Origin of the sequence: Alkalispirochaeta americana, assembly GCF_900156105.1 — a bacterium.
Classification (GTDB): Bacteria; Spirochaetota; Spirochaetia; order DSM-27196; family Alkalispirochaetaceae; genus Alkalispirochaeta; species Alkalispirochaeta americana.
In genome coordinates, this window is sequence record NZ_FTMS01000013.1 from 1 (window position 1) to 57671 (window position 57671).

Consider the following 57671-nt stretch of genomic DNA (forward strand, 5'->3'; position numbering starts at 1 on the left):
CGGCAGGTTTACCTCGGAATACCCGGCAGGTTTTAGCCTGGAATAGGCGGCAGGTTTACAGCGGAACAGCCGGCAGGTTTAGAGCGTAATTCCCACTTGTTACGAGTATTTTACACAAATATGTAACTGGAAACCTTAAAGACGTAAGATAATATATTGCGTCACGGCTGTCCGGTTATAACTCCTTGAATAGTAACTGTTTATCAGAACCAGGGTCGTCTGAACTGTAATCAAAATTCGTAAGTACTTGTTCTATAGGGACTTGCTCAAACGCGGTCACGCTAAGAATCTGTAAAATTGTGTAGAGACTACCGTCCAGTTTCAGCTGCTTCTTGATGATCGCCACCAGCACGTATACCGAAATTGCAATCCAGATCTGCGTTTTCACCGCGTTCATTGAGGTTCCGTAGAACGATTTAATCCGCAGGTGCTGCTTGATCCACCGGAAAAACAGCTCCACCTGCCAGCGGCTTTTGTAAAGTCTGGTAATGGTTTCTGCAGGGACGGTGAAGTTGTTCGACAGGAACGTGAAGACCTTGCCGGTTTCAGGGTCACGGTATCTGGTCCGTCTGAGTTTCTCCGGATAGTCGGCGGCGGTTCTTACGCCCGTCAGTACTATCGTCTGATCGGACAGGAGAGCATCTGATTTATCCACCGGATGAGAGTACACGCGTCGGAACTGAGTATTCACCTTCGCCCGGGTTACGAAAAACGCGGACCATTCGGTGAGTCGGTACAAGCGGGCAAAGTCGAGGTATCCCCGATCCATGATGTACCAGGACCCCGGTTCCGGGATCAGATCGTCAAGAATATTCACGTCGTGGACCTTACCGGCGGTAATTTTGATGTATGAGGGTATGCTCCCCCAACCCTCGCTTCAGCCAGCATAGGGCGCCGGCAGGTTTGTCGTCAATCTGAGGGTGTTTGTCGCCGTCTACTCCCTCCTTGGAAACGGCAAACTGCCCCGGGTCTCGTGGAGGAACTCCACACTACAAGCGACCCGGGGTCAAAACATCACGAGTCGCTTGCCCAATAGCCACCAGGAGCAAAAAGTTTCTCAACGCAGGAATCAAGCAATCCTGTCTCTACCGCGACATCAAGGACTGTATAACGGGAACGGATCATCTGCGCTCGCGAATAGCTCGCCTTAAGCTCCTCACGAGTAAGTCCTATCTCCTCCGGTGTAGTAGGACATCCTGCTACTTTGAGCATATCTCTCAGTTTGATAGCCGGCAAAAGTTGGTCAAGAAGTCGCTCGCGTAGTTTGGGCCAAACTTCAACAAGACGGTTAAGGCGAGCTGCAAGCCCTTCGCCACTAACATACTTACCGGAAAGTTGGGCCACGGCAATATCCCCAAGCAACGGGTGTGCCTGACGCGCACGATCTTCTAAATCAGCAAAGCTTGGCCACGCGCGACAGCAGGCATCAACATCAACTGCACAGAGATCACTCTCAAAAAGTTCCTCGTAAAGCGCCGCGACAGCAATCGATCCAATGCCGACCTTAAACCCATGGGAGAGAGGAGGAACCAGATTACGCCCGAGCCCCTCCATCTCCCAAAGATGGCTAAACTGGTGCTCTGAACCTGATGCAGGGCGTGATGAGGCATGGACCTGCATTGCCACGCCTGACATCAAAAGCCCTTCAACTAGCAACTCAATAGTCTTGAGATCACCTCTGGCTAGAGCCTCGGGCTGACCGATTGAAATGCGTAAAGGCTCCTGCACGAGACTCCAGGATCGATTATCAATGAGCTCAACACCAAGCGCATCAGCAACCAACCAGTCGGCACCAGCAGTAACCTTACCAAGAAGATCGGCATAACCTGAAGCAGTCATCGCCGATGGGGCCTCTGCGAGTACAGCGACGTCAGCGACAACTGCCAGGGGCGCCGGACACGGCAAGGTCTGCTTGTGCCCGTCTTTTGCCAGTGACGCGCCGTAGGCGGTGTAACCGTCCATCGACGCAGCGGTTGCTATGACCATGTACGGCCTCTCAAGCTCGAATGCCGCACGCTTAACAAGATCATTTAACGTTCCACTACCAATCACGATTGGAACCGCTGGGGTACGAGCCAACACCTCGACAATTTCTGACACACGCTCGTAGCCTGCATAGAGCGTAGGATGAGCAGGGAAACAGAGCCCCTCACAAAGATCTATCCCTGCTTTGCTCAAGCTCTTCCTTGCCACCTCACCAGCGACCGCTTCAGTATTCTCGTCAGCGATAATTTGCGCCTTAGCGCCGGGAAAGGTTGCGGCGAAGGTCTCGCCAACCTGGGTGAGAGCTCCGGATGCGAAAAAGACCGCTCTAGTATCTTTCGCATGCAAAAGAGCTTGCTTAACTTGCTTGTTCATCATCATTATCTTTCTCTCCTCACGCAGGATTCTTCTGCACTATCCCGTAAGTGTGTCGCCATGCTGTGCATTGGCGACTTTAGTTGATCATAGGTCTCTCGATAGCGGTCAAAGTAGAAGCGATAGGCCTCATGAGCCTGCATATCGGGCTCCACGGTTAGTTCAGTATGAACCATTGCGGAGGCTGCTGTCGGCAGATCGGCATGAACCCCACTACCCACAGCAGCAAGCATTGCCGACCCGAGCAATGGAGCAATGTCACCACCCTTGGTAATATGCAGTGGCTGACCGAGGACATCAGCATGCATCTGCATCCATAGGGGACTCTTCGTCGGCCCACCGGCAACCATCACCGTCGAAGGATCGTAGCCCTGAGTGCGTAAGGCATCAAACATATTCGCGGTACCGTAGCAAACTCCCTCCATAATCGCCCGGTAGAGATGAGCAGGAGTATGACTTAACGATAGCCCCCAAATGGCTCCGCGAGCATAAGGATCGCTGTGTGGAGCTCGATTGCCCTGAAAGTAATCAAGGACAACAAGTCCTTCCGAACCAATAGGGATATTTTCCGCAGCCTCGTTAAGCACCTCGTAGACATTAACTCCTCGCCGTTCTGCCTCTGCGATGTATTCTCCACAAAAACTATTTTTAAACCAGGAAAGGATTGACCCTGTCGATGCCTGGCCAGCTTCCAAGGTGTAGGTACCCGGAAGCATCGCATCGGTATATGCCCCCCATAGACCAGGGCCATGAATGGGTTTTGCTGACTGTCCAATGACGACATGGCTTGATCCAGTCACTAGTGCGATCGTGCCAGGCTCAACTACTCCAAGACCAAGCGCGCCCATATAAGCGTCGACGCCACCTTGAGCAACCGGTGTACCAGGAGCAAGGCCAAGTTCCTCTGCAACATCCCGGCGTAACTCACCAGCCACAGCAAAAATATCCCGAACGTGGGGGATGAGTTTTTCGAGAAGATCTACTGCGTCAAGCGCATTGTAGAGACTTGTCGGCCACCCCCCACTGTCACGATCATAGTAGTATTTTGCGCTGGCGACGTTGACCGAGGAGCTCCACTGTCCGGTAAGCCGGTAAATCGCCCAATCACAGCAGTCAACAATATGTGCTGATTTCGCATATATCTGAGGTTCGTGCTTTTTTATCCATAACGCCTTGGGCAGACCAAACTCTGCAGAAACCGGACCGAACCCATTATACTTCAGGGCTGGATCACCGGTATGCTCAATGCGTTTGGCCTCCTCAGTGGCACGAACATCCATCCACATAATCGCAGGCCTGAGATGCCGGCCATTCTTGTCGAGAACAACAACCGTAGAGGCGGTTGCATCGAGAGATATCCCAGCGATATCCTCTGGTGAAACCAGACTTTTGCTAACGGCTTCATTACAAGCCTCGACGAGTGCCGTCCACCAGTCATCAGGATTTTGCTCCGCGCGGCCAGGGCCAGGGTGGTGCAGAGGATAGGTACGTACCGCGATTGCCGCCGCTCCCCCCTGCTCATCAATGATCCCAACACGAACACTCTCGGTACCAAAATCGACTCCTAGTACATATTTCCCACTCATAGAAACCTCCTCTGCAATTCATGCCGGAACATGAATGAATGTAGTTAACAGGACCCAAGGCCTCAGATCAACAGAAATAGGGTTATCTTTTACAGCACATCAAGATCACAACATATCGACTTAATCCGGTCGGAAAGCTGTCTTGAATTGAGCACAGTTCAAACAAACTGTCATGCACCTTTTCCTGTTGCAATTTTAGTTTTTGCTATTGCTGTGCTCTACAGTTTTATGAACGATATCCCTCATTTGAGGCCAAGTTTCCATATACCTCTCCATGTAGAATTTGTATTCTTTGTGAGCTTCTGGGTTCGGATGGTATTCCTTATCTACACGAACCATGCTATCCGCTGCATCTGCAAATGTAGGATAAATTCCAACACCAACTGCTGCGATGATACAAGATCCAAGACATCCAGCGCTCTGGTTTTCTACTGTTGTGTACATTGGAACGCCGATTACATCTGAATGCATCTGCATCCAAAAATCAGACTGAGCCAATCCACCACACGCGTAGATTTGATTAACTTTGTATCCTGCTTTTTTCATGCTGATGATACAATGATTTGCGCCATACGCGACACCTTCATATACAGCCCGTGCCATATGAGCTGTTGTTGTAGCAATGGATAATCCCCAGAACATTCCTCTTGCTTTAGAATCTGAATAAGGAGCACGATTTCCCTGAAAATAGTCCATCATAACGAGTCCATCACTACCAATTGGAATTTTCTGTGCTTTTTCTGTCATGAGGTCATAAATGTTCATATCTCTGCTTGCAGCTTCCTGGACCCAAGAACCTGGAACTAAGTTGTTTCTAAACCACGTGAGGATGGCACCAGATGCTGTCTGGCCCCCTTCAAGAAGACTTGTTCCATCATACATACAGTTAGGATATGTACCATTTACACCATCTACGTGAAAATCTTGCTCAGAGAGACCCAGCAAACATGAGGATGTTCCACCGATTAGAGTCATACCGTTTGGTCTTACACCGCCAACACCAAACATACAGGCATTGCAATCAGCAGTTCCTTCTACAACCTGTGTCTGTACACTAAGTCCGAACATTTCTGCGGCCTCAAAACTTACACTTCCCACGATATCACCAACTTTTAGGATATTTTCAGGAAATTTCTCTACTATATCCCCTATCCCTGCAGCAGAGAATAAATCAAGAGGATATCCACCGTTTCTGTCATCATAGTTCCAGCGGAAAGCCGCGATTGACTTGCATACCGATTTCTTCCCTGTTAATTTCCAGTTGAGCCAGTCCTCAAACTCCATGATTGTTTTCGTTTTTTTCCAGTTTTCTGGTTCGTTCTTCTTCAGCCACATACATTTGGGAATCAAAGTGTCTGCACGAAAACTTGGCTTATAGAATCTAGTTGCGGCATAGTCTTCTCTTATTCGGTCAATGAATGCTGCTTCTTCTGTTGCACGAACATCCATCCAGAGCATTGGCAAACGAACCATTTCATCATTTTTATCAAGAAAAACCAATGTGTTTGTGGTTGCATCGCATGAAATGGCAACAACACTTTCTGGCCCGGTTCCAGCCTTTTTCATGCATTCTGGGATTGCTTTTGATAAAGCGCTCAACCATTCTCTATCATCCTGTTCTGCCCATCCGTTTCTAGGATAAGTTGTCCCGTAGGATTCAATGTGATAAGCTCTGCTCTGGCCACGATAATCATAAAGAGCAACTCTTACGCTACCTGTTCCCGCATCAATACCCATTAAGTATTTTTCCATTTTCAACCTCCCTGATTCATTTTTCTTTTATTTCTTGTTTGTTTCCACAAGAAATGTTTTGTCGCTTCGTAAACTCCCTTGTTACTCAACCCATATTTTTCAAGCAGTTCTGTAGCCGGTCCTGATTCACCATACACATCATCAATTCCAATTCTCTTCATTGGCACTGGCATGTTTTCTACTAGGACTTCTGCTACTGCACTTCCCAAACCACCAATAACAGAATGTTCTTCAACTGTTACTATTTTTCCAATTTCTTTCGCTACGTCGACAAGCAACTCTTTATCGATCGGCTTGATCGTACGAATATTGATGACCTTGGCAGTTACGCCATCATCTTGTAGCATCTCGGCGGCTTCCAATGCGGCGTTGACGCACAACCCTGTTGCGACGATGGCAACATCCTTCCCTTCTTTTAAGACCACACCCTTTCCAATCTCAAACTTGTAATTCGGTTTATCGTTGATCACAGGAACAGCCAAGCGCCCAAATCTTAAGTAAACAGGCCCATCAATCTCATAAGCAGCCTTTACCGCCGCTTTTGCCTCCAGATCATCGGAAGGGTTAATGATGGTCATTCCGGGAATAGCACGCATCAGACCAATGTCTTCGTTACACTGGTGAGTTGCACCGTCTTCCCCTACGGAAATTCCTGCATGTGTTGCACCGATTTTTACATTGAGATTTGGATACCCGATGGAATTTCTGATCTGTTCAAATGCTCTTCCTGCTGCAAACATGGCAAAGGTACTTGCAAATGGCACCATGCCTGTAGTCGCCATGCCTGCTGCAATTCCCATCATATTTGATTCTGCGATTCCACAGTTGATATGACGTTCAGGAAATGCTTTCTTAAAGATTCCTGTCTTAGTTGCAGTAGCAAGATCTGCATCTAGGACTACTAGATTGGTATGTTTCTGGCCTAGTTCAACAAGAGCATTCCCATAACTCTCTCTTGTCGAAATTTTTTTTAGCCCTGGCATAAAATCTTCCCCACTTCATCTAGTTCTTTTATTGCTTGTGCATACTGCTTATCATCTGGTGCAGTTCCGTGCCAGGATATTTGATCTTGCATAAAGGATATTCCTTTTCCCTTTATAGTCCTCATTATGATGACTACCGGCATCCCTTTTACTTCTCTTGCTTCTTGCATGGCATAGTTGATCTGGTCGAAATCATTACCATCTTCTAAGCAGATTGTATGAAAACCAAATGCCTTAAATTTCTCATCAATGGGATAGGGAGAACAGACATCTGTTAACCGTCCATCAATCTGAAGTCCGTTGTTATCTACGATAACCACCAAGTTATCCAGTTTTTTGTGACCTGCAAACATTGCGGCCTCCCAGACTTGGCCCTCTTGGATCTCACCATCCCCTAAAAGGGCATATACCATGTAGATTTTGTTTTTTAACTTTGCAGCGAGTGCCATGCCTACCGCTGCAGAAAATCCCTGTCCTAAAGAACCGCTTGACATGTCAACGCCTGGCGTATGTGCGATACTTGGGTGTCCCTGTAAATGCGTTCCACTCTGTCTCAGCGTTAGTAAGTCTTCAACTGGGAAATATCCTCTGTTGGCAAGTGTAGCATAGAGCCCCGGTGCAGCATGTCCTTTCGATAGTACAAACCGGTCTCTATTTGGATCCTTTGGATTCTCAGGATCTATATTCATCTCCTCAAAATAAAGGTATGTAAATATTTCTACTGACGATAATGAACCGCCGGGATGACCGGCTTTTGCGGCATAGACTCCTGCAATGATCCCTCTTCTTACTTCGTTGGCCATTTTCTGAAGTCTCAACTTGTTCACGATTTACTACCCCCTCAACTACAAAATGTAAAATTCACACCAAAAAATAACTGAGATTTACATCTATCGTCGCAAACCGCACCTCAGCAGAATTGCGCAGAATCAATTATTATTTATTTATCAAGCTAAATAATAATTTTCAACGTTTTTGAAATTATCACCCTCAATCAACATGCGGTCGCAACAATGCTTTTCTCCATTCCATTAACCGACTTTCTGAATTCATTCGCTTTTAACCATCCCATTTACAACAGCAGTAGTCTGACTTATATTTTAAAAACCTTTTTTTGGAGTAAAATGTTTTAATTTAAACAATATCACCTATAAATATTGTTTTCAAAATCAACTATTTTTTTAACTTTCAAAAAAGACCTTCCGTTTTCATCAAATTCATGAGAGAAGTATTCTTTTACCATGCATTTCGCAAGCTCAATTCCGACCACCTGAGAACCCATTGTTATGATATTTGCATTGTTAGAGAGAGCTGCTCTTTGCGCCTGATATATGTCGTGAATGCAAGCAGCATAAACACCCTTAACTTTGTTTGCTGCAATAGAAACACCTATTCCTGTACCACACACAATAATACCGCGATCAAATTCTTTCGCAGACACAGCTTCTGCCAGCCTAATTGCTGTATTTGCATAAATAGGATCATCACTACCAAAATCAACTATTTCAATGCCAAGAGTCTTTGTATACTCTATCAACTGATCCTTAAAAACCTTAGCATTGGGATCACTTCCAAAAACAACTCTCATACAACTTCTCCTCTAATATAAATATTTTCGCATTTCATCCAGCGAATCATATATGCAGCTAGGATTTGTATCAGACAACCCTACCGTTTTCATGGTAGATTCACCGGTTAATACCAAAAATCCTCTTGAACCATTATTTACGCCACATGCAACATCAGTATATAATCTATCTCCAACAAAAGATATTTCTTCTCTCTTGTATCCAGTGGTATCTAATATGCAATCCATTACTTCTTTAGATGGTTTTCCAAGATATTTTGGTTCAATTCCTGTAGATTCTGTAATTAAACTGCATATCGCACCACAGTCGGGCATGAATCCATTTTCTGTTGGGCAGTTAGTATCAACATGAGTCGCAAGAAAAGGAATACCATTCCTGACATAAGAACATATTTTATCAATCTTTTCATATGTCATCTCAGTGTCAAAACTTTGAACCACTACGTCAGGATCGCTATCTACAAGTTTTATTCCTTTTTCTAACCAGTTGTCTCTTAAAAGAGCCGTGCCGTTTAAGTATATTTTTTTACCGGAATAGTTTTTTATTATGTAACTCAAACAAACGTCACCTGATGTTAAAATCTTGCTTTTATCTACTTCTAGACCAAGAAGACGAAGTTTTTCAGCGTAAAATGACGGAACTTTTGAAGAATTGTTTGTGAAAAATATGTAATCTTTTTCATCCGAGGCTTCTAAATCACGAATGAAGTCAACTGCACCTTCAATGACCTGATTTCCTAGATATACGGTGCCATCCATATCCAGGACAAACATTCTCACTCCTTTTAGCGCATCTTCTTTCTTCATCACAACCCTACCCTCTCTTCCCAAAAATAAAAACGAAATTTTGAGTCCTATTTATTTTCAATCAACACTCTGGCACAATCAAAATCTGTAATTAAAACATTTATATATCTTCCCTTAACTGCTCCCTTAATTGCTCGAAATTTCTCAATACCTCCCGCTACACCGATAGATATGGGAACTCTACGAAGCTTTGAAAGAACCAGTCCCATTACATGGTTGTCATTTCTATAAGCAGATGTGTATCCATCAATATTATAAAATTGCATACATATCTCTCCAGCAACATTTTTATTTTTTAATATTTCTATCTCATTATCCTTGAAATAACCTGTCTTCGTGATGGAAGAATTATCATTAGGATATCCAATGCCAACGATTGCAAGCTCTACTTTTTCTGCATATTTCATCGCTTTCGCTATGCTTTCTTCTCGCATCAGATCATCTCGTACCAATTCACTGGAAATTCGTGCCGGAGCCTGCAATGGAATGAATTTGCTCTTATACTTTCTTGACAAACGTTCTGCGAGACTATTCGAATGTAATTCCATCCGAAGTCGCCCCATGCCACCAATTAGTGGAACAAAAATAACATTCTCTGCCTTTTGCTCCGTGATATGGTCTACAACACTATATAAGGTAGATCCCATGGAAATACCAACAATGCTATTGTCCGTAATCTGATACTCCAGATACCTGGCTGCCGCTTTGCCCAATTTATCTTTCATCTCTTCTTCTGTTTGGCAAGAATCTACGACCACGACATCCTTGAATTTGTATATGCTTTTTAATTGATTTTCTATTTCCCAATGTTTTACGAGCTCTAGATTTGACACCTGAATCTTGACAATTTTCTTTTCTCTAGAAGAACCCAAAAGCCGTGAGACAGTCGGTCTTGAAATATGAAGCATGGCGGCAATCTGTTGTTGCCCAATATTCTGGTTGTAATACAGATCACACACTTTAATCATCAATCGCACGTCGTCTATCAGTTTCTTCATGTCTTCTCTTTCTTTTTTTAACTATAACATTGCTATACGAATTGTCAACATTTCTTTTTCTTTTTTTCATTAAATCAGGAAAATTCTGGCTTTATTGCTTTTTATGTCTCTTTATTTTTACATTTGTATCTTTAGTCTGCTTTAAAAATTAGAACCGTATTGAGTTGAAAAAGAGAAGGAGTATCTGCGGGCACTTCTCCAGGGGGTGCCGCGGGTATCTACAGCGTGACGGCTACAAGGTATACCAGACCCTTAAGGCAGATTTATCGTTTCCAGCTGGGCATGACGATACTGAAGGATCGTCTGTAGACGTTTTTTACCCCGCAAAACCGGAAAATACAGTTCTTCCAAAATGTTTCCAGCGGATTGCCTAGGATATTTTCTTCCACGTCACGGCTTGTCTCGGAGGTATACAAAACGTCCGCACCCCCGATTCAGCGGAATATCCATCGAGGGTAATGTCAGCAGGTCGTCGGTAGCGATCTCCTTTGAGAAGGGTGGTGTACTGAGATTGAAGTGACTGAGCATCTCCCGGGTCATTGTCCACCCCCGGCAAAGGATCGCGAGGCGGAAAGCCCGGCCAGCACGTTGGGATGCTCCACAGAGGAACTCTCCTCAAAGACTTCCGGGTCAACCTCGCTACGGGTTACTCGGGTATTGTCGTAGGTATTCACGATCCGGCACTCTCCGAAGTCTTTCCCGTCATGGGTGATATGGATTCGCCGTAGCGAACGATGCGGATCGAAGCGGCACTTCACCTTCCTCCCGATCAGAATCGAGGGGACTTCGTAGAGGGTTCCTGCTATTGTAATCGTGCTGTCCCGGTGCACCTTCCGGTATTCCTCGTGGAAAAAGATCGTCTCCAGATCCACCGTTGGATCGATCGTGCGGATGTGCTGTGCCTTTTCAAGCCACGCCTCAAGGGGTGTTTTCCCGTTCAATCCCCGGTGGGGGTTACGGTGATACTCACTCTCAAGCCAGGTATGAAAGCGGGCGTTGAGATCCGCAAGGCTTTTCAACGAGTCGGTATCCATGGGGCGGAGAAACGAATCCCGCACAGTGCGAAAATACCGTTCTATTTTTCCTCGCCCCTGAGGTCGTCCCGGTTTTGAATGCACCAGAAGCACCTGGAGGCTGTCCAGAATCCGTTTGGTCTGGCTGGAGATGAAGGTGGCTCCGTTATCAACGTAAACCCGGCCGATTCGGCCGTGTGTTGAGAGGATATGCCGGAGTCCCTGTTCAAAGATCATCGATCGCTCGGTGAATGAGAACTCGCTGTATACGATTCGTCGTGTGGCGTCGTCGATGAAAGCCAGAAGGATCGCTTTCTCCCGCTTTCCAGTATCATTCGCTACCAAGGGCCCGTGCATGCAGTCTGCCTGTACACATTCCAAGGGGGCGAAGAACTCGAACTTGAGGCTCTTTTCCCGCACCGCTTCCTGGAGACGCTCATTCCGGCTCATCCCCGCGGCAACAACGATCCGGGAGAGCGAGGAGGAAGAAATCCGCGTGGAAATTCTTCGTTCCTCCAGAAGCTTCCGGTACACCGCTCCGGCGGTCAGTTTTGGATACTGTGCAAGCTCTTCAAGAAAAGCTGTCTGCTCTTCCGCACTCAACACACGACTGATTCCCTGGTCGGCGCGGATCTTGGGCATCAATCCCTCTCTGCCGTATTTTCTGTAGGTGGAAACGGCAAACTAAACTAACCAGCGCGGGGAAAACAGGATTGACCACAATAGGGGTTGCCGTTTCCACTGTGCTTCCGGCTATCGTGGTCGTGGTCGCAGACCTAACGATGACATCGCAATCATTCGGGCATTTATGGCCAAATCGTTTTTCCAGATTGGACGAGGGGTTGCTGTTTCCATCCCCAGAGAGGGAAAAAGGAAGTGGTCCCTGGCTAATGCCAAGTACCCGTGTCAACAACGGGTACGTTGTAGCCGGAGTGGTCAATGCTATTTGCCAATACAGTGGTTAAAAGGGGTTGTCGTTTCCAGATCATTCAATCCGCTTCCAGAATTGCCTCCAGCTCCGACGGGGATACCCGGAAGTGCCCCTTGCCCAGTCGCGTCACACTCCCCTCATCTACCATCTGCCCGAGGCAACGCGAGAGGGCCGGGCGGGTAACCCCAAAGAGATCGGCCAGTGTCTCCATCGTGTAGTTGAGCCGGATATCGTCGCCCCCCTGGCGCCGGGCCAGCTCCAGAAAATGACCGGCGATTTTCTGTCGCATCGATGAAAACTGCACAAGCCTGATCTTCTCGGCCAGAAAGAGAATTTTTTCGCCACCTTCACGCAAAAAATTTTCCAGCACCCCGGGGTACGATGCCAGCATCAAAAGCGCTTCGGAGCGGGGCAAAGAAAGAATCCCCGTCTCCTCGAGAACGCGCAATTGCACCGGGAAACGCGGATCAGCGGTGAACAGAACCGGCCCCGCGAGCATAGCCCCCTGGGTCAGCCTTTCCATAATCAGAACTCCCCTGGGAGCGATCACCTCGGCAGCGATCGTCCCCCGGGCGATCAGCAAGAGCTTCTCGATCGGATCCCCCATGGTCGCCAGATACTGCCCGGGCAGGTAGCTCGAGAGGGTCCACCGATACTCCCTGGCCAGGCGGGTTCGATCCTCCGAGTTAAGACCGTGAAAGAGAGGTGCATTCTTCCAGAAAAGGTCAGGAATCCTGTCCATAATTCGCTCCCACTGTATCACAGGTTACGGACCGCAGGCGATGGCCCGCTGTATCCTCTCACCATGATGCGAGAAATTATTGAAATCGACGAGGACCTCTGTGTTGGTTGCGGCAACTGTGTCCCCAATTGTCACCAGGGCGCCCTGCAAATTATCGACGGAAAAGCACGCCTGATATCGGACCTGATGTGCGAGGGGATCGGCGCCTGTGTGGGTCACTGTCCCACAGGGGCCATGACCATCGAGAAACGGGAGGCCGAACCCTACGACGAGGAAAAGGTAATGGACAAGATCACCGCAGGCGGCCCCAGGGTGATCAGGGCTCACCTTGAACACCTTCGGCAACACAACCAGAAGGAGTACCTCGAACAGGCCGAAGCCTATCTGGAAAAGAGGGGAATTCCGAACCCTCTTGCAAATCAGCCCCAGGAGCTTCATGGTCACGGCGGCGGCTGCCCCGGGTCGGCAGCTCGCATGTTGCGAAGGGCTCCAGGAAACGAACATCCGGGACCGGTCGCGCCAGCAGGCCAATCCGCTCCCGCCCAATCAGGCGAACTTCGTCAGTGGCCAGTTCAGCTGCATCTGCTGAACCCGGCAGCGCCCTATCTTCAGGGGGCAGATCTCCTGGTTGCAGCGGATTGTACAGCCTATGCGGCAGGGAACTTTCACAGGGATTTTCTCAAAGGAAAGGCTCTGGCAATAGCCTGTCCCAAGCTCGACCAGGGACAGCAGATCTATCTGGAGAAGCTCGTCCGGATGATCGACGAATCGAGGATCAACACATTGACTGTACTCATTATGGAGGTTCCCTGTTGCAGCGGACTTCTCGCGCTCGCACGGACAGCAGCGGGCCAGGCTGAGCGGCGGGTTCCCGTCAAGGCGATCATTCTTTCCCTGGAAGGAGAGATTCAATCGGAAGAATGGATTTGATCGGCTCTGCGTGTTTGAGGTTCTGGAGCAGAAGGCGAGTGATCCCGTCGCAGGAGGGCACATATCCATCCTGCGCACGAGAGAATCCATATTATGCTCCCGGCGAGAGCAAACCGATCACCCGTACGAAGTGCGGAGACCACGAACATTAAACCGGAAAGGCTGAAACCGAGCAAACCGTTGATATCTACATTGTGCTTTATCCGCATCGCCCCACAATGTACCTCAATCCCGAAGCCCGTCTCAACCGGGTAATATGTCCAGAACCCGATGGAAAGGATTCCGATCTCTCAGGGGTCAGAATCCATGGCTCTCCAGAATTCGCTCGAGCGTTCCGTCTGCAGTAATGAGCCGGAGCCCCTCGTTGAAATCGTCCAGCTTGGCCCGGTACTCTGCGGCCCGCCTGGACACAACCAGATGTTGCGCCTCGTACTCCAGGACCGGATACATCGCCTCCAGTTCGTCCTGGTAGTCAGGGAAATTCCTGGTGATCAGATACTGTGCCACGACCCTGTCTATCACGATCAGATCCACCCGCCGGTGATAGACCTTGCGAATATTCAGCTCATCCGTTGCGGCGTCTTCTGTTCGCAGATAGGGGGCCCGGGCAAAGCTCAGGGGCTTTGCATAGCCCTGGTGGGTCCCGATGCGATACCCTCGCAGATCTTCAAGACTATCAAACGCAACCGGATTGTCTCGCCGTTTGAAAAAGACCAGTTCGTTTGGAAGCAGAGGGTCCGAAAAGGCAAACCACTGCTCCCGATCTTTCCGGTGCCACAGGGCAAACATCCCGTCAAAGGAACCCTTTCTGGTCATCTCCCAACTGCGGGACCAGGGCATGAAGCTGACCTCCACCTCGTAGCCAACCCGCGAATAGGCCGCAACAACAATCTCCGTGATAACGCCCTGGTTATCCAGGAACTCTCCAAAATACGGTGGATATTCAGCACTCGCCAACCGGATCTGCCGGTGCTCGGCGTGGCCCTGCACCGGGAAGGGCAGAAAGAGAACAAACCAGAGCAGTGTCGCTGTGAGAAGTCTGTCCACGCGGTCCATGGGGCAATTATAAGCGTTCGCGCAATTTTATTCTAATCAACCCTGTTTTGAGATCCGGGCTGTTCTCACCGCCCCTGGCGCGGGGTACCCGAAGGAACCCCCGCTGTACCTCTCGTATACTGCTTGTTCCCGGCACCGCCTATTTTGCGCTGGCCGTCATCCGTCATCTGGAACGGCTGGGAGTGCCGACGTTCAACTCGGCCCACAGCATTGAGACCGTCAAGGACAAGCTGTATACACAACAGATTCTGGCCGAGAACAACATTCCGGTACCGTGAACGATGCTCGTGAAGTTCCCGATCGACGAGCGACTGGTAGAAAAACATATCGGCTATCCTGCAGTAATCAAGACGCTCTCGGGATCGCAAGGCAAGGGCGTATTCCTCGCGCAGGACCGCAAATCCTGTTCTGATCTGTTTCAGTTGATCGAGGTTACCAACTCCAAGGTCAATATGATCATCCAGGAGTTCATCCAGACAAGTTATGGACGGGACCTGAGAGTTTTCACCATCGGAGGGCGCGCCGTGGCGTGTATGGAGCGCTACACCAACGGAGAGGCCTTTAAGGCAAACTATTCCAGCGGAGGCATGGTCCGCGAATACCCCATGACACCGGAGATCGAATGGCTCGCCGTGGAGGCATCACGGATTCTTGGCCTGGAGATCGCCGGGGTCGATCTCCTCTTCGATGAAGGACATTTCAAGATTTGCGAGGTAAACAGCTCACCCGGCTTTGACGGGCTGGAGAAGGCCTGCACCGTGGATATCGCCAAGGAGGTCTTCCACTACCTGCAGATACGGCTGGGGATGTTTCCCGAACAGCGCGCGGAAAGCGCCACGGCAGATCACACTCCCTAGACAGGCGCTGCTCCCTCCCCGGACCCTGCCATCCCGGGGGGAGAGGAGGTGCGGGCATCTCCCGCTGTTATGACGGCAAACCCAATTCGTGCCGGAGGGCGCTCTCCATCCTGATCAGACTGTTGATCTCACGAATCCCGTTCTCATTAAGAACAGCAGCAGAATCCAGCGCCCGGGAACAGGTTTCCATGGGGACCCCCGTGATGTTGAAATGGTGTTTGGCACTCACCGGGTACGCTCGCGCCTCGATGATGGCCGAAACGGTGAGAAAATCACTGACCTTGCGCGCCAGGCCGGGTTCCTTCCTGAAATTATCGTACAACCACTTATAGAGATCGATATGGAAGTTCCCCATTACTCCGTTGTACCCATCCGCCCCGGCGATCAGTGAATCGAGCAACGTTGCCGTATTGGCATTCAACAAAGCCAGACTGCTGCCTGCCACGGCCTGTATCCTCTCCTGAAGAATCTCCCCGGAACAGCTCACATCCTTCAGAAAAACCAGTTTCCCCGCATGGGCGGCGTCGCGCAGAAAGGCCGTGTCCAAGAGGCGTAATTTGGGATAGGGACATTCGTACATTCCCAGGGGCACACCCCTGGTGGCTGCAAAAATTGCCTCCGCTCGCTCCTGAAAAAGCTCTTCCGGTTGATCAGGATCTGCCAAGCGATTGCTTACAAGGACAACCGCATCAACTCCCGTCTCGGCCATCGCCATAATTTGATCTATCTGTTCGGAAGGATCCTCTGCAGTATGCCCCGAGGCGACAACCTTCACTCGTCCCCCCGCCAGCGATACAACAGCTTTGGCAAGCTCCTGTTTCTCGTCCTCGGTAAGAAAGAACATCTCGCTCGATTGACAGACAGCGAAGATACCATCACAGCCACGCTGAATATACCACTCCACCAGTCTTTCCACTGCGGGGTAATCGATTCGATTATCCTCCGTAAAGGGAGTTATCATCGTCGGCCAGCAACCCTTGAATTTTTTCACAGAGATTCTCCTCTAAGAACGTTAAAATCAGTCTGCACAAAAATGCGAATATTATGATGATTTCCAGAATATTCCGCTTACATCATTCCGAATCTTCTTGGCAGAAAAAGCACAACATCTGGAATATAGGTAATTATCAAGAGCACCCCTATCATAGCGAGCACTGGAAAAAGAATCTCACGCATCACTTCTTTCAGCGAAGTATTCGATATTGACGATGTGATAAATAAAAGCATGCCAAAGGGTGGAGTGGACAAACCGACCATCATGTTAAAAGTCACAACCAGTCCAAAGTGTATCAAATCGATTCCCAGAGCGCGTGCCACGGGAATGAGAATAGGAACAAAAATCAACTGGATTGTCGATGTATCGATAACCATTCCCAAAAGCAGGATCACTCCGTTGACCAGAAGAAGAAAGACCCAGGGGCTATTTGATATAGAGAGGATCCAGGTGCCCAGGGAAGCTGCAATTTGTTCCCTTGCAACAATGTACGAGATGACCGCTGCAGCTCCTATCATGATACTGGTCGCGCCAATATCGCGGATCGAGTTCTTCATGATCTGCCAGAGATCACTCCATCCGAGGGCTCGATAGACACCCACCGAGACGATCAGTGCATACAGCCCCGCGATTGCACCCGCTTCGGTGGGCGTCATCACTCCCGTGTAGATCCCTGCAAGGAGAATGACAGGCGTGAGCAATGCGGGCAGGGCCTGCAACGTCAGCGCGAGAAAGAGATGAAGCCCCAGCCACTTCCCTCGCGGATAGCTCCTGACGGCGGCGATAATCGAGATGTAAACCATCAGGAAAACCGTGAGCAATAGAGCCGGGATCATCCCCCCCAGAAAGAGGGCCCCCACGGAGGTTCCCGAGAGCATTGCATAGATAACAAGAGGAATGCTGGGCGGAAAAATCGGCCCGATCGTGGCGGAGGCAGCTGTGATAGCACAGGAGAAGGGTGGATCAAACCCTGCGTCGTTCATTGCCTCTATCTCGATCTTTCCCAATCCCGCTGCATCGGCAATGGCGGAACCTGTCATACCGGCAAAAATGAGCGATGCCAGGACATTCACGTGCCCCAGGGCTCCCCGCATCCCTCCACAGAGGGCATCGGCAAAGCGGAAGATCATCGCCGTAATTTTTCCGGAGTTCATCACATTTGCCGTAAAGATAAAGAGAGGAACCGCAATAATGACAAAGTTTGTGAAATAGGTATTCACTACCTGGTTTGCGACCATGCCGAGATCTGCACCCCGGAGGATAAAATATCCGACTGAAGAAACCAGCATACCCAGAGCGATCGGCATGCGCAAAAAGAAAATCAGGACAAACAATACAAGGGCAGCAAAAACTGGCAAACTCATCGAAAAATCTCCGTCGCGTCGATATTCTGGGAAGCTTCCACAGACTCTCGAATAATTTCTGATACCGCATGATCGGAACTATCTTCGATATCACCCCGCATAACACGTATGTCCTCGTACAGTTCGGGCACGATGTAGCAGATAGAAGAAATCAATAAATATAAAAAGGGGAGAAAAGCAACGGTGTATGATACCCTGAATACAGCTGTACGTTGAAATCCTACAAAGAGAGCGTATTTAAACGATGGCACAATTAACAAAAACAGGGCGGACGCAATAAGAGCGTTTCCGGCAAACCGCAGGAGAGCCGCCACCCGGGGGGGAGCCATGTCATACACCATGGTAAACTTTACATGTCCTTTTTCCCTCATGGTGTAACTGGCACCAAAGATCACAACCCAGACAAAGCTGAGAACAATTACTTCCTGAGTCCAGGTCAGGGGTGAACGCAGGACATATCGAAAAAAAACCTGCAAGAGAAAAGTACCGAACATGACAAAAAATGCCCCAATCGGTACGTATATCTCAAAGAAATTTGTTATGAGCCGCAAGGCGTTCTTCAGCATTCTATTAACTCTTCTTCCTCTTCCAAAAACACAACCGGCAGGGACCTTCCCGTATCTCGGAAAGATTCCTGCCGAAATCAACAACCTCGGTAGATTTATCGATCTACAGCCTGGACCCGCTCAAAGAGATCCATATCCCAGGATCTGGAAAAGGGAGATTCCAAATACTGCTCCAGTACATGAGAGCGGAAGGCATCGATATCAGCCTCGTAGACCTTCATTCCCGCACTTCTGAAGTACTCGATCAACTCTGCTTCTGCCTTGATGTTAGTTGCATCGCAATGTGCAATTCCGGCACGAACGCCCTCCAGGATCCACTCCCTTTGCTGATCATTCAAGGACTGCCATTTGGCTTCATTGATTGCAGGCCACACACTGTCAACGACATGATTGGTAAGACTGATAGAGCGGGTAACTTCATAGAACATCGCATTTCGCGTTGTGGGCAGCGGGTTATCCTGACCATCCACCGTCCGGGTCTGCAGCGCCATGTAGAGCTCGGAAAAAGAGATCGGCGTCGGGTTTGCACCCAGGGCACGGCCCAGAAACAACCAGGCATCGGAGTTGGGCATCCGGAGATTCACTCCTCGCAAGTCAGCAGGAGTTTTCACAGGGCGATCCTCAACAAGGTTGATCTGCCGTGTTCCGAGATACTGTGCTCCCAGGGGACGAATTCCCTGCTCCCGGGCGATCCGGTCAAAGGCTTCCTGTCCTACTTCCCCATTCAGAACTTCCGACATGTGGCCGTAACTGCCAAACATGTATCCCGCAGTAAACATGGAAACCCAGGGAGAACCATCGGTCAACCAGGGGGCCGCAATTGCCGTCATATCGGCCTGCCCTGATCGCACAGCCGAAAGCTCCTGTTCCTGGCGGAAGAGGGAAGCAGAATCGTAGGCCAGAATCTTAATCGTTCCTCCTGACAGCTCCTCCACAGTCTCCTTGAAGACATACATGGCCTGAGTGTGTGCATCTCCGGGAACTGCTGTCATTGTGTAGATGATCTCGATCGGCTTCTCCGACGAGGATTCACCACTTCCACCCGCAAAGACAGAAAAAGATACAAACGAGAGAGCGAGCACCGCAACAAAATAGTTTTTCAAAACAACCTCCCCAATTCTGGTAATTATCGTTATAAAATAACGGTTTGATTCTGATTTATCGCTTACTTATCTGGATTTTCAATTGAATCGTATATAGTTACATTTTCGTGAGAAGCGCGGAGATGATCGCTTATCGCACTTTCTGCTTTATCGGGATCCCCTGATTCAATGGCATTAACAACCAAATTGTGATGTTTCAGGCAATCTTCTATCCCGCCTCGCAACAACACGCCTTTACTCATATACTCGCGGGTCAGGGTGGTCATCACCTCAACGAACATTTCGAGAAGAATGTTTTTACCCGCCCGAGCGATTGCAATATGGAAAGACGAGTCGTATTCGACCCTCTCGTCCACAGAAAGACTTCGATCCTCCATGCGAGCAACTATCTCTCGCAACCGCGCGACTTCTTCGGCAGTGATGTGAACCGCAGCAAGACGGCAAGCAGCCACTTCCAGGATATGTCGCAGTTCGTGGAGATCCTCGTTATCAACTTCATCGATCTCAATGATTCGCTGGAGGGCACTCGAAACTGTCTCCAGTTTTGGTTTTGTGATATAGGACCCACCCCCGTTGCGAAGGTCAATCAGACCCCGCTCCTTGAGAATCTTCAGCCCCTCCCTGACCACAGTGCGGCTCACCTGAAAGCGCTTGGCCAGCTCCTGCTCCGACGGCAATTTCCGGATCAGCTCTGAGTCCTTCGCGATGATTGCCCGTTCCAGGCTATCCGCGATTTGCTCATACAGGTTCGTCCTCTTTATTTCATAGTTTGTCTCGACCACCACATCTCCTCAAAATACCCGGAAAAATCTGTTTACCTGTCCACCTGTCATACAGATTATAGTCACATGGCTTTTCTGATCCGTCAACATGTTTCTTCGCAAATTGCCCTGTACCTGCTTCTCCCTTCCCGTGATATCATTCTGCGGGGTTCCTCCGGAGGAACTGACCCGATCATACCGGGGAACCGGTCATAGCAAGGAGAAAACACGATGAACAAACAAGAGCTGGTTCTTGGCATAGAGCTCGGATCAACACGAATAAAGACAGTCCTGATCGATTCGGACTGGAAACCCGTCGCATCGGGCTCCTATACCTGGCAGGATTCCCAGGTCGATGGATTCTGGTCCTACCCATTGGACGATGCCTGGCAGGGTTTAAAAACCTCCGTGCAGACCCTCCTGGGGAACTACGCCAAGTGCTGCCCCGATAAAACCCCACGCATCGCTGCGGCCGGCATAAGCGGCATGATGCACGGCTATTTACCCCTCGACGCCCGGGACAATCTTCTGGCCCCCTTCCGCACCTGGCGCAATAACAGGACCCAAAAGGCCTCGCAGGAACTGAGCGAAATCTTTCAGTTTCCCATCCCGCAGCGCTGGAGCATCGCCCACCTCTACGAGGCCATACTCAACAAGGAATCCCATGTTCCTCACCTCGCCCGCCTCACCACTCTGGCAGGATACATTCACTACAAGCTCACGGGACGGTTTGCCCTGGGGATCAACGAAGCATCCGGCATGTTCCCCGTGGACCCCGAGACGATGACCTACAATACAACATACGTGAACCTCTTCGACTCGCTGCTCGAAAAGGCGAATGTTCCCTTCCGACTCCTGGACATACTCCCCGAGGTTCTTCCCCACGGTACAGAAGCAGGACGACTTCTGGATAGCGTCGCTCCTGACCTTGATCCTACGGGGACCGTTTCTGCGGAAACGCCCCTTTGCCCCCCCGAAGGTGATGCGGGCACAGGAATGATCGCCACGAACAGCATCCGCCCACGAACTGCGAATGTCTCTGCCGGAACCTCGGCCTTTGCCATGGTGGTCCTCGAACAACCCCTTTCGGGGCATCACGAGGCGATCGATGTTTTTCTCACACCCGATGGCAAGAGCGTAGCCATGGCTCACTCGAACAACTGCACCTCCGATCTCAACGACTGGATCTCCCTCCTCACCGAAACTTCCTGCGCCCTTGGCGCTCCGGCCTCCACGAACGACAGCTTCTCAACGCTTCTACCCCTGGCCCTTCAGGGGGATTCCGATGCAGGAGGGCTCACGGTGATTCCCTACCGGTCAGGCGAGCACCTGACGGGGTTCACAGACGGTCTCCCCCTGTTTCTCCGCTCACCCGGCGCACGCTTCTCCGCAGCAAACCTCATGCGGGCACACCTGTTCTCGGCTCTTACTGCCATGCGCATCGGCCTTGACGTTCTGCGCGATCGAGAGGGGGCTGCTCTGGAACGAATTACCGGTCATGGGGGGTTCTTCACCACCCCGGTGGTAGGACAGAGGATTGCTGCTGCAGTTATCGGATGCGATTGTTCGGTCATGGAGACCGCAGGAGAGGGCGGTTCCTGGGGGATGGCGCTGCTCGCAGCTTTTCTGAAAGACCGTGGCGGGAATCTTCCTGACTACCTGGATAGAGTTTTCGCCGGAGCATCGATACAGACTGTCTCGCCCACACCGGAAGATCTGGAGGGGTTCGCAAAGTATTACAGTCGATACAAAGCAGCCCTCGCCTCCGAGCGAAGTGCTGTTGACGCCCTGACCTGATATCTTCCAGGTGCGGTGGGGGTATCCCGAAGGAACCCCCGCCGTACCGTCTGGGTCATGTCCTCTCCGGGGCGGTCTCGACACGGTTGCGCCCGCGCTGTTTTGCCAGATACAGGGCCTGATCCGCCTCGGTATAAACCCGGTGGAAGAGGTCCTCGTCGCTCACGCCGTCCTGAACACGCAGCGGGGCCACACCAAAGCTCGCCGTCACCGGGGAAACAGCCTCCCCCCCGGGAACAGGACAGTCCATGATCGCACAGCGGATCTTCTCCGCAACCTGGATCGCCCCCTCCGGGTTTGTGTCGGGCAGGAGGAGCGCAAACTCCTCTCCTCCGAACCTCCCGGCGTGATCGGTGCTCCGCAGCTGTTCCTGGATCACCCGGGAGACCCCCACGAGAACAGCGTCTCCCCCAGGGTGTCCGCAGGTATCGTTGATATTCTTGAAGTAGTCCAGATCCAGGATAACCAGGAAGGCCGGCTCTCCCGTCCGCCTCGTCCGGGCAAGTTCGTTCTGAACAAGGGTATTAAAGCGCAACCGGTTATTCAGACCAGTCAAGGAATCCTGACCGGCAAGTTCTTCAAGCCGCCGAGCCTGCTCGTTTATTTGCTTGCTCGCCCCCCGAACGATCAGGATGACCACCGCAGAAAAGAATATTGTGAGAACACCACCAGCCAGGAGGCTGTTGAGAACCGTGGCCCGGGCCCGGGCCGCCACAACCTCCCCTGTCTTCTCCAGCACCAGGTAGGTGTTCCACTCGTCGGAATGGCTCGCCCAGATCAGGGGACCACCCACCCCTCGGGGCTCCAGAACCATATAGTCTTTTCCGACCTGGTTCCGGGAAAGAAGCTCTCTTACGGGGATTCCCCAGACATCGTCCATATTTGTTCCGGACCGGACCAGCTACTCATCCCCGGCATAGACAATCCGCCCGTCACGCCGCGCCATGTAAACGTTTACACCCGGAAGCTGACCAAAGGAAAGGAGCGTTCGCGTGAAATCCTCCGCCAGAACTCCTCCGCCGGTTACACCCAGAAAGGAACCATCCTTGTCGAAAATAGGCACATTGACCCACATCAGGACCTGGCCCTTTTCAGGATAGTACCAGGCGTCGATATTCGTCTCTACCAGGCTATCCCGATACAGGTAATACCAGCCGTCGCGATCCTGATTATCCGGATCAAGCACCAGGGTGCGCCCGTCAGTACTGTAAAAGGTCTCGGTGAGATCACTCACAATACTGGTTTCGATCATGTCGAAGCGGGTCCGGACGCTCTCGAGAAAAAAGCGAAGCTCCTCTTCATCCTCCTCGCCCCCCCGTATCCAGTCACGAAGAAGGCCGTCCCGGAGCAACTCTTCCCCCACCCGATGATACTGCGAGGCAGTGCGATCGAGATGAGCTGCAACGGCCATGCCCAGAGGACGAATCTCGTGGTCACGAATAAAGTTGCGTGTCCGCTCACCTTCCTGCAGAGCATGAAAACCCGTAAGGGCACAGAACCCCAGAATTATCGACAGGCTGATCACAACAAAGAACCGGGTCTTGATCAAGCGCTACTCCTTGGGGAAACAGATCAGGCCCCGCTCGGGTTTTACCTGTTTTCCTCCACACTTTACTGATCGTCCCGGGGACTGTCAAATCCAGGATTCGTCCGGTGATGATCGAGAGTTTCCTCCTTTCAGGGTGGCGCGAACGCGCCTGATCCCCTTAAACTGAAGGGTAAATGGAGAAGCCCCGGGATTCATCGGAAGAACAATTACGACGTGTCGCCCTGCTTCACCGGTTTACCGGCACAGGCCTCTGGGAACTCACCCTGGCCACGGGCCACCTTTTCTGGTCTCCCGAGTGCGAGGAGATCTTCGGCCTCGCTGAAGGCTCCTTCGAGGGAACCCTGGGTGCATTTCTCCGACGGATTCACCCCCGGGACCGTGCCAAGGTTCTTCGCCTTCACAAGCCCGTGACAACCCTGCCCGAAGGAAACTCCCTGAATTGCGAACACCGCATTATTCGCAACGACGGCGTCCTGCGGTGGGTCGAGCAATCGGCCGGGGTGATCCGCAACACCACGGGCAGGCCCACCCACGTACTTGGCCTGATCAGGGACATCACCGGGCGCAAGGAGACCGAACTGGAGCTGGAAGCATCCACGAGATTCCAGCAGATGGTAAGCGAAATATCCACTCACCTTGTCGGGGTCTCCCGGGAGAGCTTCTCCAGAACCGTTCAATCCATGCTCGCCAAGGCAGGCCACTTTTTCGGCGCCGACCGCAGCTACCTCTTCGAGTTTTCCCCGGATCACCCCAACCTGAGTAACAGCCACGAGTGGTGCGCCCCGGGGATCGAATCACTCCAGGAACAACGCCAGAATCTCCCCTTGCAAACCTTTCCCTGGGCCCATGAGCAACTCCTGCGGGGAGATGTTCTCCTGATCGAGGATATGGATCGTCTTCCCCGGGAGGCCCGGACTGAACAGCAGGAGTTCCAGCGCCAGGGAATACGATCCCTGCTCTGCGTACCGGTGATGGTGGGGGAAAAGGTCCAGGGGTTCTTCGGTTTTGACGCAGTGCGAATCCATCGCCACTGGAGCAACCGGGAGATATCCCTGCTCCAGGTCCTGGCCAACACCCTGGCAAGCGCCCTTCAACGGCTCCAGGCCGAGGAATCGCTCCACCAGGCCAAGGAGGCCGCCGAACGGGCAAACAGGGCCAAGTCGCATTTTCTCTCCAATATGAGCCACGAGATCCGCACCCCCCTGAACGGGGTGATCGGCTTCACCGAACTCCTTCTCAAAACACAGCTGGACGACACCCAGCGGACCTACGCAGAAGCCGCCATCACCTCAGGCAAGAGCCTTCTGGCGGTCATCAACGATATCCTGGATCTCTCCAAAATCGAGGCAGGAAAACTCGAGGTGGACACGGTGGAGACCGATCTGCCCAAGGTGGTAGCAGAAGCAGCAGAGATCATCTCCTGGCAGGCTTTCCAGAAAGGCCTGGAGGTGCTGATGAACTGCAGCCCCAGGCTCCCGCGAAGGGTCCTTGCCGACCCGATGCGGCTGAAACAGATTCTTGTCAATCTTTTGAGCAACGCCGTAAAGTTCACCGACCAGGGCGAGGTTGAGCTCAAGGTCCGGTGCGGGCCGGGGCCGGAAGGGCACTGCCGGTGCACCTTTCAGGTCCGTGATACGGGAATCGGCATTTCGCCCGACCAACAGGGAAACCTTTTTCGCGCCTTTTCCCAGGGCGATACCTCCACTACTCGCCGCTTTGGCGGCACCGGACTGGGCTTGATCATCTCGCACCGGCTGGCCCGCGCCATGGGGGGCGAGATCAGCCTGGAAAGCAGCCCCGGCCAAGGAAGCACCTTCGGCTTTACCCTGGATCTGCCCGTTTTGCCGGGCGAGTCCGGAAATCCTGATATGCCCTGCAAGCACACCCTCCCCCTCAAAAAAGCCCTTATTGTCGACGACAACGCCACGAGCCGCTCCATTTTGAAGGACCTTCTCTCCTGCTGGGGCGTGCCCGGCCAGGACTGCCCCGACGGGCTCTCGGCACTGCGCCATCTGGAAGAGAACCTTCACTACGATCTTGTCATTATGGACTATCACATGCCCGTTCTGGACGGCCTTCAGACGATCCGCCACCTCCACGACGACCTGGGCTACAACCAGGGAACCTGTCGGCTGGTGCTCCTCCACAGTCCCTCGGACGATCCCGCGATTCTTGAGGAGGCACGCCGCCTGGGGGTGGATGTTCTTCTCCCCAAGCCGGTCCGGGGCGAGGAGCTTTTTTCGCGTCTGAGCCAGCTCACCCGGCCCGACCAGGAGACGCCCGACGAGGAGACAGCCAACCAGGAGATACCCGACGAGGAGGGTGCCTCCGTCGCCTCTGGCCCGGAAATTCCCGCGACAGCAGAGAAGCACCTTTTGATCGCTGAAGACTCCCGCACCAACATGATGCTGGTCAAGGCGATCATCCGTCAAATCTCACCTGCCTGGGTGATCCACGAAGCGGTCAACGGCCTGGAAGCTGTCGAGATCGCTCTCAGAACCCCCCTGGATCTTATTTTGATGGATGTGCAAATGCCCGAATGCGACGGACTGGAGGCAACCCGACAAATCAAGGCCCAACGATCAACACCAATTCTGGCACTCACCGCGGGAGCCACCACAGAGGAACGAGACCGCTGTTATGTCGCAGGCATGGAGGGGTTTATCACCAAGCCGATCAACCGGGATGAACTGGAAAAACAGCTTCGGAGGCGTCTGGAAGAACCATCTCCTGAAAAAGGAAAGGCGTAACGAGCCATGGAAGATCTTCTGAAACGCTTTGCTCCCCTGGACTCACGGCTACTCTGCACCACAAACTCTTCGGGGATTATCGTCGAGGCAAATCAGACCTGGCAACGCATCCTGGGCTATTCCCCTGAGGAGGTGCAGGGCGCACGCTACAGCGACTTCATCTTCTGCGACGATCAGAACCAGGCAGAGCAGACCTTTCAGGCAATGCAGCACCGCCCCCGGGAAGATCACCAGGAAGACCTCAAGGATGAACCCTTTCGGTGCGTCCTGCGTCTTCGGGCTGCCGACGGCTCCCTGCGGTTCTGCCAGTGGCTTTCCTTTCGTCAGGAAAAACGCTTTTTCATCTCCTTCGAGGACATCACGGAACGCTACATCGCAGAGAGGCACCTGCGGGAGAGCGAACACCGGTTTCTCTCTCTGGAGGAAAACATCCCCGGAGTCATCTTTCGAACCCGCATCTCCGGCGCCAGCCCCCTCTCCTTCATCAACGGCAAAGTCCAGGATCTGACGGGCTACACTCCCCCGGAATTACTCCTGGCAGCCCCGAAGCAGCTGAACCTGGCACACCCCGAGGACATCCCCCAAATCACCAGCGAACGGCAGCGAGCCCGGGAAGAGAACCACCATTACGCAACGGAGTACCGGATTCTCCACAAATCAGGAGATATCCGCTGGGTCTACGAGAGCGGCTTTGTCTGGTACAGCCCCCTGGGGAAGGAGTGGTTTATCGATGGCCTCATGATCGACATTACCGACCGCAAGGACGCCGAAGAGAAGCTTACTCGCTACGTGGAACACACGGAACTGCAAAACCTGAGCCTGGAGCTGGCCCGGCGCGAGGCCGAGGCAGCCACCAGAGCCAAGAGTGAGTTTATTTCCAACATGAGCCACGAGTTGCGCACTCCCTTGAACGGGATCATCGGCTTCGCCGATCTTCTGGCTGATACTCCCCTGGAGGAGGCGCAACGCCAGTACCTGGGCTATCTGCAGAACTCCTCCCAATCCTTGCTGAAAATCCTCTCGCAGATCCTGGAGTTTGCCCGGCTCGATGGGGCCTTCCAGGAGGAAGAGACCACATCAGGGCTGGAAACGATCGATGTGCTCTCCTTTTTTGACTCCGTCACCGATTCGGTACTGCACCCGGCCCAGGAGAAAGGGCTGGAACTGCTTTTGCACATTGCCCCGGAGGTTCCCTCGTCGGTCGTGACCGACGAAGGAAAGGCGCTGAACATTCTGGTTCATCTCCTGGGAAACGCGATCAAGTTCACCGATCAGGGGGAAATAGGGATCATCGTTGGCTACACTCCCCAGGAAGACCCTCAGACGGGGTTCCTCACTATCCGGGTTCGTGACACGGGGGGCGGAATCCCCGAGGAGAAGCGGCGCAACCTCTTCCGCCCCTTCTTCCAGACAGACTCTTCCAGCACCAGAAAACACGAAGGCCTCGGGCTGGGCCTGGCGATCGCCGACAGGCTGGCCAGGAAGGTGGGGCCGGGACTTTCCGTGGAGAGCCGCGAGGGCTGGGGCAGCGAGTTTTCCTTCTCCCTGCGTTGCGAAGCGGCGATACCCCTTCCTGCTCCACCGACACCATTGCACCTGCATAAGGTCTACCTGGCTGATTCCAGCCGCCCAGCCCTGACCATTCTCGAGGATTATCTGGCAAGATCGGGAATCACCGCAGAGATCGAAACCGATCCCGCCGAGGCCCTGGAATACTGGATATCTCCCGAAAGGTCCCGCACCGGAGAGGCGGATCTCATCTTCCTTCCTCCATCCACAGCCGGGAAACTCCTGGATAAACCCGGTTTCGCCTCACGCTTCAGTGAGCGCCTTGTCGTCCTCCCCTCGGCCCTGGACGCAACTCGAACAACCCGCCTGGCCGAGGACCATCACCTGGGCGGCGTTCTCCCCAAACCAGTACGCCTCCGGGTGCTGACAGAGCTTCTGGAAAAACTCGACACGCCCCGGAAGGATCTTCGGGAGCGGCTTGTTTCACCAGAACCAGGCCGGAAAAAACCACTGGTCATGGTTGTGGAAAACGACGAAACCAATCTCCTGCTGCTGCAAGCCCAGCTGGGCAAGATTGTCCCCGAGGCCGAGGTGCTCGCCTGCCGCACAGGAGCCGAGGCGGTCCATGCGGTCCGCTTTGTTCAGCCCGCGATCATCTTTATGGATATCCAGATGCCCGAGATGGACGGCCTTGAGGCGAGCAGGAAGATCCGCAAACACCAGCGAGGAGAGTCGACACCGATCATCGCGATAACCGCAGGAGTCCTGCCGAACCAGCAGAAACGGTGCGACGAAGCAGGAATGAACGATGTGCTGCCAAAGCCGGTAACCGAAGCCCGCCTTCAAGCCTGCCTGGCCCGGTGGATTCCCCCGGATATTGTAGCCTGAGGAATAATACCAGAACCCAGGCAGGTCGCAGGTGGATCAGGCTTTGATCGTATCAAACCCCTGACCATAGACGCCCGAGACGGTCCCCATGGTAATAAACGCTTCAGGATCAATCTCCTTGATCAGGCGCAACACCACCTGGCTCTCGCTCTTGCGGGCGATCACCATGAGCACCTTCACCTCCTGGCCGGAGTAGCCCCCTACCCCGGGAAGAATCGTCAGCCCCCGCCGCGCCACGTGGATAATGTGGTGTTGCAGCTCCCGGTGGCGCCGGGAAAAGATAAAGAACTGCACTGTCTCGTTGGTACCATTGATGATCAGATCAACCGTGTAGGTAAGAATCGCCATGCAGACAAAACCGTAGATCATCGTTTCCAGCGAGCGAAAAAGGAAAAAGGAGCTGCTGATAATAAGCGTATCGATACACAGAAGGAGCCGACCCAGGGAGATATTCCGGTACTTGTTGATCACCATGGCGATGATATCAGAACCACCGGTGCTCCCACCGTTGAGGAAGACGATTCCGCTGCCCACCCCCGCCAGAATGCTTCCCGTGACCATGGCCATCATCGGCTCTGCCAGAATCGGCCCGGTGACCTGACGGCTCACCAGAGAAAGAAGAAGCGAAAACACCGTGATCGCATAGATCGTTTTGATCCCGAAAGAGGCTCCGATAATTCTCATGGACAGGGCAATCAGAAAGAGATTGATTGCCAGCGCTGCCGCACCGATATCAAGGCCGGTGAGAAAATGGATAACCGTGGCGATTCCTGTGGCTCCCCCGCCGATGATCCCGGCAGGGATGATAAACCCTGCCCAGCCCAGAGCGCCCAGGGTAAGCCCCCCGGTGAGAAAGAGGTAGGATCTGAGAGTTTTGGCTACCCGGGTTACCAAGGTCGACATAGCAGCACACGCTCCGTATATTATGGTGTCTTGTTTCCAGTGAATTGATCCTGTTGCAATACGGGGCCTATAGTGATCGGTTCCCGGGTCTTTGTGCAACCGTTACTGAAAGACCCGTTGAAAACCGAAGAAACTCTGGTGCAGATGGTTTGCATCCTCCATCAGGAGCTTCTAAAATGGGTATGGTGATTGCATACCGGCCTCACCGAAAGAGGCCCCGAAAACAAACCGCCGGGAGCGAAGACAAACCATGAGCAGAATACTCGTCGTAGACGACGACAGAGCGAGCCTCCTTCTGATCGAGAAGGTCCTGAAACACGCCGGTTACGAGGCGAGCTGTCACCTCTCCCCCTCGTCGGCCCTGGAGGCCTTCTGTCTGGATACTTTTGATCTGATCCTTTCTGATTACTACATGCCCCAAATGAACGGAGACCAGTTCCTGGCCGAGGTTCGGTCCCGAAACCAGGAGATTCCCTTTATCTTTCTGACGGGAAACACCGACATCCAGCTGGCCGTGGCTCTGGTAAAACAGGGCGCCGACGACCACATTACAAAACCCCCAATCCCCGAAAACCTTCTTTTCCGGGTGCAGAAAAATCTGAAAGAGAGGGAGCAGCAGCGCCTGATCCGCCAGGTGGAAGAAGAGCGAAAGTTGATGGAGCTGGAGAACAAGCAACTCGCCAACTGGCGCCAGCTCTATGCGGCCAAGGACATCACCCAGACAGAGCAAATGGTGGGGCTCCTCTCGCGAACGGTCAACCAGGCCGGGGGGTTCATGTGGCTTGATCTCCTGGAAAGCGTTGTAACCCCCACCGACGATGGCACCGGTGTGGTTCTGGGGTCCGAGCTCTACACCATGATCCTCACGGCAGCCAGGGCACAACGGGATATCTTTCAGTACATCACCTTTATCGGGGAGCTGGACAAGCTGGAGCTCAATCTGCAGAGGCACCCCACCCAGGCGGTAACGCAAGAACTCTTTGGTTTTTGCAGAGAGCTTTTCCCGCACCTCACGGCCGATTCCGGGAGATCCCTCATAGAGGTGCCGCCCCGGACCGCTTTGCCCGGCACGGTGACTCTGGACCGGGAAAAAATGAAGGATGTCCTCCAGGAACTTTTGATCAATGCCCTGAAATACTCCCCCGAGGGATCCCGGGTCATTCTGGAGATGGGGCTGGCCGTATCACCCGAGACGGGCCAGCAAATTCTCGAGATCATCCTGCAAAACGATTCAAAGAAGAGCACCACCAGGGATAAATCGGGGCAACCCATTGTGGGCATTCCCTACGATTACAGCGAACTGGTCTTCGATATTTTTTATACCATCGAGGCCTTCCCCGTCCGAAGCGACCAGGAGAAATGGGGCGATGGTACCGGGCTATACGTGGCACGAAAGTTGGTGAAGCGCCATGGCGGATGGATCTCCGCAGGAAACGGAATCGACTACACCGCTGACCCTCCCCGGTCTTTTGTGCGCTTTACCCTCAAGTTACCCCTGAGCGAATGAGCCAGAGAAAACGTCCGAAGGGGCATCGGAATGATGCCCCTCAAGAGACCTCTCAATGAGCTCTTGCAACGAAGATTTGTACGAGGATTTGTACGAGGATCTGTAGTGCGGATCTGTAGTGAGGAAAGGAGAACAGACTGTGGCAAAAAAAATTCTTGTGGTGGATGACTCGATCTCCATGCGGCAAATTATCTCGATTATCCTCTCCGAGGCAGGCTACCAGGCCGTCCTGGCAGCCGACGGGGCTGAGGGGCTGGAAAAACTGGACGATCAGATAGAGCTAATTCTCTGCGACTACAATATGCCCAATATGAACGGCGTGGAGTTTATCACCCAGGTGCGGCACGGCAAGATCAACCCAGCGGTTCCCATCGTGATGGTTACCACCGAAAGCGAAAATACGCGAAAGCAGGAGGGCAAGGCCGCCGGGGCCACGGCATGGCTCACCAAACCGGTGGAGAAGGAGTCTCTTCTTCAGGTGGTCTCCAAGATTACCCGAACCCTGGAGTTCTGACAGGATCATGAAGCCTCTTCAAATTCAGCGAGAACCAGACCGAACGGTGATTACCATCAGGGGCAACTTGAACTATGCCGCCGCGCCGGAACTGCATCAGGCTCTGAAGGAAGCCCTCCCCCTTCAGGGAACAATCCACCTGCGACTAACCGGGACAGATGCCCTGGATCTGGCAGGCGTTCAGGTACTGCTCTCGCTCAGTCGCACCGCCCGGGAGGCGGGCCAGGCCTGTACCATTGACCCGGGTGAGGCCGCGCCGAGAATAGAGAAGATGCTTCGTTTTGCCGGGCTAAAACCCATAGGAACAGCTGACCATGTCGATGCACGCTGACCCGCTGGAAACCTTCCGTGATGAGGCCCAGGAGCTACTGGCAGCACTGGAGCAGAATCTCCTTGCCCTGGAAGAGAATCCCTCCGATCACGAGATGATAGGGGCGGCCTTCCGGAATCTTCATACTCTCAAGGGATCTGCCGGGATGTTTGGCATGGATGTTCTGGTAGCGCTGGCCCACCAGGTGGAATCAGTCTTTGCCCTGGTGCGGGATGGAAAGGAGCAGGCCTCGCAGGGGCTGCTCTCCCTGAGTTTCCAGGCAAAAGATATCCTGGCAGAGCTCCTGACGACGCACCCTCCGGCGGAGGATATCCGTCAACGGGCAGCAGAACTGCAGGCCGCTTTTGCCGTCTACGACCCTGCCGGAAAGGGCCCTTCCGGGAAGGCTGGCGCGAACACTGATGAGACGCCCTCCACAGGAAGCACCAGGGAAGCTCGCCCGGAACGAACCTGGCGCATCCACATTGCTCCTCAACCCCGGTTTCTTCGTCACGGGAACAACCCTCTCCTGCTCTTGCAGGAACTGACAGACCTGGGAACATCCCTGGTGATGGGCTTCTCTGATCAGGTCCCACCCCTGGAAAAACTGGACCCCCAGGTGTGCTACCTGACCTGGCATGTACTGCTTACCACCACGGCAACGGAACAGGAACTGAAGGATATCTTCATTTTCGTGGGCGACGACGCCCTGGTAGAGTTCACCCTGGTGGACGACATGGGCGAAGCAGACATTCCCTACAAGCGCCTGGGAGAGATCCTGCTGGAACGGGGCGATATCGACACGGCCTCCCTGGAAGCGGCTATCAGCGAGCGAGCTTTCCTGGGAGAGAAACTGGTGGAACAAGGCTTTGTCTCTCCCGAGCGGGTACAGTCGGCCCTGGAAGAACAGCGCTACGTTCAGAAAAACCGGGAAAGCCGCCGTTCCGCCGAGGCAGGCTCCTCCATCCGGGTAAACACCGATAAGCTGGGTGCCCTGGTAAACCTGGTGGGAGAGTTCGTGGCGCTCCAGGCGCACCTGGCCCACACGGCCGAGGCCAGCGAGGACGATACCTTCCTCCAGATGAGCGAACAGATGAACCGCCTGGTGCGGGAACTCAGAACCACGGCGATCGAGATGAGAATGGTTCCCATTCAGCTCCTCTTTAGCGGGTTCCTCCGGCTGGTGCGGGATCTCTCCCGGGAACTGAAAAAAGAAGTTTCCCTGGTTACCAAGGGGGGCGAGACCGAGCTGGATAAAACGGTTATCGATCTTCTGAAAGATCCCCTGATGCACATTATCCGTAATAGCCTGGATCACGGCATCGAAACACCGGAAGAGCGGCGATCCCGGGGGAAACCTCCGGGAGGGACGGTAACGCTCAGCGCCGCCTACGCAGGAGCGCAGGTACTCATCACCATCGCCGACGATGGCGGCGGCATGGACGCCGACCGAATTCGTGCCAAGGCAGAGCAAAAGGGGCTCCTGGAGCCGGGGCAGGATTACCGCCAGGAGGAGATTCTGCAATGCATCTTTGCTCCCGGCTTTTCCACGGCAGAACAGGCAACAAACGTCTCGGGCCGGGGCGTCGGGATGGACGTGGTCCAGAAAAACCTGGAACAACTCTCCGGCTCAGTCCGGGTTACTTCGGTTCCCGGCAAAGGGAGCACGATCACCCTGCGGATTCCCCTCACCCTGGCCATTGTAGAGGGCTTGCTGGCAGGAATCGGAAACAACCTCTACCTCATCAACTTGAGCTATATCGAACGCTGCCTGGATCTGGCGGAGATCCCCCGGCGCAAGGGGGAGATGTTCTTCGACTACAACGGAGAGATTCTCGCCCTGCTGGATCTGCGGGAGTATTTTCGCCTCACTACAGATCAGCCGCCACCTCATCGCCACGTAGTGGTGGTTTCTGCAGGGACCCAGCGGATCGGCCTGGTGGTGGACGCTCTCCACGATACCTACCAGTCCGTTATCAAACCTCTGGGCAGCCTCTATGAAGGGGTTGAGGGTGTGGGGGGAGCGATCATTCTGGGAGACGGCACGCCCGCCCTGGTTCTTGATGTGGATCGCCTGGTCCGGCTGACCGAGCAGCCCTCTCCAGCCTGACCGGGGATCACGGACCAGGAGGCACTGCCCCGGGGCTCACGGAAAAGCGGATCGCCGCCCCCAGAAGAAACACCGGGACCTCCTTCTCTTCAACTTCCTCGATGTCACCGTGGCGGGTGGCGTGGAGAAAGAGATCGGTCCTGCCAAAATCTCCCGAAAAGCGCAGCCCCGCCTCGCCGTAAAAGTCCAGATCGATACCACCCGATCGAAGCGCCAGCACCGCAGGCTCCGCCAGAAAAAACCAGCCAGGACGGACACCAGGAGACACCTCATGGCCTTGAAGGGTAAGGGTCGCCTTAAAACGAGCCCGGGGCTTGTCGTAGGGAGCGTTCCACATCTCCAGCAGAGTCAGATATCCACCCCGAAACGCCCCCTTCACTCTCCAGCGTCCAAGCCAGACCGGATCGGGAGCGTAGCCCAGGCGCAGGTAGTCCGTGGTGGTGACCCGGTAGTTTTCTTCGGCATCGTCCCGGAAGGGATGAAAACTGGAGCGGGAGTACTCGGCCAGAAAGCTGCCGGCGCCCAGCCGCGCTGCGGCGGTGGCTCCGTACTCAAACTGCACGGCGTCCATTCGCCATTCCACCCGTGTGGGTGGATCCCAATCCTCGGGCCCCGGTCCTGATGTGAGGATCGAGCGAAAGAAGACACCCCCGGCAAAGGCACCCCGAAGCTGGAAAAGCGTCGCCGCACCCCCGGCCCGGGCCTCAAAAAGATCGTAGTCGCTCCCGCGAAAATCGTATCGCCAGTGACCGAACTCGTAATCACCCCCGGGCATCCAGAGAGAGGAGCCCTGATCCACACCATGAAGGGGATTCACCAGTGCCAGAGGCTTGGGGTACTCTCGGGCGCAGAGCTCTCCCCCGGCGGTTGCAAGGACCACCAGAGCAAGAACACCCACGCTGGCTTTACAGAACCGTGCCATCTTCCGGAAATTCTAACGGACAACTGCTTCCGGTTCAACCATAGAGGACACAGAATGATTCCATTAGTATACTATTCAGAGATTACAACACGTCTGGTGCGTGTGGCCCGGGGGTATGTTCCGGGCCGGGGCAAAGAGACCAAACCACACCAGGCAATCAGGTAAAACGAGTGAGGGGTCAGTATGAAAGGGTTTGTTGCCTTGGTATGCACGCTGTGCTGGATGGTTATCGTCCTTCCGGGAGGGGCTGCTGCAGGGGATTTGCACGTTGTCGCTTCGGGGAGCTTCCCTCCCTACGTTTATACCGACGACCAGGGAGAAATCACAGGCATAACCACGGAGTTTGTCCGAGCCGTCCTTGAGCGGGCCGGTATCCCTGAAACCATCACCCAATACCCCGTATCGCGGGCGATGCACCTGGTGCGGGAAGAACCGCGAATCATGATCATGACGGTCTTCAGAACCCCCGAGCGGGAAGAACAGTTCCACTGGATCGCCCCCAGCAGCCCCCCGATCACATCGGTCCTCTTTCGCCTCACCCGGCGGAATGATATCCGCCTTGGGTCGCTGGACGATGCCAGACCCTACCGGCTGGGCGTGGTGCGGGGGAACAACCTCCACGAACTCCTCCTGGCCCGGGGATTTTCCGAGCCCTCCCAGCTGGACCCGGTGGTCCGTAACGACCAGAACATTTCCAAACTCTTCCTGGACCGGATCGACCTCATGGCGGGCCGGGAGATGCCCACGGCCGTGGAGATCCAGACTCTGGGCTACTCCTGGCAGGACCTCACCCCCGTACTGACCCTGGACAGCGACGTGGTATGGATGGCCTGTAGCCTCGATACGCCGGAACACCTCCTTCTGCGCCTCCGCGATGCAGCCCGGGAACTTCACCAGGAGGGAGTCCTGGAGGAAATTCACCGGCGTTACCTCTTCGGGCTGGGCATGATCGCTGCAATCGCCCCCCGGCCGGAGGGGCTGGAGTAATTACGCACTGGCCTGAGCAGGAAAAGCGATGAAAAATTGAAGGCAGAACCCTCGCGAAAAGAACAGCAAAATGGTTGCACGAAATAACATGATGTGCTTTTTGAAAAACACTAATCGTGATTGCAGGCTTGGTGCTTTGATATAAGTCCGATAACCAAACGAGTGCTTTACTGAGTTCTTATACGCATCTTAATAACGACAAGAAAGATCACGCCCACCATCACCATCAAAAAAATTGCCAACGGATTTGTCAGCATATACTTAAGTAGCGAAACTCGTTGCGCACCTGCAATAGTCATTGCTCGCATTAAGTTGGTTTCAATAAGCCCTCCTAACACCAATCCGATAATGATGGGGGCTTGTGGAACACCTGTTTTTTTAAAAAAAGCCCCTACTATTCCTAACACAATGGCAACCAACACATCAAAGATATTGTTCCGCAGACTGTACGCGCCAAAAAGCGCGAAAACCAGTACCGGAGGAACGATATATTCCATCTTAATTTTTAGGATATAAGAGAAGTACTTGATGCCAAAAGCACCAATCAGAGTCATAGCAATCACAGTGAGCAGCATTCCATAGATAAAGATATACGCAACATCTGGACGGTTCACAAAAAGACTAGGACCAAGAATAATTCCGTGAATGATCAATGCACCTGCGATAATGGCTGTTGTTGGGCTGCCCGGGACCCCTAACGCTAAAAGTGGCACCATCGATGTTCCCACAGTCGCGTTGTTGGCGCTTTCGGCGGCGATAATGCCTTCAGGACTCCCTTTCTCGAAAAGAGCAGGATTTTTTGAGGCCCTCTTGGCTTCCCCGTATGAAAGAAAAACTGCCAGTGTCGTGCCTACTCCCGGCAAAAGCCCCACAAAAGTGCCAATCATGGATGATTTTACCACCAAAATCTTATGTTTAAGAATTTCTTTAATCACCGACCTACGCGTAATCTCCTGATCTTTATAGACAACGGACTCATTTGCTTTTTTTCCGATATTTAAGAACATTTCTGCCAGGCAAAACAGCCCCAGCACCACAGGAACTACCGAGATTCCAGACCGAAGGTTCATATTACCTAGAGTAAAACGTTGAGAAGCCGTTATCATGTCAACGCCAATGGTACTGATAAACAGACCGAATGTGACAGCAAATAACGATTTGAAAATATTTCCTTCTAAAGCACCGATAACTACCAATCCACTAAGAGCGATAAAAAACATTTCTGCCGGGCCAAACTTCAGCGCAAAGCGAGCCAGGGGAGGAGTGAAAAAAATCAGAATCAGAACCCCAATGAATCCTCCAAACATACTTGAAAAAATTGAATAATACAGTGCTTCTTTCGATCGGCCCTGCTTCGTCATGGGGTATCCTTCCATGGCTGCTGGTGCCGCAACCACATCCCCCGGGACATTCAGGAGGATCGCAGTAATCGAACCGCCGTACATCCCTCCCATATAGATTCCCCCAAGTAGCAAGAGTCCCAACTCAGGCCTCATGGTAAAAGTCAGGGGTAGCAAGAGCGAAATACCGATAGCTCCATTCAGTCCAGGAATGGCCCCGACTACAATACCTATCAGAACACCGCTGAGTACAATCATCAATACACCGGGAGACATTAATCCCCAAAACAGCTGCATATTCTCCATCGACTCATCCTCCTGACGAGCGTCATCAGCAATTTTTCCGTTCAGTCGAGAGGACTTAGTTTCCTGCCAACTGAACGGATTTCAAAGCAAAGTGCAATAATCAATCAACATTATCTAGAATCGTTTTCGATTCCTTTCAATAACTGGCATCAGCACATTATTCGAACGTTGTAATGCATCGTTCACTTCCTGTCGGTTCATATATCGATAGGGCAGAGTGGCTATTTCAAATCTCTCCCGAAAATCAGGATCTGCACCAATGATATCTAGCGCTTCAGTAATAACTGTCAACACATTTTCTGGCGTACCTTTAGGAGCAACCAACACACGGGAGACTCCCATTTCAAGATTGATTCCCTGTTCCTTAAACGTGGGTACTCCCGGAAACATTTCCATTCTATCAGCCGCCGCAAATCCTATTGGATGTCCTCCAGCGTCAACTATTGCATTGTGACTCATGGAAGAAGTCGACGCCAACTCAATGTGGTTACCCAGTAATGTGTTCATCAAATCAGCGCCCCCCGAAAGAGTAACTGGTGTGGTTTCGATGCCAAGCAGATCTGAAAAAGCTAGCGCATGAAGCAGACCAAGAGCACCCGATTCGCCAATGGTGAGCCTTCCTGGATTTTTCTTTCCGTAGGCAATTAGCTGATCAATGGTTCGAAAACTACTCCCAGGTCCTGCAAATATACCCATGGGCATATCATCGAAGGATGCCAGGTATTCAAAACTGTCGAATTGAAACTCGGTCTCTCTGGTGTTTTCCAACACAAAATTATCGGGATATCCGAAGACCCCCAGCGTATAACCATCGGCATTGCTCCGCGCCATTTCGGTGATACCAATTTCACCACCAGCACCTTCCAGGTTAATCACATTGACTTGAACTCCCAGTTTCCTGCCCAGCGAGTCGGCGACAATTCTTGCCACTGTATCACCACCACCGCCCGCACTGTAGGGGACAAGAATTCGAATGCTTTGAGCAGGGAAGTGACCAGTTTCAGTCGCACCATCCTCCGTCCTACCCCCTGCCGCTGCCACTGCCACTGCCAGTGTTGCCATGATAATCATCAATGCCATTTTCTTCATTTGTCTTCCTCCTGATTAATTTTCGCGATCCAAAACTTAAATTAAAACAATTCCAAACTTTTCTCCATTAACCACCTCCCTTTTCCTATCATTTCACAATAAAGTCATGACAACAGAGCTTCCGCGCAGATGCTTTTAACTGAAAAAGGAACCTCTTGGAACCGGCAACTTTAGCAGTAGCGTGAATGCAATATACATTACCGTCATAGTAACAGCGGCGAAAACTACACCTTTTGCCACATAGGAAAGGGTTGGTCTAACTCCCCCTGTCCGAAAAGGCTGGTAGAAAAATACCATTTGTATGAGTAGAAACCCTGCCGCATAAAAGCCGATCAGTTGCAGAAGGCCGTATGTGACCAACATCATGGCCCCAGGGATCAGAATCTGATAAATTGCTGTTTGCAAATTAATAGATATGACTTCTGCCAGTCGCCTTCGTCGATGCCTGGTAAGGGTATCCACAATCAACAGAAAACCAGAAACTCCCATTCCAAAAATGACTAATTTTGGAAATAGAGCGGCTTGAGCTGGTAAACTTCCTGTTTGCGTGTAGGCCAATACAGCAAATAGCATGCAGGCGGCTCCTAAAATCACATTTACTAACAACGCTCCATCCCCCTCATACGGTTATTGTTCTGGTCCACGGACTTATTCTGAGGCATGAATTCCGGGGAGTCAAGGAAAAAAGAAAAATTCTTTCGTTGCATGAAATTTTCTTTCGTGTTATCGTTCTTATCATGATGGAAAGCCAAAGCTGTTTGTATATCATCTCATCGCTCCTGGACGAGTTCTCCAGTAAAGAGCGCCTGATCGGGGAGTTCATCCTTTCGAACCCCTCGGCGGCGGTGTACCCTACGCTCCAGGAGCTGGCAGATACCATCGGGGTTTCCGAATCTGCCCTCTTCCGGTTTGTGAAAAAGATCGGCTACGACGGCTACCGATCCTTCAGAATTGCTCTGGCAACGGAGACGGTAGAGCCACCCAAAGCGGTTTACGACACCGAAGATGAGGCCACCGACGCCTCATCGGCGATACGAACGGTCTTCGACACCAACATTGCAGCCCTGGAGCATATCAAAAACACCCTGGACAGGGATTCCTTCGAGGAGGCTGTGCGAAGCATCATCGGCGCTTCCCGGGTATATCTTTTCGGCCTGGGCGGATCGGGACTGATCGCCCAGGATGCCTATCACAAGTTTCTGCGAACAGGTATCCACTGCAGTGCTCCCGGCGATTTCCATCTTCAACTTATGCAGGCATCGCAACTGAGCCCTGACGAGACCGTCCTGATCGTCTCCCACTCCGGGTCGAACAAGGACGCCCTGGCTCTGGCCGAAGGTGCAAAAGAGCGAGGCGCAACACTGATCGGCATGACCAGCAACTCCAACGCGCCGTTGTGCAAAATGGCAGATATCCTTCTGCTCTCGGAACAATGCCCTCCCCCCTGTGTCAGGGAGGCTTTCTCCACCAGAATAACCCAGCTCTCCATTATTGATGCACTCTACCTGAGCATAATGAACCACCTGGGAGAAGAGGGTCGGCAAAGTATCACGCGAATGAGAGAAGCAATATCAAAACGGCGCTTGCGGGGCGATACATCAATTGCCTGAAGACCGCTAAAAATCATCTCTAGAGAAAGGAAAAAACCTATGACCTTGCAGATCAAACCAGAGGGACACCTTGATTTCATGGCCCTGGGGGCCCTGGTACTTCGCCTGGACCCGGGCCTGCGCCCCTTCCACACCGCCCGAGACTTCGAGGCCCATGTGAGCGGGGGGGAATACAACTGTGCCGCCAACCTTTCGGACTGTTTCCAGCTCAAAACGGGAATCGCTTCGGCCATGGTGGACTATCCCCTGGGGGATCTCATCAGGCGAAGCGTACGATCCATGGGGGTGACCCCGTTGTACAAGGATTTCGACCACAACGGTGTGACAGGACCAAATATGGCCACCGTCTTCAGCGACCGGGGGCAGGGAGTCCGCCCCCCCGTGGTGTTCTACAATCGTTCCAACGAGGCTGCCGCAGCCCTCAAGCCAGGGGATTTCAACTGGCAGGAGATATTTTCCCGGGGCATCCGCTGGTTTCACAGCGGAGGAATCTTTGCAGCTCTCTCGGAGACAACCGGCGAGGTAATCATCGAGGCTATGAAGGCTGCCCGCGAGGCAGGGACGGTCACGTCCTTTGATCTGAACTACCGGGAAAAGCTCTGGAATCTCCGGGGTGGCCCTGAAAAGGCCCGGGACGTGTTCCACCGGATCGTGGAACAGGCGGATGTGCTGGTGGGAAACGAAGAGGATCTTCAGATGGGACTGGGTATCAAGGGACCCAGCGTAACACAGAAGGAGCATTCCTCGCTGGACCCGGAGACATTCCTCTCCATGATAGACGATGTGCGCCAGCGCTATCCCCGCATGAAGGTGGTGGCCACAACCCTGCGGGACGTTTCCTCCACCAACCGTCACCGCTGGAGCGCTGCCGCCTGGATACACGGAGAGTCCCTGGTTGCCCCTGTATGCGAACTCGATGTCCTGGACCGTGTCGGCGGAGGAGACGGCTTTGCCTCGGGGCTTTTTTACGGCTTGCTCTCGGGACAGAGTCCGGAAAATGCTCTCCGCACGGGGTGGGCTCACGGCGCGTTGCTTACCACCTTTCCCGGAGATACCACCATGGCCAACCGGGAACAGGTTCAGGCTTTTGCCGCAGGAGGCTCCGCCCGCATCCAGCGGTAGGGGGAAAGATCATGCACCACGCTACAGAGCGGGCCAGACCCGCTACGGCCCTGACCGGAATGAAAGAATCGCGCCTGGCCGAACTGGGAATCATCGGCCAGGCCGTAATGGGACGAAACCTTGCCTTGAACGCCTGCGAAAAAGGCATTCCCGTGGCAGTGTACGATAGAGAGGCTTCACTGATTCAGGCGGCTTCGGACGAGGCGGAGGGGGCATTACCCTTGATCCCGGCCACTTCCCTGGAGGAATTTCTTTCGCTCCTGGAGAGACCGAGGAAAATTCTCTTCATGATCAAGGCCGGGAAACCCGTTGAGAACCTCCTGGAAGAGATTCTTCCCCATCTGGCCCCAGGAGATATCGTAATCGACGGCGGAAACAGCCATTACCAGGACACAGCCCGACGATGCACAGCCCTGAAGAACCGGGGAATCCGGTTTATCGGGGCGGGAATTTCAGGTGGTGAAGAGGGCGCCCGTTCCGGTCCCAGTATCATGCCCGGCGGGGACGAATCGGCCTGGCCCCTGGTGGCTCCTATTCTTCAGGCTTTGGCAGCGAAATCTCCCCGGGGAACATCCTGCTGCTCCTGGATTGGCCGTGGAGGGGCGGGCCATTTTGTTAAAATGATTCACAACGGAATCGAGTACGCCGAGATGCAGGCTATCGCCGAGGCATACCACCTCATGAAGGATCTCTTGGGGATGAGCAACCAGGCCATGCACGAGGCGGTCTCCCTTTGGACCAGGGGGCCTCTCAAAAGCTACCTTCTGGAGATCACCGCCTCGATCCTGATCCATCCCGACAGCGACGGCTCACCGTTACTGGAAAAAATACTCGACCAGGCAGGACAAAAAGGAACCGGGAAATGGTCAGTCCTGGAAGGGCTGGATCGGAATGTACCGCTCCCTTCTGTTGGAGCTGCTGTGTGTGCGCGACAGCTCTCATCTCTTCGGTCAGAACGGTGCCAGGCGGCTGATATCTTCGGGCGGATATCAGCGACTTCGTCACCAGCCTCACCCGGAAGCCTTGCAAAATCCGAGCCGGCCTCTCTTCTCCGGGACCTGGAAAAGGCCCTGCTGGCCAACAGAGTTGTGACCTACGCTCAGGGTTTTGAGGTGATCCGCGTCGCGGCACAGCAGGAGCAGTGGCAGATAGATCTGGCAGAACTTGCCCGTATCTGGACCAGGGGATGCATCATCCGAACGCCCCTTCTGGAGGATATTGCCCGGGCCTGCCACGCCGATCCATCCCAGACCAACCTGCTTCTGACCCCTCCCCTGGCAGAAATCCTCCGGGATGCCTCAGGAGGATGGCGGCGCCTCGTAGCGGCAGGTATCAGCGCAGAAGTTCCCCTCCCGGCTCTTGCAAGCGGGCTCACCTTCTTTGATGGCTACAAAAGCCGCACCCTTCCGGCAAATCTGATTCAGGCCATGCGTGACTATTTTGGAGCCCACCTGTATCAAAGAAAGAATGATGAACCGGGGAAGTACCACCACACGAACTGGACAGGGGCCGGGGGAGCGGTTTCCTCGAGCCTCTATAATGCGTAGATTATTATCCGGAAGAACACCTGCAGAAGCAGATGGATCCGGAATACCGGCGGATCAGGAATTCCCCCGATCCGGGCATGCCCGGATGAACGAACCAGCAACAAAGGAGCCCAGAGTGTCAGGTAAAGCAGATACATCGAGAAAAGCAGATATTGGACTGATCGGACTGGCTGTGATGGGACAGAATCTTGTTTTGAACATGAACGACCGGGGATACTCCGTGGCCGTTCACAACAGAACTGTCAGCAAAATGACGGATTTTCTTCAAGGCCCCGCAGCAGATCGCTCCATCCTTGGAGCCGAAACCCTGGAAGAACTGGTGGAACACCTCTCCTCACCCCGAAAGATCATGATCATGGTAAAAGCCGGTGAAACGGTGGATACCTACATCGAAAGACTTCTGCCCCTCCTGGAGAAGGGCGATATCATCATCGATGGAGGCAACAGCCACTACCCCGACACGGAGCGCCGAACAACCCTCCTTGAGAGCAAAGGCCTCTTCTACATCGGTACGGGCGTCTCCGGCGGAGAAGAGGGAGCGCGTCGGGGCCCCAGCATCATGCCGGGAGGGTCAAGCCAGGCGTGGCCGGCAGTGAAGACCCTTTTTCAGAAAATCGCCGCCAAAGCCGCCGATGGCACCCCCTGTTGCGACTGGGTTGGCACGGGCGGTTCCGGGCACTACGTAAAGATGGTCCACAATGCTATCGAGTACGGCGATATGCAGCTGATCAGCGAAGCCTATCACATCATGAAAAATCTTCTGGGCATGAGCTGCGACGAGATGGCCCGGTGCTTCGACTCCTGGAACCGGGGGCGCCTGGAGAGCTACCTCATCGAGATCACCGCCGCGATCCTTCGGACACGCGACGAGGACGGATCCCCACTGGTAGAGAAGATCCTTGATGCAGCAGGCCAGAAGGGAACGGGAAAATGGACCGTGGTGGATGCGGCGCACCTGGGGGTGCCCGTTACGCTGATCGCCGAGGCTGTTTTTGCCCGCTCCTTAAGCGCCCGCACAGACGAACGGCAACGAGCGGCCGCCATCCTGGGCGATACAGCCCCTGCCCTGCCCGATTTGAACGATTCGGAAAAAGCCCGGATTCTGGAAGATCTCGAGGCGGCGGTCTATGCGGCAAAAATCACCAGTTATGCGCAGGGCTTCATGCTGATCAGGGAAGCCGCCCGGGAATATTCCTGGGAGATCGATTACGGAGCGGTGGCAGGAATGTGGCGGGGAGGATGTATCATCCGAAGCGCCTTTCTGGAGGATATCACCGCAGCCTTTGCAGAAAACCGGGAACTGGAAAATCTGCTTCAGGCACCCTTTTTCTCCGGCATCATGGCAGAAACCCTCCCCTCGTGGCGACGAACCGCCCTGCGGGCAATAGAGGCGGGGCTGCCCATTCCGGCCCTCTCGTCGGCCTTGAGCTTCTTTGAAGGGTACCGGTCCGAGCGGCTTCCGGCAAATCTCCTTCAGGCCCAAAGGGATTACTTCGGCGCACACACCTACGAACGGGTGGACAGGCCTCGGGGAGAAGTCTTCCATACCAACTGGACAGGCACGGGAGGAGACGTGGCCAGCGGCACCTATAACGCCTGATCATCTTTCACGGGATCACCTTTCGCGGAGACCGTGAAATACGTATACTTGGGGTGTGATGGGCTATCTTCGAAAGATCTACCACCGCTACAAGGAAATCCACGGCCCCTTGCTGGCAAAGGGGCTGAGCTTCTCGGCTCTCTTTGCCGTGGTGCCCCTGTTATTCCTTCTTACCCTGGCGGGGAGCTTTGCCCTCACCCCCAAGGTCCAGGCCCTTGTGGAGCAGGAAATCCTCTACGTTCTTCCCGTGGGGGCCCAAAGATCGATCATGCTGGGGCTGGAACGCTACGCCAGCGCCCCCGGATCACTCTCGATCATCACCCTGGGGGTCTTTCTCTACACCGTCCATACCCTCTTCTTTGATATCCACCGGGTAATTCGTGCGGCCTTCGGGATTCCCCTGGGACGAGGCACAGGACGCCTCCGGGCGCTGGCGCTGAATGGCGTCTTTCTTTTGTTAATCTACGTGAGTGCGCTCATCACGCTGGCCGTGGCCCTGGCCGGATCCTATCTGCCAGGACCGTCGTGGCTTCTCGCTCTGGTGGCCCGCTTCAGTGCTCTGGCGATCCAGACGATTGTTATCTGGAGCATGATCCGCCTCTCTTCGGGAGTTCCCCTGAAACTTGTCCGGAGCCTGCCCCCGGCGCTCCTGGCAGCCGGGGCCTGGCAGGGAGCCTCCTGGATCATGGCCGAGGTGGTTCTCTCCACGGGTCGGCGGGTGCTGGTCTACGGTGTTCTGGCTTCGGCGATCTCGCTCCTGGCCCTTACCAGGATTTATGCAGAAATTCTGCTTCAGGCCGCCCTTTGGACGGCGCTGCTGAACCAGCCTCAGCAGCCTTCCGGGCAAGAACCCCCGCCCCCACCACATTCGCGTTCAGACCCCGTTCGTCAATAACACTGGGCCGAAGGTAGTTCATGAGCCCGAACTTGCCCAGAAACCGCTGCGTACTGGGACCAAAATAGGGCAGGGCATAACTGGGCTTTCCTCCCAGACAGACAGGAACCCCCGGGGCAAGACCGTCGGCCGAGGCCCGTTTGATCATGCTCCTGGTGGCGTGAGCCAGAATCTTTCCATAGAGCCGGTCCGTGTTTACCGCCGCCTCAACGCGCATACTCGAGAGTTTGCTGATATATCTCCCTGCTTCTCCGGGGTTCTCCAGCCCCGCCACCTCATCAAAGTCCAGGAAGCGTGTGTAAAAATCGTCGTCTCCCACGACCGCCCGGAAAAGCCGAAGCCGGCCGGGACCACTCAGGATCATTTCAGCCCGGAGTGAATCAGGGTCCCCCCCAGGGCCAGCCAGATGAGACAGATCCTGGCCGTACTCCTCCCGCAGATGAAACTCGAAGCGCTCGAAGCTCGCTCCCACCTCCAGAAAAACCTGGCGCAACATGATCTTCTCCAGGCCAATCGAATAGCCCGGTTCTGCCGTGGGATGAAGCTCGGCGTCGTCGCCGGACCAGTCCGTGGCGGGATATTGAACCTCCCCCTCCCGGGATATCCAGGCACCACCCCACCCGCCACCAAACACCCAGTAGAGGAGTTCCACCTGCAGAACGCTCCATTCGGCCAGGCCTCCGGCGTTGGCATCGTTGTCGATCCCCACGGGGACACCGTAGTGATCGCCCAGACAGCTGCAGAGATTATGGCCCTGAAGAAAAGGGATGTTGTGAACCAGCAAAAACGAGCCGTCCCGGGAAAGGATTCCCGCCGTGGCGATACCAATCGCCTCCATGTCCCCCCGGGAGAGGCCGGCCTCTGCAATCAGACACTCAACCGTAGCGATCAGTCCCTTGCAATAGCTTTCCCACCCCCCGCCGTAGCGGTCCACAGGAAACTCACTTTCACGAATTATTTCATGGGGCGTGACGCATACGGCCACTTTTGTACTTTGGCCAGCCCCGATATCGATAGCCACAAGAAAAGACATGTTGCATAGTACCCTGATTATTTGAAATATTCCAGATTTTAAGAATCTCTTGACCATAGATTATATCCGGGTGTACCGTTTACTCAGGGTAAAAATACAGGGTCAGTTGGTCCAGGACCAGTTGGCCGGAAGGCCAGCAAAGGAGCTCCCTATGAGCGGCGAAGACATGGCAGGTCAGGCAATTCTGTACGTTGATGATGAACCCGAGGTGCTGCGGGCCTTCCGCAGAGATCTGCGCCCCTGGCTCAAACGAAGAAACATCCGGCTCGACACCGTTGAGTCCGGCCAGGCCTGTCTGGAGTTGCTGGAAGAGAGCTCCTCGCAATACAGTCTGGTCATCTCTGATCTGCGCATGCCCTCCATGAAAGGTAGCGACCTCCTTCTGACAATCGGCCAACGCTATCCCGGGCTGGGCCTGGTGCTGCTCACAGCCTATTCCGACATGGAAGAAATCAGCAGGGCCGTGACAGCCTCTATACTGGGCCTGCTTCAAAAACCCTGGACCCCGCCCCTTCTGGAGGCAGAACTCGAGCGCTTCCTTGAGTACGTTCAGACCCGACGCAACAACGAGCAGTATTTTAATCACATCCAGCAACAGCTGCGCACAGCCAGCGAGTTCCAGCAAGCCTATCTTCGCCTTGATCCTCCCCGGGATAACCGGTTCAGCCTGGAACGGGCCAGTTATCCCCGACCGGGAATGCTTGTTCAGGGTGATTACTACGACGCCATCTCCCTGGACCGGGACCGCCACCTTCTCCTTCTGGGTGATGTGGCAGGCCACGGTATCAAACCCGCCTTTATAACGGGGATCGTCAAACTGTTGACACGGGAAGAAGTCCGCAGGATGGAGGGGGAGTCCTTCTCGCCAGCCCGATTCCTCTCTCGCCTGAACGATTCCCTGATCCGCCAGTTGCCCGACCAGTCGGACGTCTTTGTATCGCTCATCGCCTTCATGGTGGACCTCCGGACAGGCGAGGCGATCCAGGCCAACGCGGGACACCCCCGGCGTTTATTATCCGGGGGAACACCCACCTTTCGGATCCTGCCTGCGGTCCGGCCCTTGGTATTGAGGGTCCCTGGCGATACCCCGAGAGTTCCTTCTCCCTGCAGAAGCAGGACAGGGTTGTTCTGTTCTCTGATGGCCTCTTCGACGACAAAACCCTGGAAAAGAGCGGGTACCAGAAGGACCGGTTAGGAGCCTTTTTTGTCCAGGCCGAGCGTGGTTCCGAAGGATTTATCTCCACCGTGGAGCGTCTTCTGCGGGCCGATCTCCTGCTGGACAGAAAATCGTCGGATCTGCAGCTCCACGATGACTTTACGATCCTCTCGGCACGGATCATCAATCTGGGACCGCTGTAACACATCCAGGGATTCACGGAATGGACTACATCGTCTTTGTTGCAGTGGCCCCTGTAGCCGTTTGCCTCCTGATTCTGGCCGTTCATACGGTCTGGCCCTACAGGCGAAAGCTTATTTCCCGAGCCCTCCTGGGATACTTGATCGCCGTGACCTGTTTCCTTCTGGGCAATATGCTCGAGCTTTTTTCCAAAAGCGAAAACGCCTCGATCTTCTGGGTTCAGATCGCCCATGTCTTTTACCCTCTCATCGCTATTACCTGGTTCATCTTTGCCCTGGCCTACGCAGGGTTTGAACACCTTGTGGCATCGCGGAAGCCCTATCTGCTCTTTATACTTCCTGCCATCTCGGTCCTGCTTGTCTTCACTCACCCCTTCCACACCTTTTTCTGGCAGGAGCTTCACTTTTTCTATGGAGGACCGTTCCTGACGGTGCGGGGTTCCTACGGCCCCTGGTTCTGGATCAGCGGAGTCTACGTATATATCCTTCTCGTCTCCGGGGCCGTGCTCATTATCGGCAGCTGGGGCGGAGGAAAAGCGCTCTACCGTAACCAGTCATCGGCGGTTGTGCTGGGGTCTCTTATCCCTATCGCCCTGAACCTTGTCTATACCTTCGAGTTTCTTCCCTGGCTGCGAAAAGATTTCACACCCATCGGCTTCGCCCTGTCGGGGTTTGCCTTCTTTATCGGAATTCACCGATTCGGATTGCTGCGCATCACCCCCATCGCCCATCGCCTGGTCCTGCGCGATATCGCAAGCGGTGTTCTGGTGATCGACCTGGACGATAACATCATAGACTGTAACGAAGCGACGGAACTGATCCTCCAGGTCAACCATTCCCTGATCATCGGGACCCCCTGGCATGAAAACCGGGAGATTCGACAATTTCTTGAAGGCGTCCCCCTGCGGGAGCGCTACAACTTCGAAACATCACTCCTCCAGAGGGACGGAACGGAGCTCTCCCTGGAGGTCTGGATTTGCCCGATTCAGGAACAAACAGGGAAAACCGTGGGAACCATCGTGACGATCCACGATATCACTGAGCGGGTTCGGCTGAGCGAGCAGTGGCGCACCGCCCTTTTGGAGCTGGAAGAGCGAAATGAACGAGTCCAGGATCTCCAGCTGACCCTGATGCGCCAGGATAAACTGGCTACCATGGGACAGCTCACGGCGGGGATGCTCCACGATCTGAACAACCCTCTCACGTTTCTTCAAAGCGGGTTTCTCGCTCTGGACCGGTATCTTTCGGAGGTTCTCCCCCTGGTCCCCCCCGGGGCAATGGCAGAAGAGGAGCGCACAGAAATTGAGGAAGAACGCCAGATCATCTCCCGGGATTTTGAGCAGGGTTTTTCCCGGATCAGGGAGTCCCTCCAGAGTCTTCTCAGGCTTTCCCGCCCCCTGCCCGACCAGGAACCCGAAGAGTCTGATCTGAATGAACTCATCGAGGCGACGCTGGAGCTGGCGGCACCGGCCCTGCGGGGAAAACTGGATGTTCACAAGGAGTACGACAGGCCCCTCCCCGGAATTCTCTGCTTTCCCGGCGAGATAAGCAACGTGATCCTGAATCTCCTGTTGAACGCGCTTCATGCCGTTGAGGAGGTCTACCGCGCAGGAGGCTCCTATCCAGGAACCCTCAGGATACACACTTCGACCACAGACCAGGGGATGGTCCGCTGCTCCTTCCGGGATAGCGGACCCGGGATAGCCGAGAATCTCCGGGAGAAAGTCTTTGAACCCTTCTTTACCACCAAGGAAACCGGAAAGGGGACCGGCCTGGGGCTGAGCATTGCCAGGGATGTCGTCACCAGACGGCACGGGGGGGCCTTGTATATCACGCCCGGCCCGATCACAACCTTTGTTATGGAGTTGCCCCGGGCCGCTCTATAGCCCCAGGAGAACCCCTGCTCCGGCCGAGGCCACAATAACCCAAAGAGGATGCAGGCCGGAACGGAGCAATACCACCAGCCCCGCCACCGCCACCAGAACTGTGGCGTACCCGGTAAAGGCAACTTGAGCCACCACCATGGCAGAGTAGAGAATCAGGGCGATCAGGGCGGGCTTGAGAGCCGCCTGCATCCCCGCAACCACCGGTGTGTCACGGTGGCGGCGCATCAACAGACAGAGCACAGACGAAACGATGACCGGAGGGATAACGAGCCCCACCGTGGCAGAGACCGCGCCGGGCACCCCCGCTATGCGATACCCCACAAAGGTGGCGGTGTTAATTGCCACAGGCCCGGGTGTGATCTGGGAAATTGCGATGAGATCCACAAACTCCCCTGTGCTCAGCCAGCCCCGGTTCGTTACCACCACGGACTGGATAATCGGGAGAATCGCCTGGCCACCGCCGAAACTTACCCAGCCCACAGAAAAGAAGGAGAAAAAGAGTTGCCCCAGAAGCACAAGAAGGTTCATCGCCGTCCCCGAAAAACACCTGCGGCTGCGCCTGCAAGAAGCGCCCCCAGGACCACCAGGAACGGACTCAGATCGGTGCATATCAGAACCGCCAGGAATCCTCCCGTGGCGATCACCGTGGAAACCCCATGGTTCCGCCGGAAAATCCGCCACGCCGCCAGAACCATCAACGCCACTACCACCGAGCGGACACCCGCCAGACCCGAGGCAACCGCCGGGAGATGGAAAAAATCCGAGAACCAGGCAGCGATGAGGAGGATAATGGTGAAGGGTACGGTGATCGTTCCAAGAACCCCCGCCAGGGCCCCGGGGATACCTGCCAGGCGATAGCCCACCAGCAGGGCCGTATTGACCGCTATGGGCCCCGGTGCAGATTGCCCCACCAGGAGCAGTTCCTCAAAGGCGTCTTCCCGGAGCCACCCCCGGACCTCCACCAGCTCGTGACCGATCAGGGGGACCATGGCGTAGCCGCCTCCGATTGTGAAGGCCCCAATGCGAAAAAAGCTGATAAAAAGGCCCGGCACCGAGACCGGCTGGGCCGGTGCGTCTGGCTTCTCCCGGACCATGGCGCGGCTACTCTGTACCCTGGGCAAGTTCCGCCTGAACCGCTTCCAGGCGACCCAGTTGGTCACGCAGATCCTCGGCCTTGCGGCGCTCCGCTTCTATTACTTCGGGCCTGGCCTTGGCCAGAAAGCCCTGGCTCTGAAGTTTTCCCTCGGCCTGCTTCAGGGCTTTTGTCGTTTTGGCGATGTGCTTCTCCACCCGGGCTCTCTGGGCAGCCACATCGATAAGGTCCAGAACAGAAAGGTAGGCCTCAAAGCCGCTTCCCACCACGGTAACAGCTCCCTCGCGGCGACTTCCGTCAGAACCGATCTCGACTTCGCCGATTCCTGCCAGGAGGGCTACCAGCTCCTGGTTTGCCTGGAAAAAGGCGGCCAGCTCAGGCCGTTCCGGGGCCGTGCACACGTAGACTCCGAATTTTGTGTTGGGGGGGATGGTAAACTCGCTGCGCATCGTTCGTATCCCCCGGACAAGCTCCTGGAGCGCCCCAAAACCGGCCGCTGCGGCGCGGGCCTGGGGGTTTTCCCGTTCCGTCAAGACCGATGGGTACTGGCCGATGATGACCGCTTTGACGGGGTTCAGTTCCCCGGGGAGTTTTTGGTAGATCTCCTCGGTAATGAAGGGGAGAAAAGGGTGCATCATGCGCAGGGCCTCTTCCAGAACACAGAGGAGGAGGGAGACGCCCCGGTCCTGTTCCTCCTCGTTCTGCGAGTAGAGGCTGAGCTTGCTTCCTTCGATATACCAGTCACAGAATTCGTTCCAGAAGAAATCGTAGACCGCCCGGGCCGCCTCGTCCATCCGGTAATTCTTCATGGCCGATTCCACGGTCTTTACGGCCTCGTTGAGACGGAAAAAGATCCATCGATCCAGATCCCGCAGGGTAATCTCCTCCCGGGGGATCAGGGTGCGTCCTTCGAGGTTCATCAGGAGGTAGCGACTGGCGTTCCAGATTTTGTTGGCGAACTTGCTACCCAGCTGGAAGCTCTCCGAGGCAATGGGGATATCCTGACCCTGTACGCTCAGATAGGCCAGGGTGAACTTGTGGGCGTCGGCCCCGTATTCTGCCACAATATCCAGGGGATCCAGACCGTTGCCAAGACTCTTGGACATCTTTCGGCCCTGGGCATCCCGCACCAGGCCGGTGATGTAGATATCCCGAAAGGGGACCTCCCCCATGAACTCAAGCCCTGCCATGATCATCCGGGCTACCCAGAAAAAGATGATATCGTATCCGGTCACCAGGGTTGTGGTGGGGTAGTAGGTCGCCAGATCGGGGGTTTTGTCAGGCCAGCCCAAGGTGCTGAAAGGCCAGAGCCAGCTGGAGAACCAGGTGTCCAGCACGTCCGGATCCTGGCGCAGAGTCCGCCCCTCGTAGGCGGGATCTGTCGTGGGGTCCGTGCGGCTCACGATCACCTCGCCCGTGGCATCGTCGTACCACACGGGGATACGGTGTCCCCACCAAAGCTGGCGGCTGATGCACCAGTCCCGAATATTTTCCAGCCAGTGGGAATAGGTGTTCTCCCAGTGGCGAGGGTAAAACTGGACCTTTCCGTCACGCCAGGCGGTCAGGGCTTTTTCGGCCAGGGGCTTCATGCGGACAAACCACTGGGTGCTTCCCCAGGGCTCCACCACGGTGCTGCAACGATAGCAGTGCCCCACCTGGTGAGTGTGTTCGCCAATGCGCACCAGGAACCCTCGGGAATCCAGATCCTCCACCACGGCGGCACGCGCCTCTGTGACGGTCATACCGCGATAGCGCTCGGGCGCGTTCTCGTTCATTCGGGCCGAGGCCGTGAGGAGGTTGATCCGTTCCAGGTTGTGGCGCTCGCCGATCGCCCAGTCGTTGGGGTCATGGGCGGGTGTGATCTTTACCGCGCCACTGCCAAACTCCCGGTCTACGTAGGAATCCGCCACAATGGGAATGGGTCGATCACAGAGAGGCAAGAGCACCGAGCGTCCCACCAGATGAGCGTAGCGCTCGTCTTCGGGATGGACCGCCACCGCCGTATCGCCCAGCATCGTCTCGGGTCTTGTGGTGGCTACCTCGATCCAGCCTGCGCTGCCGTCGGCCACGCCCTGGGGTGCATCGGTTCCGTCGCCGATCACAGGATAGCGAAGGTGCCAGATGCTCCCCTGCTTCTCGGCATGTTCGACCTCGTCGTCCGAGAGAGCCGTCCCGCAACAGGGACACCAGTTGATCAGATACTCACCACGGTAGATCAGGTCCCGCTCGTAGAGTTGCACAAAGACTTCCCGGACCGCCCGGCTCAGCCCCTCGTCCAGGGTAAAGCGCTCGCGGTTCCAGTCACAACTGGCTCCGATTTTTTCCAGCTGCCTCGTGATGGTGGCGTGGTGATCCCGCTTTACCTGCCAGGTTCGCTCCAGAAAAGCCTCGCGCCCCAGTTCTTCCCGGCTGGTCCCCTCTTTCAGGAGCTGCCGCTCCACCACGTTCTGCGTGGCAATTCCAGCATGATCTGTGCCGGGAACCCAGAGGGTCGGTCGCCCCTGCATGCGCCAGTAGCGAATCAACGTGTCCTGGATACTGTTGTTCAGACCGTGTCCCATGTGCAACACGCCCGTGACGTTGGGAGGGGGAATAACTATAACAAAGGGATCTTTTCCCTGGTCTCCCGAGGGCTCAAAGTAGTTATTCTCTTTCCACATTCGGTAGATGCGGTCCTCAAAGTCATCGGCGTGAAACACCTTACTCAGCTCAACGGCCTTCATAGATTCTCCTCGTGGATTCGGGGTGCCTGAATGGTTCGCACTCTCGGTTGATGGTTTGGTTTATATATGTCTGCCATAGTAACAAATCGGACCGTCTCAGTCAGCACCCCCGGAGCCCTCCCTGGCATGATCGCCCCCGTACCAGCGGGTGAGCTCATTTTCAGGATAATAGTGAGCAAGGATCTCCCGGAAAGAGCCTCCCCGGGCGGCGAATCCCGCCGATCCGGTCTGACAAAGCCCCACGCCGTGACCCCATCCCGCTCCCTGAAAGACGAAGTACTCCGGCAGAAGATCCTCTTCGTCAGACCCGAAAGAGCCAGCACCTTCGGAACCATCGACAGAGCTGGAGAAAAAGAAAGGGATCACCACAAAGAGATTGCTCCGGAGTCCGCCCAGGCGCGAACGGATTGCGTCACGGCGAACCTCGGTCTCGCCCCGGGTGCCCACAAGACGCACCGCTTCAACCCGCCCGCTTCGGCCACGCGACCCGGGCAAAACCCGAAGAAGCGATCCAATATCGGCACCTGCGGCAGCGCTGCGAGCTTCGATCTCCTGGCGGGACACGGCCAGGGTCCAGCGGTAGGCGCTGGCCGAGGCGTAATCGGGGTGAGACGAGTAGCTTTCGGGCCTGCTTCGAATCCACCGGAAAACCTGACCGGGCGACCGATAATCCTCGTCAAAGGAAAAATGCGGATCCACCACGCTTACCAGAGAAGTAACGCTTCCCCAGACGCTCTCGCTCGATTCCGTGAAGCCTGCCGAGTTGGCGCTGTAGACTGCATCGATTACGCGCCCGCCCCGAGCAAGGACGTACCCCTCGGTCTTCTCCACAGCGCGGGTTGTCCGGGGGTGTTCCCCCGCAACGCCCCGATAATAGGCGGAGATCACGGAACTCTGGAGATCAAACCCTCGATGGTGAAAGCGGCTGCGCCTGTGCAGCGTATACGACCGGGCCGCCACAGCTTGGGCTTTAAGCGCTTCCTCGGGCCACCAGGCGGGCATCTCCGAGGGGACCACCGAGAACAGGTATTCTTCCACGTCGAGATCGTTGATGAGGGAAAACTCTCCCCTCCCCTCGTCGGGTCGGGGGAAAAGTTCCATGTCCCCGCGATAACTTCTGTCCTCCCGGCCTGCCGAAAACTGCCCCTTGCCATAGGCAAGATCGAAGACAATAGTGGTGCTGCCAGGATCATCATAGACAAGGCGCAACGGCCCGGCTGCCCGGAGCAGAGGTTCCCCGGCCCCCTCCTCCTGCAGAACCAGGACTCCCTCGGCGGGGTCCAGAGATATCTCCAGGACCATTCCTTCCGCTCCTCTGGCCAGGGGGTCTTCTGCCAAAAGCTCCTGGAGAATTTCAAGACGCTCCGCAGCAGGGTAGTACACCAGATCGGAGGGAACCCGGACTATCCGGAAATCTCCTCCTGCCTTGAGATAGACCGAACGGAGTCCTTCGGCAAGAGCCACACGAATGCGGGGAATCTCCAGGAGCTCGTCCTGGCGCGTTGCCACGCGGGGAGGTTCGGCGATACTTCTGCGTTTCTGCACATCGGCCTGACGCGCCACCAATAGTTCCGGGTGGGCTTCTTCCCATCGGGCAAGAACCTCCCGAATTTCCTCGCTCCAGGGCAGGGAGAGTGCCGCCCGCTGAAGACGCTCGTAGGCCTGAGCCCGCTCTCCCCGGGCGTAGTCGGCAAGGGCAAGAGGTTTGAAGGCAGCCGTCAGATTCGCGTCCTGACCCAGGGCTGTCCGAAACGCTTCGGCAGCCGAGGTCCATTCCAGGTTATCCAGAAATATTTGACCCAGCAGGAAATACCCATAGGGGAGATGTTCTTCCCGGGTCACCGCCTTCTGCAAAGCCTCCCGGGCTTCCCCGGTCCGGCCCGCGAGAAAGGCTCCCAGCCCTTCCAGAAAAAAGCACTGCCCCGTGCCATTGTCACAGGAGCCGGAAGCAGACGCGGACTCAGCCTCGGACTCGGACTCGGACCCAGGCCCGGGTCCAGGCCCGGAAAAGGGAAGATCCGGATCAGAAGCCCCCAGAAGAAGCTCTACCAGGAGGCGTTCTTCTTCGTAGGGTGCTTCCAGATCTGCAGCAACCTCCAGAGCCCGGGTACGTTCCCCGGCCTCGCAGAGCAGGACCAGGAGACTCAGCCGAAGCTCCTGGTCCTGAGGCGATTCTTCCAGAAGCCGGGAAAGATCCTGGATTACCCCCTCCCGATCCCCCTGATACCACCGGGCGTGGGACGACTCTGCAGCGGGAAGAAGGTGTGTTGCCATTCCGGCCAGGAACACTCCTGCTACCAGAATCCGGGACAAACGGGACGCCATGATCCTGAAGAGGGGAAAAACAAAAGAAAAAGCAGATTTCATAGACGGGACATCTCCTGGCGCGCCAGCACAACCTCTGGCACTGTAACACTGTGGCCGACACTGTGGCACTGTAACACTGTGGCCGTGATCATACCTGGCAGGAAAAAAAAGAAAAAGGGCAGGCACCCCTTGCGGAATACCTGCCCCCGATTACGAATGATTAAGACGAACAGTCTTAGCGATTCTTCAGCACCGCGTGAGCCGCCGCAAGGCGTGCGATCGGCACCCGGTAGGGGGAGCAACTCACGTAGTTGAGACCGGTTCGGTAGCAGAACTCCACCGAGCTGGGCTCTCCGCCGTGCTCTCCACAGATACCTACCTTCAGATCCGGGCGGGCTTTCCGGCCACGCTCGACACCGATCTCCACCAGCTGGCCAACACCGGTCTGATCCAGCACTGCGAAGGGATCGTGCTCCAGGATCTCGTCCTCCACATACTGGGGAAGGAAGGTTCCCACGTCGTCCCGGCTGTACCCGAAGGTCATCTGGGTAAGGTCGTTGGTTCCGAAGCTGAAGAACTCTGCTTCCTGGGCTACCTCGTCCGCCGTGAGGGCGGCCCGGGGAATCTCGATCATGGTTCCGATCTTGTACGCAGTGGTGGTTCCCGCTTCTTCAAAGACCCGGGCAACAACCTTCTCGGCGTTGGCCTTCAGGATCGACAGCTCTTTCACCGCGCCCACCAGGGGGATCATGATCTCGGGCTCCACTTCCATTCCCTTTTTGGCAACTTCCACAGCGGCGGACATGATCGCCTCGACCTGCATGTCGTATACCTCGGGATAGGTGATTCCCAAACGGCAACCACGGTGACCCAGCATGGGGTTCAGCTCGTGGAGAGACTCGATTTTGCGCTTCAGTTCGTCCACGCTCACACCGGTGCTCTTGGCGAGCTGCTCGATCTGGGCAGCTTCGTGGGGAACAAACTCGTGAAGGGGGGGATCAAGAAGCCGGATCGTGACGGGCAGGCCAGCCATCGCCTCAAAAATGCCGACAAAGTCTTTTTTCTGAAGGGGCATCAGCTTGGCCAGGGCCGCTTTCCGTGCCTCCACATCCTTGGCTACAATCATTTCGCGGAAGGTTGCGATCTTGTCTTCTTCGAAGAACATATGCTCCGTGCGGCACAGACCGATTCCCTGGGCCCCGTAGTTGCGGGCAACTGTGGCGTCACCGGGAGTATCGGCGTTGGTGCGGATTCTGAAGACCTGATCGGTCAGTCCGGGGCGGTTCGCCGTGGTGCGAATCTCGTCGGCCCAGGCAAGGAACTCGTCGAGCTCGCCCTTGAGCTCGGGCTTGATCAGGGGGAGAGTTCCCTCGAAAACTTCACCGGCGGTACCGTCCATGGTGAAGAAATCACCTTCCTTGTATACCTTGCCCTCAACGGTGAGAGTTTTCTTTGCGTGGTCAATCTGCAGCGCCTTACATCCTACAATGCTGGGCTTGCCCATTCCACGAGCCACAACAGCAGCGTGGCTGGTCATTCCACCTGTGGAGGTAAGGATACCCTCGGCCACGTGCATACCACCGATGTCCTCGGGGCTGGTCTCGCGCCGAACCAGAAGGACCTTTTTGC

44 protein-coding genes and 3 pseudogenes (1 of these 47 running past the window's edge) are annotated in these 57671 nt (G+C 54.5%); 17 read left to right on the top strand and 30 right to left on the bottom strand.

Going from position 1 to position 57671, the window contains the following annotated elements:
• Positions 1 to 175 precede the first annotated feature (175 nt).
• The 11 genes and pseudogenes from BW950_RS10265 to BW950_RS10315 form a co-directional block, all read right to left on the bottom strand.
• Positions 176 to 865, bottom strand: a pseudogene (locus tag BW950_RS10265) (IS4 family transposase); the annotation flags it as partial.
• A 149-nt stretch (positions 866 to 1014) separates the two neighbouring features.
• On the bottom strand, positions 1015 to 2364 hold the full coding sequence (locus BW950_RS10270; RefSeq protein ID WP_200796819.1) for a sn-glycerol-1-phosphate dehydrogenase: 1350 nt from the start codon (positions 2362 to 2364) through the stop codon (positions 1015 to 1017).
• Positions 2364 to 3944, bottom strand: a complete 1581-nt coding sequence (locus BW950_RS10275; protein WP_076489218.1) for an FGGY-family carbohydrate kinase — start codon at positions 3942 to 3944, stop codon at positions 2364 to 2366. Before BW950_RS10275 ends, BW950_RS10270 begins: the two co-directional genes overlap by 1 nt.
• Before the next feature lie 195 nt (positions 3945 to 4139).
• On the bottom strand, positions 4140 to 5696 hold the full coding sequence (locus BW950_RS10280) for an FGGY-family carbohydrate kinase (protein ID WP_076489219.1): 1557 nt from the start codon (positions 5694 to 5696) through the stop codon (positions 4140 to 4142).
• A gap of 2 nt (positions 5697 to 5698) precedes the next feature.
• Complete coding sequence (locus tag BW950_RS10285) at positions 5699 to 6679, bottom strand: transketolase family protein (protein ID WP_076489220.1); 981 nt, start codon at positions 6677 to 6679, stop codon at positions 5699 to 5701.
• Positions 6667 to 7506: a transketolase gene (locus BW950_RS10290; RefSeq protein WP_076489221.1), complete on the bottom strand. Its 840-nt coding sequence runs from the start codon at positions 7504 to 7506 to the stop codon at positions 6667 to 6669. The genes BW950_RS10285 and BW950_RS10290 overlap by 13 nt, the downstream gene beginning before the upstream one ends.
• A 317-nt stretch (positions 7507 to 7823) precedes the next feature.
• Positions 7824 to 8267, bottom strand: a complete 444-nt coding sequence (locus BW950_RS10295) for an RpiB/LacA/LacB family sugar-phosphate isomerase (protein WP_076489222.1) — start codon at positions 8265 to 8267, stop codon at positions 7824 to 7826.
• A 12-nt stretch (positions 8268 to 8279) separates the two neighbouring features.
• Positions 8280 to 9074, bottom strand: a complete 795-nt coding sequence (locus BW950_RS10300; RefSeq protein ID WP_076489223.1) for an HAD-IIA family hydrolase — start codon at positions 9072 to 9074, stop codon at positions 8280 to 8282.
• 47 nt (positions 9075 to 9121) lie between these two features.
• Positions 9122 to 10072, bottom strand: coding sequence for a sugar-binding transcriptional regulator (locus BW950_RS10305; protein ID WP_076489224.1), 951 nt, complete (start codon positions 10070 to 10072; stop codon positions 9122 to 9124).
• Between the two features lie 536 nt (positions 10073 to 10608).
• Positions 10609 to 11727, bottom strand: coding sequence for an integrase core domain-containing protein (locus BW950_RS10310; protein WP_076489225.1), 1119 nt, complete (start codon positions 11725 to 11727; stop codon positions 10609 to 10611).
• Between the two features lie 347 nt (positions 11728 to 12074).
• Entirely contained in the window at positions 12075 to 12758 is a 684-nt protein-coding gene (locus BW950_RS10315) for a Crp/Fnr family transcriptional regulator (RefSeq protein WP_076489306.1), read from the bottom strand.
• Between the two features lie 63 nt (positions 12759 to 12821).
• Here BW950_RS10315 and BW950_RS10320 point away from each other — a divergent pair, with 63 nt between their 5' ends.
• Positions 12822 to 13688 (top strand): ATP-binding protein, encoded by an 867-nt coding sequence (locus tag BW950_RS10320; protein ID WP_076489226.1) that lies wholly within the window; start codon positions 12822 to 12824, stop codon positions 13686 to 13688.
• A gap of 297 nt (positions 13689 to 13985) precedes the next feature.
• Here the strand turns inward: BW950_RS10320 and BW950_RS10325 are convergent, their stop codons facing one another.
• A complete protein-coding gene (locus tag BW950_RS10325; RefSeq protein ID WP_076489227.1) occupies positions 13986 to 14744 on the bottom strand; it encodes a substrate-binding periplasmic protein in 759 nt (252 codons plus the stop codon).
• A gap of 281 nt (positions 14745 to 15025) precedes the next feature.
• On the opposite strand from BW950_RS10325, the gene BW950_RS10330 reads away from it, so the two are divergent.
• Complete coding sequence (locus BW950_RS10330; RefSeq protein WP_234969087.1) at positions 15026 to 15601, top strand: ATP-grasp domain-containing protein; 576 nt, start codon at positions 15026 to 15028, stop codon at positions 15599 to 15601.
• Positions 15602 to 15668: 67 nt separating this feature from the next.
• Here the strand turns inward: BW950_RS10330 and BW950_RS10335 are convergent, their stop codons facing one another.
• The 5 genes from BW950_RS10335 to BW950_RS10355 form a co-directional block, all read right to left on the bottom strand.
• Positions 15669 to 16592 carry a dihydrodipicolinate synthase family protein gene (locus tag BW950_RS10335; protein ID WP_076489228.1) on the bottom strand — a complete coding sequence of 308 codons (924 nt, stop codon included), beginning with the start codon at positions 16590 to 16592 and terminating at the stop codon, positions 15669 to 15671.
• 77 nt (positions 16593 to 16669) lie between these two features.
• A complete protein-coding gene (locus BW950_RS10340; RefSeq protein WP_076489229.1) occupies positions 16670 to 17959 on the bottom strand; it encodes a TRAP transporter large permease in 1290 nt (429 codons plus the stop codon).
• Positions 17956 to 18525 (bottom strand): TRAP transporter small permease, encoded by a 570-nt coding sequence (locus tag BW950_RS10345; RefSeq protein WP_076489230.1) that lies wholly within the window; start codon positions 18523 to 18525, stop codon positions 17956 to 17958. The genes BW950_RS10340 and BW950_RS10345 overlap by 4 nt, the downstream gene beginning before the upstream one ends.
• 95 nt (positions 18526 to 18620) lie before the next feature.
• A complete protein-coding gene (locus BW950_RS10350; protein ID WP_076489231.1) occupies positions 18621 to 19628 on the bottom strand; it encodes a sialic acid TRAP transporter substrate-binding protein SiaP in 1008 nt (335 codons plus the stop codon).
• Between the two features lie 62 nt (positions 19629 to 19690).
• Positions 19691 to 20410: a FadR/GntR family transcriptional regulator gene (locus BW950_RS10355; protein WP_076489232.1), complete on the bottom strand. Its 720-nt coding sequence runs from the start codon at positions 20408 to 20410 to the stop codon at positions 19691 to 19693.
• Between the two features lie 210 nt (positions 20411 to 20620).
• Between BW950_RS10355 and BW950_RS10360 the strand changes: the two genes are divergently transcribed.
• Positions 20621 to 22186 (top strand): xylulokinase, encoded by a 1566-nt coding sequence (locus tag BW950_RS10360; protein ID WP_076489233.1) that lies wholly within the window; start codon positions 20621 to 20623, stop codon positions 22184 to 22186.
• 55 nt (positions 22187 to 22241) lie between these two features.
• On the opposite strand, the gene BW950_RS10365 is transcribed toward BW950_RS10360, so the two are convergent.
• Together BW950_RS10365 and BW950_RS10370 are read right to left on the bottom strand one after the other, a co-directional pair.
• A complete protein-coding gene (locus BW950_RS10365; protein ID WP_076489234.1) occupies positions 22242 to 23066 on the bottom strand; it encodes a GGDEF domain-containing protein in 825 nt (274 codons plus the stop codon).
• A gap of 21 nt (positions 23067 to 23087) precedes the next feature.
• Positions 23088 to 23735 carry a cache domain-containing protein gene (locus BW950_RS10370; protein ID WP_076489235.1) on the bottom strand — a complete coding sequence of 216 codons (648 nt, stop codon included), beginning with the start codon at positions 23733 to 23735 and terminating at the stop codon, positions 23088 to 23090.
• A gap of 173 nt (positions 23736 to 23908) precedes the next feature.
• Between BW950_RS10370 and BW950_RS10375 the strand changes: the two genes are divergently transcribed.
• Positions 23909 to 26485 carry a response regulator gene (locus BW950_RS10375; protein ID WP_076489236.1) on the top strand — a complete coding sequence of 859 codons (2577 nt, stop codon included), beginning with the start codon at positions 23909 to 23911 and terminating at the stop codon, positions 26483 to 26485.
• Positions 26486 to 26491: 6 nt separating this feature from the next.
• A complete protein-coding gene (locus BW950_RS10380; protein ID WP_076489237.1) occupies positions 26492 to 28882 on the top strand; it encodes a PAS domain-containing hybrid sensor histidine kinase/response regulator in 2391 nt (796 codons plus the stop codon).
• A gap of 36 nt (positions 28883 to 28918) precedes the next feature.
• On the opposite strand, the gene BW950_RS10385 is transcribed toward BW950_RS10380, so the two are convergent.
• On the bottom strand, positions 28919 to 29785 hold the full coding sequence (locus tag BW950_RS10385; protein WP_076489238.1) for a YitT family protein: 867 nt from the start codon (positions 29783 to 29785) through the stop codon (positions 28919 to 28921).
• 250 nt (positions 29786 to 30035) lie between these two features.
• Between BW950_RS10385 and BW950_RS10390 the strand changes: the two genes are divergently transcribed.
• The 4 genes from BW950_RS10390 to BW950_RS10405 all read left to right on the top strand — a co-directional run bounded on the left by BW950_RS10390 (position 30036) and on the right by BW950_RS10405 (position 34226).
• On the top strand, positions 30036 to 31292 hold the full coding sequence (locus BW950_RS10390; RefSeq protein WP_076489239.1) for a hybrid sensor histidine kinase/response regulator: 1257 nt from the start codon (positions 30036 to 30038) through the stop codon (positions 31290 to 31292).
• 139 nt (positions 31293 to 31431) lie between these two features.
• A complete protein-coding gene (locus BW950_RS10395) occupies positions 31432 to 31806 on the top strand; it encodes a response regulator (RefSeq protein ID WP_076489240.1) in 375 nt (124 codons plus the stop codon).
• Positions 31807 to 31813: 7 nt separating this feature from the next.
• Entirely contained in the window at positions 31814 to 32137 is a 324-nt protein-coding gene (locus BW950_RS10400; RefSeq protein WP_076489241.1) for an STAS domain-containing protein, read from the top strand.
• Complete coding sequence (locus BW950_RS10405; RefSeq protein ID WP_076489242.1) at positions 32121 to 34226, top strand: chemotaxis protein CheA; 2106 nt, start codon at positions 32121 to 32123, stop codon at positions 34224 to 34226. The genes BW950_RS10400 and BW950_RS10405 overlap by 17 nt, the downstream gene beginning before the upstream one ends.
• A gap of 7 nt (positions 34227 to 34233) precedes the next feature.
• Here BW950_RS10405 and BW950_RS10410 read toward each other — a convergent pair whose 3' ends face one another.
• Positions 34234 to 35148 carry a hypothetical protein gene (locus tag BW950_RS10410; RefSeq protein WP_076489243.1) on the bottom strand — a complete coding sequence of 305 codons (915 nt, stop codon included), beginning with the start codon at positions 35146 to 35148 and terminating at the stop codon, positions 34234 to 34236.
• Positions 35149 to 35331: 183 nt separating this feature from the next.
• On the opposite strand from BW950_RS10410, the gene BW950_RS10415 reads away from it, so the two are divergent.
• On the top strand, positions 35332 to 36135 hold the full coding sequence (locus BW950_RS10415) for a substrate-binding periplasmic protein (protein WP_076489244.1): 804 nt from the start codon (positions 35332 to 35334) through the stop codon (positions 36133 to 36135).
• A gap of 167 nt (positions 36136 to 36302) precedes the next feature.
• Here the strand turns inward: BW950_RS10415 and BW950_RS10420 are convergent, their stop codons facing one another.
• The 3 genes from BW950_RS10420 to BW950_RS10430 form a co-directional block, all read right to left on the bottom strand.
• Positions 36303 to 37781 (bottom strand): tripartite tricarboxylate transporter permease, encoded by a 1479-nt coding sequence (locus BW950_RS10420; protein WP_076489245.1) that lies wholly within the window; start codon positions 37779 to 37781, stop codon positions 36303 to 36305.
• Between the two features lie 114 nt (positions 37782 to 37895).
• Positions 37896 to 38870: a tripartite tricarboxylate transporter substrate binding protein gene (locus tag BW950_RS10425; RefSeq protein ID WP_200796820.1), complete on the bottom strand. Its 975-nt coding sequence runs from the start codon at positions 38868 to 38870 to the stop codon at positions 37896 to 37898.
• A gap of 135 nt (positions 38871 to 39005) precedes the next feature.
• Entirely contained in the window at positions 39006 to 39464 is a 459-nt protein-coding gene (locus BW950_RS10430) for a tripartite tricarboxylate transporter TctB family protein (protein ID WP_268760103.1), read from the bottom strand.
• A gap of 107 nt (positions 39465 to 39571) precedes the next feature.
• Between BW950_RS10430 and BW950_RS10435 the strand changes: the two genes are divergently transcribed.
• From BW950_RS10435 to BW950_RS15380, 5 genes are all read left to right on the top strand, one after another.
• A complete protein-coding gene (locus tag BW950_RS10435; RefSeq protein WP_083943929.1) occupies positions 39572 to 40480 on the top strand; it encodes a MurR/RpiR family transcriptional regulator in 909 nt (302 codons plus the stop codon).
• Positions 40481 to 40519: 39 nt separating this feature from the next.
• On the top strand, positions 40520 to 41602 hold the full coding sequence (locus BW950_RS10440) for a sugar kinase (RefSeq protein WP_076489247.1): 1083 nt from the start codon (positions 40520 to 40522) through the stop codon (positions 41600 to 41602).
• Between the two features lie 11 nt (positions 41603 to 41613).
• Complete coding sequence (gene gnd / locus BW950_RS10445; protein WP_327077626.1) at positions 41614 to 43149, top strand: decarboxylating NADP(+)-dependent phosphogluconate dehydrogenase; 1536 nt, start codon at positions 41614 to 41616, stop codon at positions 43147 to 43149.
• Between the two features lie 115 nt (positions 43150 to 43264).
• Entirely contained in the window at positions 43265 to 44749 is a 1485-nt protein-coding gene (gene gnd / locus BW950_RS10450) for a decarboxylating NADP(+)-dependent phosphogluconate dehydrogenase (RefSeq protein ID WP_499697548.1), read from the top strand.
• A 58-nt stretch (positions 44750 to 44807) separates the two neighbouring features.
• Positions 44808 to 45644, top strand: coding sequence for a YihY/virulence factor BrkB family protein (locus BW950_RS15380; RefSeq protein WP_076489249.1), 837 nt, complete (start codon positions 44808 to 44810; stop codon positions 45642 to 45644).
• Positions 45645 to 46263: 619 nt separating this feature from the next.
• On the opposite strand, the pseudogene BW950_RS15385 reads toward BW950_RS15380, so the two are convergent.
• A pseudogene (locus BW950_RS15385) lies at positions 46264 to 46734 on the bottom strand (ROK family protein); the annotation flags it as partial.
• 109 nt (positions 46735 to 46843) lie between these two features.
• Here BW950_RS15385 and BW950_RS10465 point away from each other — a divergent pair.
• Together BW950_RS10465 and BW950_RS10475 are read left to right on the top strand one after the other, a co-directional pair.
• Positions 46844 to 48036: pseudogene (locus BW950_RS10465) on the top strand (PP2C family protein-serine/threonine phosphatase).
• Between the two features lie 20 nt (positions 48037 to 48056).
• Positions 48057 to 49919 carry a histidine kinase N-terminal 7TM domain-containing protein gene (locus BW950_RS10475; RefSeq protein WP_076489252.1) on the top strand — a complete coding sequence of 621 codons (1863 nt, stop codon included), beginning with the start codon at positions 48057 to 48059 and terminating at the stop codon, positions 49917 to 49919.
• On the opposite strand, the gene BW950_RS10480 is transcribed toward BW950_RS10475, so the two are convergent.
• The 5 genes from BW950_RS10480 to ppdK form a co-directional block, all read right to left on the bottom strand.
• Complete coding sequence (locus BW950_RS10480; protein ID WP_159438781.1) at positions 49914 to 50447, bottom strand: chromate transporter; 534 nt, start codon at positions 50445 to 50447, stop codon at positions 49914 to 49916. The genes BW950_RS10475 and BW950_RS10480 overlap by 6 nt on opposite strands.
• On the bottom strand, positions 50444 to 51013 hold the full coding sequence (locus tag BW950_RS10485) for a chromate transporter (protein WP_076489253.1): 570 nt from the start codon (positions 51011 to 51013) through the stop codon (positions 50444 to 50446). The genes BW950_RS10480 and BW950_RS10485 overlap by 4 nt, the downstream gene beginning before the upstream one ends.
• Positions 51014 to 51020: 7 nt before the next feature.
• Positions 51021 to 53735, bottom strand: coding sequence for a valine--tRNA ligase (locus BW950_RS10490; RefSeq protein WP_076489254.1), 2715 nt, complete (start codon positions 53733 to 53735; stop codon positions 51021 to 51023).
• Between the two features lie 96 nt (positions 53736 to 53831).
• Positions 53832 to 56102: a SpoIID/LytB domain-containing protein gene (locus BW950_RS10495; RefSeq protein WP_076489255.1), complete on the bottom strand. Its 2271-nt coding sequence runs from the start codon at positions 56100 to 56102 to the stop codon at positions 53832 to 53834.
• A 175-nt stretch (positions 56103 to 56277) separates the two neighbouring features.
• Positions 56278 to 57671, bottom strand: the 3' portion of a protein-coding gene (gene ppdK / locus BW950_RS10500) for a pyruvate, phosphate dikinase (RefSeq protein ID WP_076489256.1). 1276 nt of this gene lie beyond the right edge of the window; the window shows 1394 of its 2670 coding nt (coding positions 1277-2670); its start codon lies off the right edge, out of view; the stop codon is at positions 56278 to 56280.

Excerpts from the sequence above, each read along its gene's own strand:
- BW950_RS10330 (WP_234969087.1), top strand. The coding sequence starts at position 15,026 with ATGCTCGTGAAGTTCCCGATCGACGAGCGACTGGTAGAAAAACATATC.
- BW950_RS10425 (WP_200796820.1), bottom strand. The coding sequence starts at position 38,870 with ATGAAGAAAATGGCATTGATGATTATCATGGCAACACTGGCAGTGGCA.
- BW950_RS10320 (WP_076489226.1), top strand. The coding sequence starts at position 12,822 with ATGATGCGAGAAATTATTGAAATCGACGAGGACCTCTGTGTTGGTTGC.
- BW950_RS10475 (WP_076489252.1), top strand. The coding sequence starts at position 48,057 with ATGGACTACATCGTCTTTGTTGCAGTGGCCCCTGTAGCCGTTTGCCTC.
- BW950_RS10485 (WP_076489253.1), bottom strand. The coding sequence starts at position 51,013 with ATGGTCCGGGAGAAGCCAGACGCACCGGCCCAGCCGGTCTCGGTGCCG.
- BW950_RS10495 (WP_076489255.1), bottom strand. The coding sequence starts at position 56,102 with ATGAAATCTGCTTTTTCTTTTGTTTTTCCCCTCTTCAGGATCATGGCG.
- gnd (WP_327077626.1), top strand. The coding sequence starts at position 41,614 with ATGCACCACGCTACAGAGCGGGCCAGACCCGCTACGGCCCTGACCGGA.
- BW950_RS10415 (WP_076489244.1), top strand. The coding sequence starts at position 35,332 with ATGAAAGGGTTTGTTGCCTTGGTATGCACGCTGTGCTGGATGGTTATC.
- BW950_RS10490 (WP_076489254.1), bottom strand. The coding sequence starts at position 53,735 with ATGAAGGCCGTTGAGCTGAGTAAGGTGTTTCACGCCGATGACTTTGAG.
- BW950_RS15380 (WP_076489249.1), top strand. The coding sequence starts at position 44,808 with ATGGGCTATCTTCGAAAGATCTACCACCGCTACAAGGAAATCCACGGC.
- BW950_RS10480 (WP_159438781.1), bottom strand. The coding sequence starts at position 50,447 with ATGAACCTTCTTGTGCTTCTGGGGCAACTCTTTTTCTCCTTCTTTTCT.
- BW950_RS10405 (WP_076489242.1), top strand. The coding sequence starts at position 32,121 with ATGTCGATGCACGCTGACCCGCTGGAAACCTTCCGTGATGAGGCCCAG.
- BW950_RS10390 (WP_076489239.1), top strand. The coding sequence starts at position 30,036 with ATGAGCAGAATACTCGTCGTAGACGACGACAGAGCGAGCCTCCTTCTG.
- BW950_RS10300 (WP_076489223.1), bottom strand. The coding sequence starts at position 9,074 with ATGAAGAAAGAAGATGCGCTAAAAGGAGTGAGAATGTTTGTCCTGGAT.
- BW950_RS10295 (WP_076489222.1), bottom strand. The coding sequence starts at position 8,267 with ATGAGAGTTGTTTTTGGAAGTGATCCCAATGCTAAGGTTTTTAAGGAT.
- BW950_RS10280 (WP_076489219.1), bottom strand. The coding sequence starts at position 5,696 with ATGGAAAAATACTTAATGGGTATTGATGCGGGAACAGGTAGCGTAAGA.
- BW950_RS10325 (WP_076489227.1), bottom strand. The coding sequence starts at position 14,744 with ATGGACCGCGTGGACAGACTTCTCACAGCGACACTGCTCTGGTTTGTT.
- BW950_RS10410 (WP_076489243.1), bottom strand. The coding sequence starts at position 35,148 with ATGGCACGGTTCTGTAAAGCCAGCGTGGGTGTTCTTGCTCTGGTGGTC.
- BW950_RS10285 (WP_076489220.1), bottom strand. The coding sequence starts at position 6,679 with ATGCCAGGGCTAAAAAAAATTTCGACAAGAGAGAGTTATGGGAATGCT.
- BW950_RS10345 (WP_076489230.1), bottom strand. The coding sequence starts at position 18,525 with ATGCTGAAGAACGCCTTGCGGCTCATAACAAATTTCTTTGAGATATAC.
- BW950_RS10360 (WP_076489233.1), top strand. The coding sequence starts at position 20,621 with ATGAACAAACAAGAGCTGGTTCTTGGCATAGAGCTCGGATCAACACGA.
- BW950_RS10365 (WP_076489234.1), bottom strand. The coding sequence starts at position 23,066 with ATGGACGATGTCTGGGGAATCCCCGTAAGAGAGCTTCTTTCCCGGAAC.
- BW950_RS10440 (WP_076489247.1), top strand. The coding sequence starts at position 40,520 with ATGACCTTGCAGATCAAACCAGAGGGACACCTTGATTTCATGGCCCTG.
- BW950_RS10340 (WP_076489229.1), bottom strand. The coding sequence starts at position 17,959 with ATGAGTTTGCCAGTTTTTGCTGCCCTTGTATTGTTTGTCCTGATTTTC.
- BW950_RS10400 (WP_076489241.1), top strand. The coding sequence starts at position 31,814 with ATGAAGCCTCTTCAAATTCAGCGAGAACCAGACCGAACGGTGATTACC.
- BW950_RS10380 (WP_076489237.1), top strand. The coding sequence starts at position 26,492 with ATGGAAGATCTTCTGAAACGCTTTGCTCCCCTGGACTCACGGCTACTC.
- BW950_RS10270 (WP_200796819.1), bottom strand. The coding sequence starts at position 2,364 with ATGATGATGAACAAGCAAGTTAAGCAAGCTCTTTTGCATGCGAAAGAT.
- BW950_RS10385 (WP_076489238.1), bottom strand. The coding sequence starts at position 29,785 with ATGTCGACCTTGGTAACCCGGGTAGCCAAAACTCTCAGATCCTACCTC.
- BW950_RS10310 (WP_076489225.1), bottom strand. The coding sequence starts at position 11,727 with ATGCCCAAGATCCGCGCCGACCAGGGAATCAGTCGTGTGTTGAGTGCG.
- BW950_RS10305 (WP_076489224.1), bottom strand. The coding sequence starts at position 10,072 with ATGAAGAAACTGATAGACGACGTGCGATTGATGATTAAAGTGTGTGAT.
- BW950_RS10420 (WP_076489245.1), bottom strand. The coding sequence starts at position 37,781 with ATGGAGAATATGCAGCTGTTTTGGGGATTAATGTCTCCCGGTGTATTG.
- BW950_RS10375 (WP_076489236.1), top strand. The coding sequence starts at position 23,909 with ATGGAGAAGCCCCGGGATTCATCGGAAGAACAATTACGACGTGTCGCC.
- BW950_RS10275 (WP_076489218.1), bottom strand. The coding sequence starts at position 3,944 with ATGAGTGGGAAATATGTACTAGGAGTCGATTTTGGTACCGAGAGTGTT.
- BW950_RS10315 (WP_076489306.1), bottom strand. The coding sequence starts at position 12,758 with ATGGACAGGATTCCTGACCTTTTCTGGAAGAATGCACCTCTCTTTCAC.